Origin of the sequence: Janthinobacterium sp. ROICE36 (genome assembly GCF_002869965.1) — a bacterium.
Lineage (GTDB): Bacteria > Pseudomonadota > Gammaproteobacteria > Burkholderiales > Burkholderiaceae_D > Janthinobacterium.
This window is the reverse complement of the sequence record NZ_PEBS01000046.1, coordinates 1-47,201: the sequence shown is the minus strand read 5'-3', so window position 1 is coordinate 47,201 and position 47,201 is coordinate 1. Positions and strand designations below refer to the sequence as shown.

The 47,201-nt window shown below is 62.9% G+C and carries 45 protein-coding genes and 1 pseudogene; 34 read left to right on the top strand and 12 right to left on the bottom strand.

Going from position 1 to position 47,201, the window contains the following annotated elements:
- Positions 1–263 precede the first annotated feature (263 nt).
- A complete protein-coding gene (locus CSZ94_RS18390; RefSeq protein ID WP_102122835.1) occupies positions 264–1,088 on the bottom strand; it encodes a hypothetical protein in 825 nt (274 codons plus the stop codon).
- 85 nt (positions 1,089–1,173) lie between these two features.
- Entirely contained in the window at positions 1,174–2,553 is a 1,380-nt protein-coding gene (locus CSZ94_RS18385) for a caspase family protein (RefSeq protein WP_102122834.1), read from the bottom strand.
- Positions 2,554–2,728: 175 nt separating this feature from the next.
- On the opposite strand from CSZ94_RS18385, the gene CSZ94_RS18380 reads away from it, so the two are divergent.
- From CSZ94_RS18380 to CSZ94_RS18325, 13 genes are all read left to right on the top strand, one after another.
- Positions 2,729–3,493 carry a hypothetical protein gene (locus tag CSZ94_RS18380; protein ID WP_146009842.1) on the top strand — a complete coding sequence of 255 codons (765 nt, stop codon included), beginning with the start codon at positions 2,729–2,731 and terminating at the stop codon, positions 3,491–3,493.
- Positions 3,490–4,512, top strand: coding sequence for a hypothetical protein (locus tag CSZ94_RS18375; protein WP_102122832.1), 1,023 nt, complete (start codon positions 3,490–3,492; stop codon positions 4,510–4,512). The genes CSZ94_RS18380 and CSZ94_RS18375 overlap by 4 nt, the downstream gene beginning before the upstream one ends.
- A 28-nt stretch (positions 4,513–4,540) precedes the next feature.
- Positions 4,541–5,392 carry a hypothetical protein gene (locus CSZ94_RS18370; protein ID WP_102122831.1) on the top strand — a complete coding sequence of 284 codons (852 nt, stop codon included), beginning with the start codon at positions 4,541–4,543 and terminating at the stop codon, positions 5,390–5,392.
- A 1-nt stretch (position 5,393) separates the two neighbouring features.
- A complete protein-coding gene (locus CSZ94_RS18365) occupies positions 5,394–7,025 on the top strand; it encodes a hypothetical protein (protein ID WP_102122830.1) in 1,632 nt (543 codons plus the stop codon).
- A complete protein-coding gene (locus CSZ94_RS18360) occupies positions 7,000–7,911 on the top strand; it encodes a glycerophosphodiester phosphodiesterase (RefSeq protein ID WP_102122829.1) in 912 nt (303 codons plus the stop codon). The genes CSZ94_RS18365 and CSZ94_RS18360 overlap by 26 nt, the downstream gene beginning before the upstream one ends.
- A gap of 23 nt (positions 7,912–7,934) precedes the next feature.
- Positions 7,935–8,123 carry a hypothetical protein gene (locus CSZ94_RS27695; protein WP_146009841.1) on the top strand — a complete coding sequence of 63 codons (189 nt, stop codon included), beginning with the start codon at positions 7,935–7,937 and terminating at the stop codon, positions 8,121–8,123.
- 203 nt (positions 8,124–8,326) lie between these two features.
- The gene (locus CSZ94_RS18355) at positions 8,327–9,364 is read left to right on the top strand and encodes a LacI family DNA-binding transcriptional regulator (RefSeq protein ID WP_102122828.1); all 1,038 of its coding nucleotides are present in this window, start codon (positions 8,327–8,329) and stop codon (positions 9,362–9,364) included.
- Positions 9,364–10,851, top strand: coding sequence for a sugar ABC transporter ATP-binding protein (locus CSZ94_RS18350; protein WP_102122827.1), 1,488 nt, complete (start codon positions 9,364–9,366; stop codon positions 10,849–10,851). The genes CSZ94_RS18355 and CSZ94_RS18350 overlap by 1 nt, the downstream gene beginning before the upstream one ends.
- Complete coding sequence (locus CSZ94_RS18345) at positions 10,832–11,851, top strand: ABC transporter permease (RefSeq protein WP_102122826.1); 1,020 nt, start codon at positions 10,832–10,834, stop codon at positions 11,849–11,851. Before CSZ94_RS18350 ends, CSZ94_RS18345 begins: the two co-directional genes overlap by 20 nt.
- Positions 11,852–11,912: 61 nt before the next feature.
- On the top strand, positions 11,913–12,881 hold the full coding sequence (locus CSZ94_RS18340; protein WP_102122825.1) for a substrate-binding domain-containing protein: 969 nt from the start codon (positions 11,913–11,915) through the stop codon (positions 12,879–12,881).
- 57 nt (positions 12,882–12,938) lie between these two features.
- Positions 12,939–13,991 carry a sugar phosphate isomerase/epimerase family protein gene (locus CSZ94_RS18335; RefSeq protein ID WP_102122824.1) on the top strand — a complete coding sequence of 351 codons (1,053 nt, stop codon included), beginning with the start codon at positions 12,939–12,941 and terminating at the stop codon, positions 13,989–13,991.
- A 9-nt stretch (positions 13,992–14,000) separates the two neighbouring features.
- Complete coding sequence (locus CSZ94_RS18330) at positions 14,001–15,149, top strand: Gfo/Idh/MocA family protein (protein WP_258001068.1); 1,149 nt, start codon at positions 14,001–14,003, stop codon at positions 15,147–15,149.
- 15 nt (positions 15,150–15,164) lie between these two features.
- Positions 15,165–15,455, top strand: a complete 291-nt coding sequence (locus tag CSZ94_RS18325; protein ID WP_102122823.1) for a 2Fe-2S iron-sulfur cluster-binding protein — start codon at positions 15,165–15,167, stop codon at positions 15,453–15,455.
- Between the two features lie 9 nt (positions 15,456–15,464).
- On the opposite strand, the gene CSZ94_RS18320 is transcribed toward CSZ94_RS18325, so the two are convergent.
- A complete protein-coding gene (locus tag CSZ94_RS18320; protein ID WP_070258491.1) occupies positions 15,465–15,776 on the bottom strand; it encodes a hypothetical protein in 312 nt (103 codons plus the stop codon).
- Positions 15,777–16,080: 304 nt separating this feature from the next.
- Between CSZ94_RS18320 and CSZ94_RS18310 the strand changes: the two are divergent.
- Positions 16,081–16,338, top strand: a pseudogene (locus tag CSZ94_RS18310) (exo-alpha-sialidase); the annotation flags it as partial.
- Between the two features lie 145 nt (positions 16,339–16,483).
- On the opposite strand, the gene CSZ94_RS18305 reads toward CSZ94_RS18310, so the two are convergent.
- Complete coding sequence (locus tag CSZ94_RS18305) at positions 16,484–17,107, bottom strand: TetR/AcrR family transcriptional regulator (RefSeq protein WP_102122822.1); 624 nt, start codon at positions 17,105–17,107, stop codon at positions 16,484–16,486.
- 169 nt (positions 17,108–17,276) lie between these two features.
- On the opposite strand from CSZ94_RS18305, the gene CSZ94_RS18300 reads away from it, so the two are divergent.
- Positions 17,277–18,320, top strand: a complete 1,044-nt coding sequence (locus tag CSZ94_RS18300) for an MBL fold metallo-hydrolase (protein WP_102122821.1) — start codon at positions 17,277–17,279, stop codon at positions 18,318–18,320.
- Positions 18,321–18,327: 7 nt separating this feature from the next.
- Here CSZ94_RS18300 and CSZ94_RS18295 read toward each other — a convergent pair whose 3' ends face one another.
- The gene (locus tag CSZ94_RS18295; protein ID WP_146009840.1) at positions 18,328–18,660 is read right to left on the bottom strand and encodes a hypothetical protein; all 333 of its coding nucleotides are present in this window, start codon (positions 18,658–18,660) and stop codon (positions 18,328–18,330) included.
- 433 nt (positions 18,661–19,093) lie between these two features.
- Between CSZ94_RS18295 and CSZ94_RS18290 the strand changes: the two genes are divergently transcribed.
- Positions 19,094–20,107 (top strand): substrate-binding domain-containing protein, encoded by a 1,014-nt coding sequence (locus CSZ94_RS18290; RefSeq protein ID WP_102122819.1) that lies wholly within the window; start codon positions 19,094–19,096, stop codon positions 20,105–20,107.
- A 48-nt stretch (positions 20,108–20,155) separates the two neighbouring features.
- Here CSZ94_RS18290 and CSZ94_RS18285 read toward each other — a convergent pair whose 3' ends face one another.
- On the bottom strand, positions 20,156–23,752 hold the full coding sequence (locus CSZ94_RS18285) for an indolepyruvate ferredoxin oxidoreductase family protein (RefSeq protein WP_102122818.1): 3,597 nt from the start codon (positions 23,750–23,752) through the stop codon (positions 20,156–20,158).
- 194 nt (positions 23,753–23,946) lie between these two features.
- Complete coding sequence (locus tag CSZ94_RS18280; protein WP_102122817.1) at positions 23,947–24,888, bottom strand: LysR substrate-binding domain-containing protein; 942 nt, start codon at positions 24,886–24,888, stop codon at positions 23,947–23,949.
- A 137-nt stretch (positions 24,889–25,025) separates the two neighbouring features.
- On the opposite strand from CSZ94_RS18280, the gene CSZ94_RS18275 reads away from it, so the two are divergent.
- Complete coding sequence (locus CSZ94_RS18275; RefSeq protein ID WP_102122836.1) at positions 25,026–26,252, top strand: HD-GYP domain-containing protein; 1,227 nt, start codon at positions 25,026–25,028, stop codon at positions 26,250–26,252.
- On the opposite strand, the gene CSZ94_RS18270 is transcribed toward CSZ94_RS18275, so the two are convergent.
- On the bottom strand, positions 26,249–27,295 hold the full coding sequence (locus CSZ94_RS18270; RefSeq protein WP_102122816.1) for a GGDEF domain-containing protein: 1,047 nt from the start codon (positions 27,293–27,295) through the stop codon (positions 26,249–26,251). The genes CSZ94_RS18275 and CSZ94_RS18270 overlap by 4 nt on opposite strands.
- A gap of 474 nt (positions 27,296–27,769) precedes the next feature.
- On the opposite strand from CSZ94_RS18270, the gene CSZ94_RS18265 reads away from it, so the two are divergent.
- From CSZ94_RS18265 to CSZ94_RS18200, 14 genes are all read left to right on the top strand, one after another.
- Positions 27,770–27,952, top strand: coding sequence for a Flp family type IVb pilin (locus CSZ94_RS18265; RefSeq protein WP_102122815.1), 183 nt, complete (start codon positions 27,770–27,772; stop codon positions 27,950–27,952).
- Between the two features lie 52 nt (positions 27,953–28,004).
- Positions 28,005–28,538: an A24 family peptidase gene (locus tag CSZ94_RS18260; RefSeq protein WP_102122814.1), complete on the top strand. Its 534-nt coding sequence runs from the start codon at positions 28,005–28,007 to the stop codon at positions 28,536–28,538.
- 93 nt (positions 28,539–28,631) lie between these two features.
- Positions 28,632–30,005 carry an ATP-binding protein gene (locus CSZ94_RS18255; RefSeq protein WP_102122813.1) on the top strand — a complete coding sequence of 458 codons (1,374 nt, stop codon included), beginning with the start codon at positions 28,632–28,634 and terminating at the stop codon, positions 30,003–30,005.
- Complete coding sequence (gene cpaB, locus CSZ94_RS18250) at positions 30,002–30,859, top strand: Flp pilus assembly protein CpaB (protein WP_102122812.1); 858 nt, start codon at positions 30,002–30,004, stop codon at positions 30,857–30,859. Before CSZ94_RS18255 ends, cpaB begins: the two co-directional genes overlap by 4 nt.
- Positions 30,860–30,877: 18 nt before the next feature.
- Complete coding sequence (locus CSZ94_RS18245) at positions 30,878–32,311, top strand: type II and III secretion system protein family protein (RefSeq protein WP_102122811.1); 1,434 nt, start codon at positions 30,878–30,880, stop codon at positions 32,309–32,311.
- Positions 32,312–32,327: 16 nt separating this feature from the next.
- Complete coding sequence (locus CSZ94_RS18240) at positions 32,328–32,630, top strand: hypothetical protein (RefSeq protein ID WP_146009839.1); 303 nt, start codon at positions 32,328–32,330, stop codon at positions 32,628–32,630.
- Positions 32,620–34,047 (top strand): pilus assembly protein TadG-related protein, encoded by a 1,428-nt coding sequence (locus CSZ94_RS18235; protein ID WP_102122809.1) that lies wholly within the window; start codon positions 32,620–32,622, stop codon positions 34,045–34,047. Before CSZ94_RS18240 ends, CSZ94_RS18235 begins: the two co-directional genes overlap by 11 nt.
- The gene (locus CSZ94_RS18230) at positions 34,044–34,526 is read left to right on the top strand and encodes a TadE/TadG family type IV pilus assembly protein (protein ID WP_102122808.1); all 483 of its coding nucleotides are present in this window, start codon (positions 34,044–34,046) and stop codon (positions 34,524–34,526) included. Before CSZ94_RS18235 ends, CSZ94_RS18230 begins: the two co-directional genes overlap by 4 nt.
- The gene (locus tag CSZ94_RS18225) at positions 34,516–35,130 is read left to right on the top strand and encodes a TadE/TadG family type IV pilus assembly protein (protein ID WP_102122807.1); all 615 of its coding nucleotides are present in this window, start codon (positions 34,516–34,518) and stop codon (positions 35,128–35,130) included. The genes CSZ94_RS18230 and CSZ94_RS18225 overlap by 11 nt, the downstream gene beginning before the upstream one ends.
- A 52-nt stretch (positions 35,131–35,182) precedes the next feature.
- Entirely contained in the window at positions 35,183–36,352 is a 1,170-nt protein-coding gene (locus CSZ94_RS18220) for an AAA family ATPase (protein ID WP_102122806.1), read from the top strand.
- 50 nt (positions 36,353–36,402) lie between these two features.
- Complete coding sequence (locus tag CSZ94_RS18215) at positions 36,403–37,749, top strand: CpaF family protein (protein ID WP_102122805.1); 1,347 nt, start codon at positions 36,403–36,405, stop codon at positions 37,747–37,749.
- An 11-nt stretch (positions 37,750–37,760) separates the two neighbouring features.
- The gene (locus CSZ94_RS18210) at positions 37,761–38,738 is read left to right on the top strand and encodes a type II secretion system F family protein (RefSeq protein WP_102122804.1); all 978 of its coding nucleotides are present in this window, start codon (positions 37,761–37,763) and stop codon (positions 38,736–38,738) included.
- Positions 38,739–38,752: 14 nt separating this feature from the next.
- A complete protein-coding gene (locus CSZ94_RS18205; RefSeq protein ID WP_102122803.1) occupies positions 38,753–39,691 on the top strand; it encodes a type II secretion system F family protein in 939 nt (312 codons plus the stop codon).
- A gap of 11 nt (positions 39,692–39,702) precedes the next feature.
- The gene (locus CSZ94_RS18200) at positions 39,703–40,746 is read left to right on the top strand and encodes a LytR C-terminal domain-containing protein (protein WP_102122802.1); all 1,044 of its coding nucleotides are present in this window, start codon (positions 39,703–39,705) and stop codon (positions 40,744–40,746) included.
- Between the two features lie 17 nt (positions 40,747–40,763).
- Here CSZ94_RS18200 and CSZ94_RS18195 read toward each other — a convergent pair whose 3' ends face one another.
- Positions 40,764–41,753 carry an EDSAP-1 family PEP-CTERM protein gene (locus CSZ94_RS18195; protein ID WP_102122801.1) on the bottom strand — a complete coding sequence of 330 codons (990 nt, stop codon included), beginning with the start codon at positions 41,751–41,753 and terminating at the stop codon, positions 40,764–40,766.
- Between the two features lie 211 nt (positions 41,754–41,964).
- Positions 41,965–42,339 carry a hypothetical protein gene (locus CSZ94_RS18190; RefSeq protein ID WP_102122800.1) on the bottom strand — a complete coding sequence of 125 codons (375 nt, stop codon included), beginning with the start codon at positions 42,337–42,339 and terminating at the stop codon, positions 41,965–41,967.
- Positions 42,340–42,501: 162 nt separating this feature from the next.
- Here CSZ94_RS18190 and CSZ94_RS18185 point away from each other — a divergent pair, with 162 nt between their 5' ends.
- Complete coding sequence (locus CSZ94_RS18185) at positions 42,502–42,813, top strand: hypothetical protein (protein WP_102122799.1); 312 nt, start codon at positions 42,502–42,504, stop codon at positions 42,811–42,813.
- Between the two features lie 15 nt (positions 42,814–42,828).
- On the opposite strand, the gene CSZ94_RS18180 is transcribed toward CSZ94_RS18185, so the two are convergent.
- Positions 42,829–43,035, bottom strand: coding sequence for a dodecin (locus CSZ94_RS18180; RefSeq protein WP_034753599.1), 207 nt, complete (start codon positions 43,033–43,035; stop codon positions 42,829–42,831).
- Between the two features lie 730 nt (positions 43,036–43,765).
- Here CSZ94_RS18180 and CSZ94_RS27690 point away from each other — a divergent pair.
- Positions 43,766–44,224: a hypothetical protein gene (locus tag CSZ94_RS27690; RefSeq protein WP_146009838.1), complete on the top strand. Its 459-nt coding sequence runs from the start codon at positions 43,766–43,768 to the stop codon at positions 44,222–44,224.
- Positions 44,225–44,676: 452 nt separating this feature from the next.
- On the opposite strand, the gene CSZ94_RS18175 is transcribed toward CSZ94_RS27690, so the two are convergent.
- Positions 44,677–45,276 (bottom strand): recombinase family protein, encoded by a 600-nt coding sequence (locus tag CSZ94_RS18175; RefSeq protein WP_102122798.1) that lies wholly within the window; start codon positions 45,274–45,276, stop codon positions 44,677–44,679.
- Between the two features lie 178 nt (positions 45,277–45,454).
- Between CSZ94_RS18175 and CSZ94_RS18170 the strand changes: the two genes are divergently transcribed.
- Complete coding sequence (locus tag CSZ94_RS18170) at positions 45,455–46,906, top strand: class I SAM-dependent DNA methyltransferase (protein ID WP_102122797.1); 1,452 nt, start codon at positions 45,455–45,457, stop codon at positions 46,904–46,906.
- Positions 46,907–47,201: the final 295 nt, after the last annotated feature.

Below are 47,201 nucleotides of genomic sequence, written 5' to 3'. Positions count from 1 at the left end.
AAAAACCGCGTTCACTTTCGCCGCTTACAACCTGACGCGCATGGCGACGATCTTTGGCTGGCGTTTATCGGCGGTGGTTGGATAACTCCGTCCATAGAGTACGGAAAGCGCTAAAAAATGTCAAAAAACGGCCTGAAAAGTGGCTGAAAACTGCTTTTTAGGCAAAATGCGGCTTCCAGCCCGAAAAATTCGCATGTCTGGCGACAAAATCCGAAGGACTGGGGTCCTTTTTCAACACCCTGTTAGTGAATGTGTGAGGTGACTTAACCGATGGTTTTACGTTTGTATTCGCCGACGCCGTAAGCGGCCAGGACGATGGAAGACGCCAGCACCAGGTAAAAACCGATGCCAAACGATAATCCCTGCCACACTTGCCCCAGCATTTCGCTGGCCATCTGCTCGGCCATGCGGGCCGCGCGGCTGCCCATGATGCCGCCCATGGCGTTGCCCGCCTCGCTGACGGCACCCTTGATCTTGATGAACAGCAAGCTGCTGTGGATAACGACGAACAGCAGCGGCGCGCACTTGCCCAGCGCCGCTTTCGGGTTCTTGCTGGCCATGGTGGCGCAGCATCCGGCAATGGCCAGCAGGAAGACGCATTGTGCGGACGTAAAACCGCCACCGCCATCGCGGGCAAAGCTTTCCAGGCTGTCGGCGGACAGGCCCAGCAACTGCCAATAGCTGCGCGAGACGGAGGCGAACAGGCGGATGCCGAGGGTATTGAAGACAAAGGCGCCGGCGATCAGCACGCCAAGGCTGGCCAACACCTTGATGCCCAAGGAGGAAACGGCCTGGCCCCACAGTTGCTGGCCCTTGTCGCGCGCCAGTTTCGCCGCGCCGGCCATTTCTTCCTGCGCCAGTTGCTGCGTCGCCACGGCGCTGACGCTGGCGAGGCCGCCCGCATCGTCGAAGCGCACGTCGACGACGGCGTTGATGGCGGGCGCCACGTCCGAGCGCCAGTGCGTGGCTACGTCGAAAACATGTTGAATGCCGGCCACGCTGACGGAACCTTGTCCGCTGGGCGTGTAGGCGAGGATGCGGCCCCGTTGGCCGGTGGTAATGGTTGCTGCTGGGCTCGATGCTTGCATGGGATTTCCCTGGTCACTGTCATGCTGTATTGCATGTACCCACGGATAACGGGGGCAGTTCAGGGAAATCCAAAACTATTTGGAATTATTTTTTTGGCGGCTGCAGCAAGTCCTTGGCGGCGCCCTGGTAATCCTTCATCAAGCCCATGAAGGCATCCTGCAAATGCCGGGCCGCAGCCTGCGGCGGCGCGCCCGTGCGCCGCGCCAGCTCGAATTTATACGCATGGGCGGGGCTGTAGCCCGCCTGCGATGCGGCGTCCAGCAGCACGCCAGCCCGTTTCAGGGACGCGGGGTCGCCTTTGACCATCAGCAATTCGGCCAGATAGGTCTGGGCGATGGGGAAATCCCTCGCGGCGGCCTTTTCCAGCCACTGCATGCCCGTTTTCGGCTGCTTGATGCCCGCGTCGCCGCCGCCGATGCCATAGCCGAGCGCCGTCAGCGCTACTAAATCTCCGGCCCGTGCGCGCTTTTCCAGTTGCTGGCGGGGAAACGGCCGCGCCGCAATCTGCATGCGGATTTCATAGTTGATGTCTTGTAAGACGTTGCCTGGCCATACTTTTGCACCCGAAGCGCTGGTCGCGGCTGGCGTTGGCGCCGGGAGAGGGGTTCGCATGCCGCTGTTGCCCGAGGTCAGCACGCCCGGCGCCGGCGGGCTGACGCCCTTGCCGCTGCCCAGGTTCAGCACCAGGCGCGCCGACGTTTCGCCGAACGACACGCGGGGCTTTTGCACATCGTGCGTCATGGCCGCTACCCTGGCTGCCACTTGCGAAAAGACGTCGCCCATCGGCAAGCCCGGCGCATCAAGCGCGTCGAGCAGGGCGCTCGTGTACGGGCTGTTGCGCGAATCGGGCGACCAAAAATCGCGCGCCAGGGCGCCCGGTCCCGCCGAATAGGCAATCACCACGCCGCGTGGCGCTTGCGTATCGGCAAAACCGTGGCTGGCCGCATTGCTGCCGCCGGGCGCGGGCACCATGGCGCCGCCGCGCGTGTATTCCTGGCGGCAAGCGTCGAGGATCAGCACAGCGCCGCGCGCGCCCGTGCGTTGCAAATCGCCCGCCAGACTGGCCACGGATATGCCCTGCGCGGCGATGGCCGCCGCGCTCAGCGCATGCATGTTGGCGCCCAGCGGCAGCACATAATTGGCTTCGCCCGCCTGCGCGCCGTGGCCCGCGTAAAACACGAGGGCGATATCGGCGCCGCGTGCCAGCGTGGAAAACTCGGACGACGCCTTTTGCAACTGCGCCGCCGTGATGTCCGTGCGCAACAGCACTTCAAAGCCCAGGCGGCGCAGGCGCTCGGCCATGGCGCGCGCATCGTTGACGGGATTCAATAGCGGCTGCGGATAGGCCGCGTTGCCGATCACCAGGGCGATGCGCTTGCCAGTAGCAGTCTGTACGGCGGCGTGTACCACGTCGCTGACCAGCAAAAAGAACAGGCTCAAAAACAGGGGAATCAGGCGATGCATGGGCGTCTCGGAAATTGTCGTGAAAGTAACAAAAGTTAGCGATTTTCACTGTGATATGAGAAAATTGCTTAAATGCATTTTACCTTACTGACAAGTTTCTCTTGTCTGGCCAGCGCACGGTGCGCATCGCTGCCGGCCAGTGGTGCGTGCCGCCCAACACACGATCGGACCGGCTGTGCAATCGGAACAATTTGAACGGATTCATGCTTTCTGGACCCGCCGCCCGCAGCTGACGCAAGGCGAACTGGGCGAGTTTTACCAGCGCGTCATCGCCGCGCTGACGCCGTGCCGCCCGCGCGAGGCGGCGTCGCTGGGCGATTCCCTGGCGGATTTGCGCCACCAGTTTTTTATCGAAAAAGTCCTTCACAGCGACAGCGATGCCGCGCCCCACCACGTCGGTGCTTTGTTTCTGTATTTCAAGCGCTTCATCATCGACCAGCTGCGCAAGCAGCGCGATGACGAAGATGCCGATGCGCAAGAGGGTTGCGAGCTGCGCGCGCCCGACGCCTATGCCGAAGCGCTGCGCGATTACCAGCTCACGGCGCAGCAAGTGCGCGAGGCGGCCGACGTATTTATCGCCACCTTGCCGCGGGACTTGATCTTGCTGCTGCGTCATTGTGGCTGCGGCGGCATGCCCGTCAGGGAACTGGCCGAGCAGATTGCTTCTGCGCATTACCACGGCGGCAAGCTGGGCCTGGTGCACAGGCAGAAGGGCGATAGCCTCAGCGCGGGACGCCAGATCGTCGAACCGGCCCACCGTTCTACCCTGCTGGGCAGCTGGGTCTTGACCCTGCTCAAGCTGCGCGTGGGCGATGCCTTGACCGCGCGCGATATGCAGGCGGCGCAAATAGTTTTAGATATCTTGTGCGTGGCCGCGTTATCCCTGCACCTGGACTCTGCGCCCACCCACCCGAACACTGATGAAAGGCCAACGGCATGACTGCATTGACGCCCTCGCTGGCCATCGTTGCCGCGCGCCTGCCATCTCCTCCAACTTCCGCCGAGCTGCTGGACGCGGAGGTGAGCGGCGATACCCCCGACTGGCGCGGCATTGCCGTGCCGGAACACGTGCTGGCCCGCTTTGCGCGCCGCAGCGACGCCGCGCCGCTGGCTGCGCGCCCCATCGCCGGCGGACAGATCCACTTGCTGGCGCGCTGTCCCGGCTTTGGCGCCGTGCTGCTCGATGCCTGGGACAGCACGCGGCAGCGCTGGCGCGGCTGGCTCGTCACGCCCGATACGGCGTATGCGGATGCCTGCGGCCTGGTGGTCGAGCAGCGCGACGCGCCCGCCGACCCGCGTGCGGGGCTGGTGCTGTGCGACATGCCCGTGATTCTGGCCGTGACGGACCTGGGCGCCTGCCTGGGCGTGTTCAGCCAGGAGCGTTTGCAGGCGGCGCGCTGGCTGGAAGCGCAGGGCCGCGCCAATGCCGCCACGGCGGCGCCCGGCGTGATCGCCCGCGTGGCCTTGCCCGGCGACGACTATGCGCTGACGGGCACGCCTTTGTCGAGCGAGCTGGGCAAGGATGGCCGCGTGGCCTACCGGCAATTGCTGCGCCAGGGGCTGCAGCAGTTGCAGATCGCTGCCGCCGATGCGCTTGCACCGGTAGCCAAGCCTGTGCAGGCGGCCAATGCCAGCCGCTGGCTGAAGCTCGTCACGGCCGTGGCCGCCAGCGTGATGGTGGTGCAATCGGCGTGGCTGTTCCTGCCGAAAGAGGGAGCCGTCGTCGGCAATGTCGAATTCCGTAATGGCGGCAGCGGCGTCGAGACGGGTGTGCGCACGCGCGTGCTGTTCCGCGCCGACGCGACGGAAGCGGAGTTGCGCACCTGGCTGCAGCGCGAGCGGCTGGAAATCGTCGCCGGACCGGACACCCTGGGCGCCTTTACCCTGTTATCGCGCGAGCGCCAGAAAGTCTTGCCGCCGCCAGGCCCGGGCAATCCGCTGGCCGTGATCAATCCCTGAATTGTGAAATAAGAGAAAGTTATCCAACATGACAACGTATAAGAATTTTGCATCCGCGCACTGGCGCACATTGATCGCCGGCGTGGCTGCCGGCGTCCTGTTGACGGGTTGCGCCATGACGCCGAACGGCCGTGGCGGCGTGATGGTGGGCCTGGATACGGCCGAGTTGTTCGGCACGCCGATGTCCACCTTCCGCCTGCGCGACGGCACGGAAGGCACTTTGCGCAAGGACCCGCAAGGCAAGTATTCGATCAAGCTGTCGCAGGCGTTTCGCGTCGTGCCGCTGGCCAAGGCCATCACGGCCCGCGTGGCGAGGGTGGAAAACGTGGGCGAACGCACCGTGGTGATCGTCGAAACCCAGGAGCGCGGCTGCGCCTACCGCTATGAAGTGCTGGCTTTCCAGGGCACGGATGTGCTGCAGTGGACGGTCGGCAATTGCAAGGACCGCCCCCGCGTGGAACTGGCGGCGGACGCGAAATCGCTGAATATCGACTTTCCCAACTACAACCGTTTGTCGCGCATGATCTACACGGACAACCGCCTGCTCAACGCCAGCGTGGCCGTGCCGCCCGGCGTCGATACGCGCGCCCAGCCGTTTGCCGACGATGCCTTGCGCGCCACGGGCCCCGTGATCGCCACCATGCCGCCCGGCAGCGACAGCAGCCGGGTGATCCCGGCGCCGCCGGCGGCGGCCCCGGTACCTGCCGCCGCGCCGAAAGCGGGTAGCCGCGCCAGCGCCAAGCCGCGCCGCCAGGAGAGCCAGGCCAGAGCGGCGGCGCCCGCCGCCATCAGCCCGCCCGCCCAGCGCAGCGCGGCGGCAGCGCCGATGATCTTCCAGGCCGAAGAAATCAAGCCCGTCGTCATCGATTTGAGGAAATAAGATGGCCGCGAGTTTACGCAGTCTGCAAATCCGGCAGACATTGATCCTGATCGTCCTGACGATTATTTATTTGTGCTTCGAACTGGGCTTCAATGCGCGCCTGCTCGACGTGGTGGGCGGCGACGTCAAGCCGCACGACGTGGAAGGCGTGGAATTGTATGGCCGCAGCCTGTCGGGCATCGCCGCCGCGCTGGTGGTGCTGCAGCTGATGTGGCGGCGCCGGCTGAAGAACAATGGCAGCGGCCCCAGCTGGAAAAAAATCATCTTTTGCTGCGTCGCCACGGCCGCAGTCGTGTTCGGCATTCTGAAAACCACGGTCACGGTGCTGGTTGAAACGCGCGATGCGCAATTTCGCCGCCTGGCCTTCAACACCACCCTGATGCAGCGCTCGCTGGTGGGCGGCAGCCTGCAATTGCAGGGGCTGGTCGATGATCCCACCCTGTTTGCCAAGCCCGAAGGCAAGGCCTTTTTGGCGCTGTTCCCCTTCCTCGCCGTCTCGGTCGGCCATCTCGACGAACGCATGGCGCCAGCCAAGGAGCAACTGATCAATTTCAACGTGCGCAAGATCGCTGGCGGCGCGGCCGGTTACTATGACAAGTACCAGCAGGCAATCGGCGAAGTGCACGAGAAGTGGAAATTGTATTCGGGCACGATTCCCGACGACGATGCGGGCTTGCGCCAGCAGCAGGAAGCGGCCTGGAGCGATTACCGGCAAAGCCTGTCGCGCCACGGCTGGCAGCCGCATTCCGTGCCGGCGCGGCGCAAGGCAGCCGTGGTCAACAATGTGCGCAAGAAAGTGCCCGTCTCGGCGAACTGGCATCCTGCCGATCAGTTGAGCTTTCGCGCCGCCGTCAAGCGCCGCTATGCGTCGGAAGCTGCCAGCAAGGGCTTGAGCATCAAGGGTGAGCGCATTCCGCCCGGCTTGTCCTTCCCCGCCTTCGTGGCGCGGTCCGGCATCCAGGCCGTATTGCGCGACGGGCCGGACGGCGGCGACGGCAGCGAAGCGAGCAAGGGCTTGCAAGGCGCCGTGGTGCAAGAGGCATATGCCAGCGCCGCCGAGTTCAGCCGGTTGTTCGACCAGTTCGCCGCGCGCCAGACGGCAGAAAAGTTGGTGGAGTACCGCGCCAGCCGCAACGACTTCGAAGTGGGCGGCAAGTACTTTGAAGAGGGCAAGGAAGCGGCGCGCGCGGCCATCGTGCCGCCCGTGGCCCTGTTCTTCTCGCTCCTGGGCGCCATCGGCCACTTCTCGAAACTGCTCTACCTGATCGCCACGGTGGGCTTGCTGGTGCTGGCGGCGCGCCGGGGCGAGCAGGCGGGCGCCGATGGCCAGCTGAGCCGCCGTTCCGCCTGGATCGCTACGGGCGTGCTGGCCGGCGCCTTCCTGGGAACCTGGGGCATCTTCAGCCTGTCGGACAATAATGTCACGAAGAGCGAGCTGTTCCGCCAGATGCTGGACTGGAACCGCCAGGCCGCCGACGACAGCACGCGCTGGCAAATTGCCGGCAAGGGCTTGCTGGCCAATATCACGCACGTCGTGGCGGTGGGGCAGGGCTACAGCTACCCCGTCAACGAAGCGATCCGCATCCACGTTTTGCAAGGAATTCATTATGGTTATCATCCGGGACAAAAATAAGGCGGCCGTGCTGGCCCTGCTGCTGTGCATGGCCAGCACGGCCGTCCAGGCCGACTGCCTGGGCATGAAGGTGCACGCCCACCGTGGCGCCGGCAATGCGCCGGAAAACTCGCTGAGTGCGCTGCGCAATACGTATTTCGGCACCTGGGACGGCGTCGAGACGGATTTGCAGCTGCTGGGCGACGGCAGTTGGGTGGTGCACCACGATCTGCTGACGGGCAGAGTCGTCGATACGGGCTCTCCCCGCACCGCGAAGCAACTGACGGCCGACGACTGGCGCGCCGCCAGCATGAAGAACCGCAGCGTGCCGACGGCGGAAACCCCGCCCTTTGTCAGCGATGTCGCCGACCTGGCCACGGCGTTCCCGAACAAGACCCTGAATGCGGAAATCAAGGATGTCGTGCCCTCGTGCGCGCCCATCGCAAGCCTGGTGGGGCAGTTGCGCGCGCACATCAAGCATGGCAACTGGTTTTTGACCTCGGCCGTGCCGAATAATCTCGCTTGTGCACGCCGCGCCGATCCGCAAGGCTACCTGGGTTTGCTCGTGTTTGACGCGCGCAATGCGCAGGCGGCTGGCGCGAACCGGGTCAGCCGCTATATCGCGAAAAATGCCCGCCCGCCCAAGCTCGACAAGCCGTGGCTGCAGCGCGTGCAGCGGCAGATCGGCATGCCCGCTGGCGTGCACGTGGATGCGCGCAGCCTGGACGCCAACCCGAATTTGCTGGCCGATGCGGCCAGCCTGGGCATGCCCGTTTTCGTCTACGCCGTCGATGGCGACTCGGCCCTGGCCGCGTCCTTGCTGCGCGCCCACCAGCGCAGCCACCGCTGGCCTAGCGGCGTCATTCTTGACGGCAATCCCGAAACGTTTTGCGCGATGATGCAGTAATCACTTCGATTGACCGGGAGACCTTGTCACAGACCGACCCTGCTGCCGCGCTTGCCCGTAGCGCCATTGGCGCCATGTTCTTTGCCCTGTTTGGCGGCGTCTGGATTGCCATCTTCATTGTTGGCAACGTCCTGAAAAACCTGGGGCTGCAGGCATGGTTCATTCCTGCCGTCATGTTGATCGTGGGCCTGCTTTTCTTTCCGCTGGCCTGATATTGTGGATAGCACCCCTCTCCACCGTGCGCGCCGGTTTTGCTGTGCAGCAAACGCGCATCTCGTCCCCGAAATAAGCGTTGACGACGGCCTGCGCAGGGCCGTTTTTGCGTATTACCCTGCCTGCTTTTTGCGCATTGCAGCATCGATAATGTTTGCATCAGGCGCCGTGCTGGCATATAAATGTAATCGATTACATTTATATGAAAAGCCCCATGCCGCCAGCCGTTTCCTCTTCTCTGCCGACAGAAACCGTCTCCATCAGCGCCGTTGCCGCGCATGCGGGGGTGTCGGTGGCCACCGTCTCGCGCGTGATGAATGAGCAGGCAGGAGTGCGGGCGCCCACGCGCGACAAGGTGCTGGCGTCCGTGGCGGCGCTCGGCTACCGCATGAACCATTTGGCGCGCAGCCTGCGCACGGCCGAGAGCCGCATGCTGCTGACCATGGTCCCCGACGTGGGCAACCCCTTCTATGCGCAGATCGTGCGCGGCATCGACACGGTGGCGCGCGAACACGGTTACTTTGTGTTGCTGTGCGACACGGGCGCCGATGCGGGGCGCGAGCGTTCCTACTTCGATTTGCTGCGCATGCACCGCGCCGATGGCGCCATCTGTCTGGACCCGGACACGGTGCAGCATGCGCTGTCGCATGAATCCGTCAGCCTGCCGTGGGTGGCGTGCTGCGAATTCGATCCCGCCGTGGCGGTGCCCTATGTCGGTATCGACAACCACCGCGCCGCCTCCGACGCCGTCACGCATCTGCTGTCGCGCGGCCACACGCGCATCGGCCTGATCAATTCGGACGAGCGCTATTTGTATGCGCGGCAACGCCAGCAAGGCTATCTGGACACCCTGGCGGCCGCTGGCTTGCCCGTGCAGCCGCAGTGGGTGCACACGGTGCAAAGCCTCGATTATGAGGCGGGCACGGCCGCCACTTTGCAGATGATGGCGGGACCGGATGCACCGACGGCCATCTTTGCCGTTTCCGACACCCTGGCCATCGGCGTCTTGAGCGCGCTGCGCCAGCTGAACAAGCGCGTGCCGGAAGACGTGGCCGTGATCGGCTTCGACGATATTGCCATCGCCGCGCAGATCGCCCCGGGCCTGACCACCATCGCGCAACCGATGCGCGCGCTGGGCGAAACGGCGGCGCGCTTGTTGCTGCAGCGATTGGCTAACCCGGCGGCCAGCGTGCCTGGCGTGCTGCTGCAACACCGGTTAATTTTGCGAGGGAGTGCATAGTGAGCGTTGCCGTCGGTTTCGAGGGGGTCTGCAAGGATTTCGGCCCCGTGCGCGTCTTGCATGGCGTCAGTTTTACCTTGTCGCCTGGGCGCGTGTATGGCTTGCTGGGCGAAAATGGCGCCGGCAAGTCGACCCTGATGAAAATTCTCGCCGGCTACGAGAGCGTGAGCGAAGGGCAGTTGCTGATCGATGGCCAGCCCCGGCGCTTCGCCAGCTCGCGCGCGGCGGAAAGCGCGGGCATCGTGCTGATCCACCAGGAATTCAACCTGGCCGAGCACCTGACGGTGGCGCAGAACATGTTCCTGGGCCACGAAAAGACGCATGGCTGGCTGCTGGACGAAGCCGCCATGCGCGAAGAAGCGTCGCGCTATTTGAAACAGGTGGGGCTGGAGGTGTCGCCCGAGACGAAAATCCGCGACCTGATCGTGGCTGAAAAGCAACTGGTGGAAATCGCCAAGGCCCTGTCGCGCCGCGCCCGCTTTTTGATCATGGACGAGCCCACCGCCACCCTGACGTCATCGGAAACCCAGCGCCTGTTTGCCGTCATGGCACAGCTGAAAGCGGACGGCGTCACCATCCTGTATATCTCCCACAAGCTCGACGAAGTGGAGCGCAACACGGACGAAGTCATCGTCATGCGCGACGGGCGTTTCGTCACGCGCGAGCCGACGTCCAGCCTGACGCGCCAGCAGATGGCGAACCTGATGGTGGGGCGCGAATTGTCCGACATGTTCCCCGCTAAAGTGCCGCTGGCGCCGGATGCCCCGATCCTGCTGAAGGTCGATGGCTTGAGCGTGCCCGGCTGGTCGACGGACCTGTCGTTCGAGGTGCGCGCCGGCGAAGTGCTGGGCTTTGCGGGACTGGTGGGCGCGGGGCGCACGGAATCGTTCGAGGCGCTGCTGGGCTTGCGCCCGCGTAGCGCGGGTTTGATCGAGATCAATGGCCAGCCCGTGGACATCCTTAGCCCCAAGCAAGCCATGCAGCACGGCATGACCTACCTGAGCGAAGACCGCAAGGGCAAAGGCTTGCACGTGAACCTGGGCTTGCGCGAAAACCTCACCATGATGACGATGCAGCGCTATGCGAGCCCGTGGCTCGATGTCAAGGCGGAGAAGCAGGCGCTGGCCAAGGCCGTGCTTGACTTCAATATCCGCACGGGCGACCTGGACAGCCGCGCGCGCATGCTGTCGGGCGGCAACCAGCAAAAGCTGGCGCTGGCGAAATACCTGCATTCGGACCCCCGGGTCGTCGTGCTCGACGAACCGAGCCGTGGCGTGGACGTGGGCGCCAAGCGCGACATTTATTTTTTGATCCACCGCCTGGCCGCCGAAGGGCGCGCCGTGATCGTGATTTCATCGGAACTGATCGAATTGATTGGCCTGTGCCACCGCGTGGCGGTGATGCGCGCCGGCACCTTGCAAGCCACCCTGGCTGCTGACCACCTGACTGAAGAGGAGTTGATTGCCCATGCAACCGGCACGCACTGACACCACCGTTTCCCCGCTTGCCGCCGCCGTTGCCCGCTTTGGCGCGCGCATCAAGGGCTTAGGCCCCGTGCTGGGCTTGTTAGCTCTGTGCATTGCGGGCACCTTGCTCAATGGCGATTTCGCCACGCTGGACAACCTGATGAACGTGCTCACGCGCACGGCCTTCATCGGCATCATCGCCGTGGGCATGACTTTTGTCATCATTTCCGGTGGCATCGACTTGTCGGTGGGCTCCATGGCGGCCCTGATCGCCGGCTGCATGATTTATTTCATGAATGCGCTGGCGCAAGGCGCGGGGGGGAGCTTGGCACCCATCACCATGCTGGTGCTGGGTATCGCCATGGCGCTGGTGCTGGGCGCGGGATTCGGCCTGATGCATGGCTTGCTCATTAGCAAGGGCAATATCGAGCCGTTCATCGTCACCTTGGGGACGCTGGGCATCTTCCGGGCCGTGCTGACTTACCTGGCCGATGGCGGCGCTTTGACCCTGGACGCCACTTTGTCCGACTTGTACAGCCCCGTGTATTACACGAGCGTGCTGGGCGCGCCGATCCCGATCTGGATTTTCCTGTTCGTCGCGGCGGCCGGCGCCGTCATCCTCAACCGCACCACCTTTGGCCGCCACGTGCAGGCAATTGGTTCCAACGAGCAAGTGGCGCGCTATGCGGCCATCAATGTCGACAAGGTGAAAATCGCCACCTACATGTTGCTGGGCGTCTGCGTGGGCATCGCCACCGTGCTGTACGTGCCGCGCCTGGGCTCGGCCACGCCGACCACGGGCTTGCTGTGGGAACTCGAAGCCATCGCCGCCGTCGTCGTGGGCGGCACGGCCCTCAAGGGTGGCGAGGGGCGCATCGTCGGCACCGTGATCGGCGCCATCCTGCTCTCCGTGATTAGCAATATCCTGAATTTGACCAGCATCATCAGTGTCTACCTGAATGCCGCAGTGCAAGGCGTGGTGATCATCGCCGTCGCCTTCCTGCAGCGAGGCCGCAAATAAAACAAGAGCGGCGTTCTGAAAGGGCGGCCAACGGGCGCCCATAACCTTGGAGGAGAGCAGCATGAAGAGCTTTATACGGGTAGCAGGGATGGCAGTACTGGTGATGCAGGCGTGGGCGCTGCCGAGTGCGCAGGCGCAGGCCGCCGACAAATTGGTGGTGGGTGTAGCCATACCCACGGCCACGCACAGTTTTACGTCCGGCATCGTGTGGTGGGCGAACCAGGCCAAGGCGGAACTGGAAAAAGCCCATCCGGGCCTGAAAATCATCGTCAAGACGGCCGCCACCGCGCCCGAGCAGGCCAACCAGTTGCAGGACATGTTGACGGTGAACAAGATCAACACCCTGGTGATCTTCCCCATCGAGTCGGCGTCCCTGACGCAGCCCGTGGCGCAAGTCAAAAACAAGGGCGTGTACGTGACCGTGGTGGACCGTGGCTTGACGAACACGCAGTCGCAGGATGCCTACATTGCCGGTGACAATACGGCCTTCGGCAAGCTGCCGGCCGAATATTTGGCAAAAAGCTTGAATGGCAAGGGCAATATCGTCGTGCTGCGCGGCATGCCGACCACCCTCGACAACGAGCGCTACGATGCGTTTTCCGCCGTCATGAAGGGCCATCCCGAGATCAAGGTCCTGGACGCCAAGTATGGCAATTGGAACCGCGACGATGCTTTCAAGGTCATGCAGGATTACCTGACCCGCTTCAAGCACATCGACGCTGTCTGGGCCGCCGATGACGACATGGCCATCGGCGTGCAAAAGGCCATCGCGCAAGCCAAGCGCACGGACATCAAGCAAGTGTTCGGCGGCGCGGGCGCGAAGGGTGCGGTGAAAAAGATCATGGACGGCTCCGACCCGCTGATCGTGGCCGACGTGTCGTATTCGCCCAAGTTCATGTACGACGCCATCAAGCTGACGACGGAAGCGCGCCTGAAAGGGGATAAATTGCCCGCCAACACCATCATCCCTTCGGTGCTGATTACGCGCGAGAACGCCAAGCAGTTTTACTTTCCGAACTCGCCTTTTTAAATTCCGGGGTCAGACCCGGCGGGTCTGACCCCGGCTTTCAGCTAACAGGACATTGATATGAAAACCATCCAGGGCCCGGCCATTTTCCTGGCCCAGTTTCTCGGCGATGCGCCGCCGTTCGATTCGCTCGAACACCTGGCGCAGTGGGCGGCCGGCCTGGGCTACAAGGGTTTGCAGCTGCCCACGGCGCCGCGCTTGTTTGATCTGGAACAAGCGGCCAAGAGCCAGCAGTATTGCGACGACGTCAAGGCCCTGCTGGCGCGCCATGGCTTGCAGGTGACGGAATTGTCGACGCACTTGCAGGGCCAGCTGATCGCAGTGCATCCAGCCTACGACGCCCTGTTCGACGGTTTTGCGCCAGAGCACGTGCGTGGCGACTCTGCTGCTCGCACGGCCTGGGCCACGCAGCAGTTGCTGTGGGCCGCTACCGCCTCGCAACGCCTGGGTCTCACGGCGCACGTGACGTTTTCCGGCGCGCTGGCCTGGCCCTACCTGTATCCGTGGCCGCAGCGCCCCGCAGGCCTGGTGGAGACGGCATTCGCGGAACTGGCGAAACGCTGGCTGCCCATCCTCGATGCGTTTGACGCGGCTGGCGTGGACCTCTGCTATGAACTGCATCCGGGCGAGGATTTGCACGATGGCGTGACCTTCGAGCGCTTCCTGGCCGCCGTCAACGATCACCCGCGCGCCTCGATTTTGTACGATCCCAGCCACTTCGTGCTGCAGCAGCTCGATTACCTGGCCTTCATCGACATTTACCATGCGCGCATCAAGGCCTTTCATGTAAAAGATGCGGAATTCCGTCCCAACGGGCGCCAGGGCGTGTATGGCGGCTATGGCGACTGGCAAGACCGGGCCGGGCGCTTCCGCTCGCTGGGCGACGGGCAGATCGATTTCAATGCGATTTTCTCGAAGATGGCGCAATACGACTTTCCCGGCTGGGCCGTGCTGGAGTGGGAATGCTGCCTGAAGCATCCCGAAGACGGGGCGGCCGAAGGGGCGCGTTTCATCCGCGAGCACATCATCCACGTGGCCGAACGGGCGTTCGACGATTTCGCGGGCAGTGCGGTTGAGCAGGATCAAATCCATCACTTGCTTGGCTTGAAATAGGGAGACGATATGCAGCGACGCTTGCGGCTGGGCATGGTAGGGGGCGGGCAGGGCGCATTCATCGGCGCCGTACACCGCATCGCGGCGCGCATCGACGACCAGTACGAACTGCTGGCGGGCGCCCTGTCGTCGGACCCGGCGCGCGCGCGCGACAGCGGCGCCGCGCTGCACCTGGCACCCGAGCGCAGCTATTGCGATTACCGCGCCATGGCGCAGGCGGAAGCTGCCCGCGCGGACGGCATCGAGGCCGTGGCCATCGTCACGCCGAATCACTTGCATGCGCCTGTCGCCACGGCGTTCCTGGAAGCGGGCATCCACGTGATCTGCGACAAGCCGCTGGGCATATCGCTGGCGCAGGGGCAGGCGCTGGCGGCGCTGGCGCAACGCAAAAATCTGCTGTTTGCGCTCACGCATACCTACAGCGGCTATCCGCTGTTGCGCCACGCGAAAGCCATGGTCGAGGCGGGCGAGATCGGCGAGCTGCGCCTCGTGCAAGTCGAGTATTCGCAGGATTGGCTGGCCGACGCGATTGCGGCCGGTGGCATGAGCGAAGGCAACTGGCATAACGACCCGCACAAGGCCGGCCCCGGCGGCACCCTGCTGGACGTGGGCTTGCATGCGTACCACCTGGCGCAATTCGTCAGCGGACTGACGCCGCACGCCGTGCTGGCGGAACTGTCGACTTTTGTACCGAACCGCACCCTGGACGACCACGTACAGGTGATGCTGCGCTATGCGAATGGCGCCAAGGGAACCCTGTGGGCCAGCCAGGTGGCGACCGGTTGCGAAAACACGGTGCGATTGCGCCTGTTCGGCAGCAAGGCGCAGCTGGACTTTGACCAGGAACAACCGAACGCGCTGTGGTTTACGCCGCAGGGCGGCAACCGCCAGCTGCTGCGCCCGGGCCGGGTCGACAGTGCAGCCGCGCGCCACGCCACGCGCGTGCCGGCCGGCCATCCGGAAGGCTATCTGGAAGCGTTTGCCCAGCTATACCTGGATGCGGCCCTGGCCATCCGCGCCCTGCAAGCGGGCTTGCCCGTGCCCGAGGAAGCCAGCTGGCTGCCGACGGTGACCGATGGCGTGGCGGGCCTGGCCTTTGCGGAAGCCGTGCTGCGCAGCCATGCGGCGGGCGCGCAGTGGACGACGCTGGCAAGCTGACTGTTACACTGGGGCATGCGCTCCTTTACTATCACCGTCCTTCCGCAAGGCTGGCAATTCCCGGCAGATGCCGGCACCACCGTGCTGGCTGCCGCCGAGCTGGCAGGCCTCCGCCTGCTCAGTTCCTGCCGCAACGGCACCTGCCGTAGCTGCCTGTGCCACATGCCCAAAGGAAAGATACGCTACACGGTGGACTGGCCCGGCATCAGCCCCGATGAACGGCTCGACGGCTACATGCTGCCCTGTGTGGCCGTGGCGGAAAGCGATATCACCATCCAGGCCCGCGCCGTGCGCACGGGCGTTTGACTGCCTGCTTCAGGACGGCTTGCCGCCCTTGAGGCGCTGCAGCAGCGCGTCCACGCTGTCGCTTACGGGCAAGCCGTGGCGGCGCAGCAGTTGCACGTGCAGCACCAGGTTTTCCAGCACCAGCTTGGCGGCCACGGCCAGCAAGGCCAGGTTGCGGTCTTCCGGGCTGAAACTTTCCATCGCATCGGCCATCTCGCACAGGTGGTTGGCGATCAGGCCGCGCAATTCCTGCTCGTCGAACGGCAGGTCGGCAAAATCGATGGGATCGGCCACTTCCACTTCCTGCATCAGCACCGCTAATTCTTCCGGGGTAATCGTCATGCCTGGCCTCCTTGTCTGCTTGCCTGTATTTTAGGGCATGCGCCATTGTATCGTCGGCAAAGCGGACTAGAATGCGTCCAGGCCGATGACGTCGAAGGCAGCATGGCGAACTTGCATTTTACACAACAATTGGCACATTTTATGAACCTTCCCACAGTGGACGTGGCCGTGCCACGGTTGCGCGCCGCCCTCGATGCCGCGTTTGCGTGCTGACGTGCTCGACGAGCAGGGGGCCTGGCGTCCCAACGTGGTGATCTTCATCGATGTCGATGCGGCCGGCGCCTGGTAACTGGCGCTGGCGCAGTTTGCCGGCGATCCCGTCTCCATGCTGCTGCACGATAGCCGCGACGGCACCCTGTACGCGGCCCTGAACCTGGGGCACCTCGGCGCCAAGCTGCACCGGCTCGATGCGGGTAGTACCACATGGCAAGAAGTCGCCGTGTCCGCCTATCCCGCCAAGCCGGAAAATAGCAGCGACACCATCGCCTGGACCCTGCAGCAGGTCTGGTCCTTGGCGGCCGGCGGCGCGGACCAGCCCGGCGTGCTGTGGGCGGGCACCATAACGGCATCTGGCTGGTATATCGTCACGGGCTGGCGCTGGCCGACGATGGGCGCAGCCTGCTGATGGCCTGGACCACGGGCGGCGCCTGGTATTCCGGCGATGAGAGCGAGCATTGGCAGACTATCTCTGCCTACTTGCCGCCCGTTTATGCCGTCTGTTTTGCCACGCCGTAGTAGCACAGGAAGATATCGACGGCCAGTTCCGTCACCTCGCGCCGGCGTACCGGGCCCAGCAGAGGCTCACCCAGGGTGATCTGCGGCCAGAAGGCAAAGGTCTTCAGTGGCGACATCAGCAGGTGCGCCACTTCCAGCGTCTCGCCCGCCTTGATGCGGCCATCTTGCTGCGCCGCGCGGATCCAGATATTCAGGCCCGTTTCCTTTTCATTCAGGCGTGCCACCATGGCTTGCGCCCGCTCGGGAGAGTGGATGGTTTCGCCAAATACCACGCGCGCCAGGTCGATGAATGCTGCGTCGCATAGCAAGACCATTTTCTGCTCGACCAGGGCCAGCACCTGCGGGCGCAGCGGCTGGTCGGCAACATAGGGGACGGCTGGCTGGGCCACGCTGCTTTCCCACAGGCGCTGCAGGATTTCCGCAAACAGCTCGTCCTTGCTGGGGAAATGGTTGTACACGGTGCGCTTGGAAACGGCAGCCGTGGCAGCGATCTTGTCCATGCTGGTCGCGTCAAAACCGTGCTCGCGAAACTCGGCGATGGCGGCATCGACGATGGCGACGCGCTTGCGGTCGGTGAGGCGTTGCGGTGCGGCCATGGCGGGAAATCTCCTTTGAAAACAATATTTTACACCTCTTGGTTTACTTTGCTTGAGATAGGAACTACACTGTGTAGTGTAATTTAATCCTTGTTTATTCTTTGCCGGGCCGCATATGCACTTGCACCGAGTCGCACGTCGTCTTTTCTTTCTGGGAGTCCTGATCATCATGAGTTCTTGCACCTTGCGCGCCGCGCCTGCCGCGCCGACTGAATCGCCACAACGCCTCGAAGGCAAGTTCCGCAATCCCGTGACTATGCACAAGCTGGGCATGGCAGCAACGCTCAAGCTGATGTGGACATTTCTCTTTGATAAGCCAGACAGCACGGTGCCGGCAGCAGCCGTACCCGTGCAAGCCTTGAGCCAGGCGCAGTTGCTGGCCGCACCCGACAACAGCCTGTTTCGCCTCGGCCACTCGACCCTGCTATTCAAACTCAACAACGAGTTCTTCCTCACCGACCCCGTGTTTTCCGAGCGCGCTTCGCCCGTGCAATGGGCGGGTCCAAAACGTTTCCACCAGCCGCCCATCAGCATCGCTGACTTGCCGCCGATCAAGGCCGTGATCCTGTCGCACGACCATTACGATCACCTCGACCATGCCGCCGTGCTGCAACTGGCCGCCAAGGCCGAGCACTTCGTCACACCGCTGGGCGTGGGCGATACCCTGATTTCCTGGGGCGTGCCGGCCGCCAAGGTGCAGCAGTTTGACTGGTGGCAGGACACGACAATTGCTGGCGTGAAACTGGTGGCGACGCCATCACAACATTTCTCGGGACGCGGCTTGTTTGATGGCAATCAAACCCTGTGGGCGTCGTGGGTCATCGACGCGCCCGACGTGCGCGTGTTTTTCAGCGGCGACTCCGGCTATTTCGACGGTTTCAAGCAGATCGGCGACAAGTTCGGGCCGTTTGACGTGACCATGATCGAAACGGGCGCGTATGACAAGCTGTGGCCGGACGTGCACATGCAGCCGGAGGAAACCCTGCAAGCCCACCTGGACTTGCGCGGCGCATGGCTGATGCCCGTGCATAACGGCACCTTTGACCTGGGTTTACATGCCTGGCATGAACCGTTCGACCGCATCACGGGGCTGGCGGCGAAGCAGGGCGTGAACCTGGCCACGCCGCAGATGGGCGAGGCGGTCGACCTGACGCAGCCGCAGAAGGGTAAAAAATGGTGGTTGGCGATGCTGGAAGAGGAAATGGCGAAGTAAGCTGGCTTTACGCTGTCACGTCGATCAGGCGGCCCAGGGTCTGGCCATAGCTGTTCAGCTGGGGCGTGCTTTTCGGCGCGGCGGGGGCTGCTTGTTGTGGCACGGCCACCTTGATCGCCTGGTCCAGCTGCGGCGCCTTGACGGCGGCCGGGGCCTCGGCTTGGCCTTGCTGGCTGCTGCGCTGCGTCTGGCTCAGCGATTCCTGTTCCCGCGCCAGCGACTGGCGGCTTTGCGCCAGCTGTTCGCTGTCGCGTTGCACCTGGTTCTGGCCTTGCTCGACGCGTCGCTGCGCCGTGGCCAGCGAGGCTTGCAGATTGTTGACGGACGTTAGCGTGACCACATTGTTCACCTTTGAAAGTATGTCCAGGCGTGCGCAGAAGAGGAAAGGTCAGGCCGGGTGGCGCGACTGTCTGCAGGTAATCTTTACCTGAATCAAGAGTAGGACAAATTCTCGCATAGTTCCAGCTAATTATGCTTTATTGATAATTTTAGCGTGCGCTTCCTGGGTGGCCAAACCGGCATGCCGAAGCTGGCGGCATCCTTGTTAAAGTGAGTACTCGCTGTCGCTTGCAGCCATTGTGAGCATGCCACGGCCAATGCCACGCTGGGGATGTGGCAAAAACAGCCGCCTGTAAAAGCTACTTTCCAGAGTGTCAATATGTTGTTGTTTTTTTTACCATTGTGGCGCACGGTAATGCGCGGCCTGCTTGGCGCTCTGGGCTATAATTGACGGTCAGAGTTGGTTTCTTTTGCCATACAAACAGGTAGTTAACATGAATCTCAAGAGCCTCGCAATTGCCCTCGGTATGTCGAAAACGACAGTCAGCAGGGCGTTGAACGGCTATCCGGAAGTCAATTCCCGCACCCGTGAAATCGTCCTGGCCGCCGCCAAGAAAGTCGGCTACCGGCCCAACCCGCTGGCGCGCAGCCTGGCCGTCGGCCGTACCAATGTGCTGGGCATGATCTATCCCCTGCTGCCCAGCGACCTGGGCGACAGCGTCTTTCTTTCCGTGGTGAATGGCATGTCCGACGCCGTCGAAGCGTCGAAGATGAGCCTCATCATCGCCCCCGTGTCGCCGCAGAACGAACAGCCCTCTTATGTAACCATGGTGCGCGGGCGTCAGGTCGATGGCCTGGTGGTGGGCCGCACCAAAGTGGTCGATGAACGCATCGCCTACCTGACGAAGGTGGGCTTTCCCTTTGTGGCGAATGGCCGCACGCGCATCGACGCGCCGTACGCGTATTTTGACTACGACAACGACACGGGCATCGACCTGGCCGTGTCCTTCCTGGCCGCGCATGGCCACCAACGCATCGCGTTGTTGAGTGCGCCGCTGGATTTGCATTTCGCCTACGAGCGCAAGGAAAGCTTTATCCGCTGCATGGCGCAGGCGGGCTTGCAGCTCGATACCCGCTATCTGCTCGACCATACCTTCGACCGCCGCAGCGGCTACCAGGCCATGCAGCAGTTGCTGGCTTGCTCGCCCCGTCCCACGGCCGTCATCGTCGACAATCATCTGTCCGGCGTGGGCGTGGTGCGCGCGCTGATGGATGCAGGCATCGAGATCGGCAAGGAAGTCTCCGTCATCGTCTGGGGCAATGTGGAAGACACCTTGATCGGCATCAACGTCACCACGATAGCCCAGCCCGACCTGCGCCGCGCCGGCGCCAAGATGGTCGAGATGCTGCAATCATTGCTGGTCGGTACGCCGCCGGAAAAGCTGCAGGAAATCTGGCAACCCGTGCTGTTGCCGGGAGCGACGGTGGGACGCTGCGCGGATGCATAAAAAAACGCAGAGCCGAGGCTCTGCGTTTTTCATTGCCCCACCGGTTTGCTAGGCCGCGTGCTTGCTTCCATCGGCCAGCACCGCCAGCAATCTCGCCTTGTCCTGGCGATACGTGGCGACGGCGGCTTCCTTGACGTGGCCGAAGCCGCGGATTTTCTCGGGCAGGGTCGCCAGTTCCACGCAGGTAGCCAGGTTCTCCGCCGTCAGGTTGACCAGCAGGCCGGCCAGCAGTTCGCGATAGTCGACGATCAGGGCGCGTTCCATCTTGCGCTCGTCGGTATAACCGAAGATGTCAAACGTGCCGCCGCGCAAACCCTTGGCTTTCGCCAACAGCTTGAAGGCACGCCACATCCAGGAACCGAACTCCGCTTTCACCAGATGCCCTTTCGCATCTTTCTTCGCAAACAGCGGCGGCGCCAGGTTGAATTTCACGGAGAAATTCCCTTCGAACTGTTGCTGCAATTGCTCCACGAAACGGCCATCCGTGTACAGGCGCGCCACTTCATATTCGTCCTTGTAGGCCAGCAATTTGAAGTAGCTCTTGGCCACGGCGGTCGACAGCTTCTGGCCCAGTCCCAGGGTATTTTCGCGCTCGCGTACCTGTTTGACCAGGGTCAGATAACCATCCGCATATGCCGCATTTTGGTACGCGGTGAGGAACTCCACGCGTTTCTTGATGACGCTATCGAGGCTTTGCGGCATTTGCACGAGGATGGCTTGCGACGGCGTGGCGATCTGCGTTACCTTGCGCACGTCGACGGCGGCGCGGCGGCCCCACAGGAAGCTTTTCTTGTTCGACGCTATGCCCACGCCATTCAATTCGATGGCGCGCAGCAGCGCTGCTTCCGTCAACGGGATGCGACCTTTTTGCCAGGCGTAACCGAGCATGAACAGATTGGCGGCAATCGAGTCGCCCATCAGCGCCGTCGCCAGTTTTGTGGCGTCGATGAAGTCGGCCGCGTCGGCGCCGCCCACGGATTCCTCGATCAGCTGGCGCACTTCCGCTGTTGGATATTGCCAGTCGGCATTTTGCGCAAACGTGCCCGGTGGTTGCTCGTGCAGGTTGACGACGGCCAGGCTGCGGCCCGGACGCATTTTCGACACGGCATCCTGCGCGCCGGCAGTCAGCATGTCGCAGCCTAGAATCAGGTCCGCTTCGCCCGTGGCGATGCGCTGCGCGCGGATATGCGCCGGCGACTTGGCGATTTTCACGTGCGAGGTGACGGAACCGTTCTTTTGCGACATGCCCGTCATGTCCAGCACGGAGGCGCCCTTGCCTTCCAGGTGGGCTGCCATGCCCATCAGGGCGCCCACGGTGATGACCCCCGTGCCGCCGATGCCGTTAATCAGGATGTTGTACGGCGCGTCGCAAGCGGGCAGGGTAGGTTCCGGCAGCGGGCCGAAGTTGTCCGTCTCGCCTGGCTTGCCGGCGCCCGTCTTGGTTTTCTTCAGGCTGCCGCCTTCGACGGTGACGAAGCTGGGGCAAAAGCCCTTGGCGCACGAGTAATCCTTGTTGCACGAGGATTGGTCGATGCTGCGCTTGCGGCCAAATTCCGTTTCCTTCGGCAAGATCGACACGCAATTCGACTGCACGCCGCAGTCGCCGCAGCCTTCGCAGACGGCGTCGTTGATGACCATGCGTTTGGCAATGTCCGGATACTCGCCCTTTTTCCTGCGGCGGCGTTTTTCGGCCGCGCAGGTCTGGTCGTAGATCAGCACGGACACGCCTTGCACTTCGCGCAATTCACGCTGCACGGCATCCATGTCCTTGCGGTCGTGCAAGGTCACGTGGGCGGGCAGGTTGCTGCGGTCGCTGTAGCGCGATAAATCTTCCGTCACCAGCGCGATGCGGGCGATGCCTTCGGCCGCCACCTGCTGCGCCATCATCGGTACGGTAATCAAACCGTCCACGGGCTGGCCGCCCGTCATGGCGACGGCGTCGTTGTAGAGAATTTTATAGGTGATGTTCACCTTGGCCGCCTGCGCGGCGCGGATGGCCAGGTAACCGGAGTGGAAATACGTGCCGTCGCCCAGGTTCTGGAAGACGTGTGGCAGTGTGGAAAACGCGGCTTGGCCGATCCATGGCGCACCTTCGCCGCCCATGTGCGTGGTCAGCTTGTTCATTTCCGGGTAAATCGAGGTGGCCATTACGTGGCAGCCGATGCCGGCCAGCGCCAGGCTGCCGTCGGGCACCTTGGTCGAGGTGTTGTGCGGGCAACCGGAGCAGTAAAACGCGGGGCGGAACGGCGTGTTCACGGCCTTTTTCAGGACGGCATCCTTGGCGTCGAGGAAACTCAGTCGTGCCTTGATCAGGTCGCAGGTAACGGGATCGGAAATCAGGCGCGCGATGCGGCTGGCGATGACACGCGCTACTTGCGAGACGGAAAAATCCGCCTTGGAAGTGAGCAGCCATTCGCCGCGTGGCGCCACCCATTCGCCTTTTTCGTCGAACTTGCCGATGACTCTAGGGCGCACATCGTCGCGCCAGTTGTAGAGTTGTTCTTTCAACTGGTATTCGACGATCTGGCGCTTCTCTTCTACCACGAGAATTTCATCGAGACCTTGCGCAAACTCACGCACGCTGTCCGGTTCCAGCGGCCACGGCATGGCCACCTTGAACAGGCGCATGCCGACGTCGGCCGCCATCTGCTCGTCGATGCCCAGCTCTTCCAGCGCTTCCAGCACGTCGAGGTAGGACTTGCCGGACGCGATGATGCCCAGCTTGGCGTTAGGGCTGTCGATGGTGGTGTGGTTGAGCTTGTTTTCGCGCGCGTAGGCCAGGGCTGCATAAATTTTGTAGTCCTGCATCAGCGCTTCCTGGTTGCGCGCCTGCTGGCCCAGCGGAATGCTCGACAGGCGCGCGTTCAGGCCGCCTTCGGGCATGAGGAAATCTTGTGGAATCTTGACTTCCACGCGGAAGGGGTCGGCATCGATGGAGGCCGACGATTCGACCGTGTCGGCCAGGGCCTTGAAGGCCACCGTGCAGCCGGAAAAGCGCGACATGGCCCAGCCATGGATGCCCAGGTCCAGGTATTCCTGCACATTGCACGGGTACAAGACGGGGATCATCGAGGCGGAAAACAAATGGTCGGACTGGTGCGGCAGGGTCGACGAATACGCGCCATGATCGTCGCCAGCCACCAGCAGTACGCCGCCCAATTTGGAGGTGCCCGCATGGTTCATGTGCTTGAAGACATCGCCGCAGCGGTCCACGCCCGGGCCCTTGCCGTACCACATGGCAAACACGCCGTCGTACTTGGCCGGGCCGATCAGGTCTACCTGCTGCGAACCCCAGACGGCCGTGGCAGCCAAGTCTTCGTTGACGCCGGGTACGAACTGCACGTGGTGCGCTTCCAGTTGCTGCTTGGCTTTCCACAGATTTTCATCGAGGCCGCCCAGCGGCGAACCGCGGTAGCCGGAAATGAAGCCGGCCGTATTCAATCCGGCGGCCTGGTCGCGCAGACGCTGCATCATGGGCAGGCGCACGAGAGCCTGGATGCCGGACAGGAAGATGGCGCCGGAAGTGGCCGTGTATTTGTCGTCGAGGCTGACGCTGGTCAAACGGGATGTGTCGGGGGGCGTAGATGGCGCGGCACCGGCGTTTCTAGCGAACGCTGCGGAGCCGTTTTCCGTGGTCACGGACATGGCTGTCTCCAAAAGGGTGTTTCAGATGACGGCTGTACAAGGGGGGCGCCCGGTAAGGCGCGCGCTGTGCAGACGGGATGGCCGCGTGTGGGCGGCACATAACTATTTTAAATTTAAAATAGTTAATCTACTCAGTGTAGAACGAGACAGGAGCGTGGGCAAATACGCTTTGGCGATGGGGGTATAAGAAATACTTATGCCATGGGCGAGAGCACATGCGCCCCCACCCAGCGCCCGCTGCCGCACAGCTCGGCGGCCACTTGCAGCACGAGGTTTTTTACGGCGTTGCCCGCATTCGTCAGGGGAATATTCTTCGACGCGCACAGGGCCACCGTGCGCGACAGCACGGGGCTGTGGATGGCATAGCTGCGCATGGCGCCGCTGTCCAGTTCGGCCAGCAGGGGCGCGGCCGGCAAGATGGTGGCACCCATGCCGGCCAGGATGGCCGATTTCAGGATGGCGATCGAGTTGATCTCGATCACGTTCGCCGTCTCCAGGCCCAGTTCGCGCGCGCGGCTGTCGATGCGCGGACGCACGCCATGCTGCAGGCCCGGCAGGATCAGGGTGGCGCTCAGTGCCTGCGGGAACGACACGGCATGGCCGGCGGGCGCGAACGGCGAATCGCTGCGGCAGATAAAACGCATCTCTTCTTCCACCAGCGGGCTGCAGGCAAAGGGCGTGAGCTGGCCATCGTCGAACAGCACAGCCAGGTTGATGCGGCCCGATTTCAATTGTTCGTTCAGGTTACCCGTGATTTCTTCCGTCAGCTGCAGGGTGATTTCGGGGTAGCGTTCGCGCGCGGCCAGCAGCAAGGGCAGGGCCAGGGCGCCGGAGATGCTGTGCGGCAAGCCGAGGGTGACATTGCCGGACGGCCGCGTGGCGCTTTGCGTGACGGCCGAGCGGGCGTCGGTCACCTGTTTCAGGATCGCTTGCGCGTGTTCGTAAAACACCTTGCCCGCGTCCGTGCTGAGCACGCCTTGGGCCGAGCGGTGCAGCAGCTGCACGCCCAGTTCTTCTTCCAGCTGGCGCAGCTGCTGCGTCAGGGCTGGCTGCGCCACATGCAGGATCAGGGCCGCGCGCGACAGCGAGCCGTGGTCGACGATGGCAACAAAGTAGCGTAATTGGCGCAGTTCCATGGGTCCCAAAGCGGTGCGGTGAGCGGAAAAAACAGAATGTTGCGCCGCAGCGCCGAACGCGGCCAGCAGAATAACAATTTTGTTATACTCATTCTAGCGCCTTCGGTGCTCCAGACGCGTATTTGTGGGATGACAGCATGCTCAAGAAAGTTGATTCGTCTCAATTAAAAGTGGGCATGTACGTCCATGACCTCAGCTGCGACTGGATGACGCATCCGTTCGTGCGCAATCGTTTTCTGTTGCGCAGCGATGATGAAATCCGCAAGATCTTGCAGGCCGGCATCCATGACGTGGTGATCGACAGCGGCAAGGGCCTCGATGTGCAGGATGCGCCCACGGTGGCGCAGGCGCAGGCCGATACGGAACGCGAACTGGTGCAGATCGCCACCCCGCCGCAGGTAGTCACGCGCGTGTCGCTGGGCATGGAACTGGCGCGCGCCACGCAGGTGCGGCAGCAGGCATCGAGTCTGGTGCGCACGGTGATGGCCGATGTGCGCCTGGGCAAGGCCGCCGAGATCGACCGCGTGCAGCACACGGTGCAAGATATCACCGAATCGATCTTGCGCAATCCCGGCGCCCTCGTCGGCTTGTTGCGCATCAAGAACAAGGACGATTACACCTTCTTGCATTCCGTCAGCGTGTGCGCGCTGCTGGTGGCGTTTTGCCGCTCGCGGGGCGTCGATGGGGCCACCACGCACCAGGCCGGCCTGGGCGGCTTGCTGCACGACACGGGCAAGGCGCTGGTGCCCGACAGCGTGCTGAACAAACCCGGCCCTCTGACGCCGGAAGAATTTGCCCTGATCAAGCGCCATCCGCGCGATGGCTACGATATCTTGCGCCGCTCGCCCGAGCTGGGCGCCATTCCCCTCGACATCGCCCTGCACCACCATGAGCGGCGCGACGGCAGCGGCTACCCGGACCAGCTGGCCGGTGACGCCATCAGCGAGCTGGCGCAGATGGCCGCCATTGTCGACGTGTATGACGCGCTGACGTCCGACCGCAGCTATCACAAGGGCATCGCCGCCGCCGAAGCCTTGCGCAAGATTTATGAGTGGAGCAAATTCCATTTCAATCCCGTGTTTGCGCAGGATTTCATGCGCTGCGTGGGGATCTATCCGGTCGGCACCATGGTGATGCTGGAATCGGGCCGCCTGGCCGTCGTCATCGAGGCGCACGAGAGCAATCTGCTGGCGCCGAAGGTGAATGTATTTTTCAGTACGAAGAGCAATGCCTACATCAAGCCCGAGACAGTCGACCTGTCGCGCGGCTTCGGCTTCGGCGGCGGCGACAAGATCGTCGGCCATGAGTCCGCTGCCAAGTGGCAGGTTGATCCCATGCGCTTTTTATCGCTGGCGGATGCCTAGAAAAATTCTGCGGTATCGTTCGAGGCGATGGTCGTTAATAAACCTTTCGCTACCAGCTCGTCGTAATGGCAAGCCAGGTTGCGGCCATGGCTCTTGGCGTAATACAAGGCCTGGTCGGCACGGCCCAGGATGATGACGGGCGCCTCGTAGGCGTTGATGCTGACGAAGCCCACGCTGACGGTGACCCTGCCCACTTGCGGGAAGTCATGCGCCTCGACATTGGTGCGGAAGCGGTCGATGATTTTCTGCGCATTTTTCAGGGTGATCGAGCGCAGCAGCACGACGAATTCCTCGCCGCCGAAGCGGAAGATACGGTCTTGCGCGCGGAACGACGATTGCAGCTGGTTGGCGATCAGGATCAGCACTTCATCGCCATACAGGTGGCCGAATTTATCGTTGACCAATTTGAAATGATCGACGTCGATCACGGCCAGCCATTGCCGTTCCGTGTCCGTATGGTGGCGCCGTTCTTCATCGATGAGGCGCGGCTTGTCTGCTTCCGGTTCGCCGCGGCTATGCAGGATTTTTGCCAGCTGGTCGTCGAAGGTCTTGCGATTCAACAAGCCGGTGAGCGAATCGCGTTCGCTGTAGTCGAGCAGGTTCTGGAAATTGCGGTACACGCTGACGATGCCGCCGATCACCTGGATGGTGGCGCCCGTGTACGGCGTGGGGTTGGTGATTTCCAGGCAGGTGGTGACCTGGTCGCCGATCCAGATGGGTAGCCACAGCAGGTGGCGGCCGTCGGCGCACAGGGTATCGGCGCTCGCTTCATGGCGCGCGATGCAGGCGGCCAGCGCCGGATAGTCCGACAGCGGTTCACCCGGCAGCGCCGGGTCGGGATTGTCTTCCATGCGGGCCACGCTGCCCGCCACGATGATGGCCCGCGACCGCACGAACACCTGGCCACGCACGGTGGTCAGTGCCAGCACACGGGTCTGCGACGCGGCAGCGAGTTCTTGAACTGCCGAGATCACGGAGATGTCGAGCATCGTGTGGTCGCGGTGCCCCGTCATGTCCACCATGTGTTTCAGTAGGGAATCCATTGTCGATCTCTGGAAAGTAGTCACACAAGATTCTTCATACCAACATTGCGTCAAGCAATTCGCGTCCGTCTACAAGAAGCCAAGATTTATTTGGTGGCATGACGCTCTGTACCGCAGGGCGAGAGGCCGTTCCAAAGAAGAGCTAAGCAGGATAATGTCTTTTTGCCTAATAGGCAATTAACGTATGCAATATTTCATGTAAATACATGAGATTCATGCACTGCATTGCAAAAAACTTGCGTTGACGAAGGCTTTCAATCCTGATCGCAACATTTGTTTGCTTCAGCCGTCATTTCAACAAGGTTTGATAATTTCCGTGCGGAAACTTGTGGAGCGTCAATTTGCCAAAACGTAGACACTTTATAGTCAATGCAATGGCGCAGAAATTTACGGCAGGAAACATATTAGCAGGTATGGGCATTGTTTCACACCCGATTGTGCCAGGGACTTGTGATTCACTTTTGGGAGCTTGTCATGCGTACCTTCCTGTCGGCAGTACAGCAGTTTGTCAATGATGAGGATGGCATTACGGCAATCGAATACGGCTTGATTGCGGCCTTGATGGCTACCGCCATCACGGCCGGTTTCTTGCTGATCAAGACCAACTTGCTGGCCGTCCTCACCGACATTTCCTCGAACCTGGTGTTGACGCCCTAAGCGGGTGCCCGTCGCTGGCCGGCCGGTGGCGGGTTTTTTCAGGAGGTGTGCCATGCCTGCATTTGCCTTGTGCGACCTGCTGTTGTTGTGCTTTGTGACGGGGGCCGCCGTCAGTGATTTGATACGCCGCAAGATACCGAATGGTTTGGTGCTGTCCGGCATCCTCGCCGCGCTGGCCTTGCACCTGTGGCTGTGGCCGCAAAGCGTGCCATCGTTGTGGCTGGGCGGCATGGCGACGGGCTTCTTCCTGTTTCTGCCTTTATACGTGCTGCGCGGCATGGCCGCCGGCGACGTCAAGCTGATCGCCATGGTGGGTGCCTTTGCCGGTCCTTGGTCCGTGCTGCAGATCTGTTTCGCCACCTTTGTGCTGGGCGGCCTGATGGCCGTGCTGATGATCACGTACCAGGGCAAGTGGCGCGCCTGCCTGGGCAATCTGCGCCAGCTGCTGTGGCCAATGATCGCGCGCATGGCCGGCATTCCCCTGGCGCCCGCCGCACTGGGCAGCGGCGCCAGCGTGGGCAACATGCCGTACGGACTGGCCATTGCCTTGGGCGGCCTGGCGGTGCAAGGGCGGCATTATTTCTGATTGTTATTCATTGCTCTGAATCAATGGGCGCCAGTTTCCGCTGGCTAGAATGAATTCTGTTCAATGCAGTCTTAACCGGCTTGGAGACACAGGATGACCGAGGTCGACTATTCCATGAGCACCGAGAGTGCGCCGCGCCCCGCCGACGCGAACCTGATGCCGCCCTTGCCGCCGCAGCCGAAAAGCTTGCGCGAAACGGGCCTGGAGCGGCCGCTGGTGGTCGAACTGATCGCCAAGCTGATGTATGTGGGCGGCAAGACGCACCTGTCCGCACTGACGACGCGCCTGCGCCTGTCGCTCAATGTCTTGCGCGAAGTGCTAGATTTCATGGTGGCCGAGCAGATGGCCGAAGTGGCCTGGCGCGGCGAATCCGATATCGACGTGCAATACCAGCTGACGGGGGCCGGCAAGCAGCGCGCCAGCGCCTTCCTTGAGCGCTGCGCGTATATTGGCGCCGCCCCCGTCACCCTGGAAGCGTACCGCGCCATGGTGGCGCGCCAGTCGTGGCTGGCGCAGGAACCGCGCGTCGGCAGCGATGACCTGGCCGCCGTGCTGGGCAGTGCCCATGCGGGGCCGGGCATGCTCGACGTGGTGGGCGCGGCCCTGCATTCGGGGCGCTCGCTGCTGCTGTACGGTCCGCCCGGCAGCGGCAAGTCGACCCTGGCGCTGCAACTGGGCCAATTGCTGCACGGACTGGTCGCCGTGCCGTACGCCATCCTTGTCGGCCAGGACATCATTCAATGGTACGATCCGGCCCAGCACCTGCCGCCCGCGCCGCAGCATGTCAGCCATGCGCGTCAGGCGCTGGAGCGGCGCAGCACCGACATCCGCTGGGTGCTGTGCCAGCGTCCCGTGATCCATGTGGGCGCCGAGCTCGACGCGGGCATGCTGGAGCTGCGCCATGACGCCAGCGGCGGCTGCTACCAGGCGCCGCCCCATGTGCGGGCCAATAACGGCATGCTGATCATCGACGACCTGGGCCACCAGCGCCTGGGCGCGCAAGCGCTGCTGACGCGGCTGATGCAGCCGCTGGCGCGCGGCTGCGACCAGCTGGGCCTGCCCGGCGGCGTGCAGATCAGCGTGCCGTTCGACAACGCCCTGGTGCTGGCCACGAATGTGCGGCCGGGCGAGCTGTTCGATCCTGCCATGCTGCGCCGCATCGGCTACAAGGTACAGGTGGGGCCGCTGGCCGAGAGCGCCTATCGTGCCCTGTTCCGCCAGCAATGCCGCCTGGCCGGCATGGCCATCGATGAACTGGCCCTGAACCACCTGCTGCAGCTGCATGGCGCGCAGGGACGGCCCTTGCTGGCCAGCTATCCGCAGGAATTGCTGGCGCGCATAGGCGACTTTGCCGGTTTTTCCGGCTGCGAAGCGCGCCTGACGGTGGTCGCCCTGGAGCAGGCCTGGAGCAGCCTGTTTGCCAGCTGCGACATGCCGGCCGCCAGCCTGTGCGAGCGCATCGCATGAAAAACCGGCGCGCCCTTTTGATGATGGGCCTGGCGGTCGTGCTGGGCCTGCTGGCCGTATTGCTGGCCTCGCACTGGCTGCTGCGCCAGACACCGGCCGGCAAGGGCAAGATCGTCGTCGCCGCCAGCGATGTCAACCTGGGCCAGCGCCTGACGCCCGAGATGCTGCGCCTGGCCGTATGGCCGGCGGAAAGCTTGCCGCAAGGCGCGCTGCAAGACCCGGCGACATTGGCGGGACGGGTGCTGAAAACCAGCGTGCTGCGCGGCGAGCCGCTGAGCGAAGCCAAGCTGGCGCCGGTGGGCACCCTGGGCGGCCTGTCGGCCCTGATCACGGAAGGGCGGCGCGCCATCACCGTGCGCGTCAACGATGTGATCGGCGTGGCCGGCTTTGCCTTGCCGGGCAACTATGTCGACATCATCGTGAGTACCCAGCAGGATGCCGGCGACCGCGCGTTTCCGCAAAGCCGCAACATTTCCAAGATCGTCCTCGAACGCATCCTGGTGCTGGCCGTGGCGCAGGAAGTGGGACGTGACGAGACCAAGCCGCGCGTGGTCAATGCGGTGACCCTGGAAGTGACGCCGGAACAGGCGGAAAACCTGGACCTGGCGCGCAGCGTGGGTAGCTTGTCGCTGGTGCTGCGCAACCAGGTCGACCCGCAACCGGGCGTGACGGCGGGCGCCACCAAGCTGACCTTGCTGGGCGGACCGCACGAAGCCGACGAGCCCGCTCCTGCCGCCGCGCCCGTGCTGGCCGTGGCGCAGCGTCCCGTACGCGTGGCCAAGGCGCCGCCGGAGCCGCTGCGCCAGTGCAGCGGCGTCATCGACGGGACGCGCCAGTCGCGCGAATGTTTTTAGCCAACCATGGACACCCTCATGAACCGCGCCCTGCTGACACTGTGCTGCCTGCTGTTGCCGCTTGCCGGCGCGGCCGCCGATCCTGGCCCGCGCTGCGGCGGAGAAGCGGCGACACCCGGCAACTTGCAGCTGCAGGTGGGCAAGTCGAGCATGCTGCGCCTGCCCGAGGCAGTGCTGGCCCGCAGCGTCGGCAATCCGGCCGTGCTGCAAGCCATGCTGGTGGCACCCGACACCCTGTACCTGGTGGGTGTCGATGTGGGCAGCACGAATATGATCATCCAGGGACGCAGCGGCGTGTGCAGCGTGGTGAACGTCAGCGTCAGCATGGACCCGGCCGGCTTGCAAGCCACCCTGGCGGCCCTGATGCCGGAAGAAAAAGCCATCCGCGTGACGGCCGTGGCCGATACCCTGGTGCTGTCGGGCACGGTGCAGGATGCGGGCGCCGTGCTGCGCGCCGTCGAGCTGGCGCACGCCTATGTGCGTCGCGCAACGCCGCCGCTGGCGCTGCCCAGGCCCGCCGATGGCGCTGCCTTGCCGGTGGTGGCCACCGTGCCCGGTGGCGGCGCGGGTGGCGCGAATAGCCGCGTCATCAATATGCTCGACGTCAGTGCGCCGCAGCAAGTGATGCTGGCCGTGCAGATTGCCGAAGTGTCGAAGTCGCTGCTGGAGCGCCTGGAAGTGGGCGCCACCCTGCGTTTTGCGTCTGGTAGCTGGGCCACCACCTTGCTGTCGAATTTCCTCATTGGCACGGCCAATGGCGTGTTCGATGTGCGCAAGTCGAATGGCCAGCAGCTGACCATCGAGGCGCAGAAACAGGATGGCCTGGTGCGCATCCTGGCCGAACCGACGGTGATGGCGATCAGCGGGCAAGAGGGCAGTTTTTTGGCCGGCGGCAAGATCTTCATTCCCGTCGGTCAGGACAACAACAAGATCACGCTGGAAGAGCGCGAGTATGGCGTCGGTCTGCGCTTCACGCCCACCGTGCTGTCGGGCGGACGCATCAATTTGAAGGTGGCGCCGGAAGTATCGGAACTGTCGCGCGAGGGTGTGGGCATTTCCGCCGCCGGTGTCAGCGGCCGCTCGATCCTGCCCGTCATCACCACGCGGCGCGCCTCGACCACGGTGCAGCTGTACGACGGCCAGAGCTACGCCATCGGCGGCTTGATCAAGAATAACCAGGTGAGCAATATCACGGGCGTGCCCTGGTTCAGCGAAGTGCCCATCCTGGGCGCGCTGTTTCGCAGCACGGATTTCCAGCATGACCGCACGGAATTGCTGTTCGTCATTACCGCGCACCTGGTGAAACCCTTGCCGGCCGACGCCGTGCTGCCGACGGCGCAGCTGGCGCCCCCCTCGCGCACGGACTTGATGTTGGGCGGCAAGATGGAAGGCACGCTGGCGCCGCCGTCCGTGCCGCCGCTGCGCGCGGCCCATGGTTTCGAGCTGAAATGAGACGGGGAGACATGCCATGCCGAACTCGCTTTTGATGTCGCTGCGGCAGCTGGCGGCGCTGCTGCTGGCACTGCAGCTGGCCGCCTGCGCGCACGGCAGCACGCCGCAGTTGGACGGGCGCTTCGGCGACGCCGTGCGCCTTGCCATGGCGCAGCAGGTGCGCGATCCGGCCAGCGCCGGCAATCGCACGCCGGCCGATGGTCTCGATGGCCCCAGTGCGCACGCCGTGATGCAGCGCTACCGTGCCTCGTTTGCCGAACCGAACGGACAGGCGCCGCAGCCCGTGCAATTCATGCTGGGAGGCGGCAATGGCAAATAGACGCCAGCGCCAGCGCGGGGCGATGCTGATCGCCTTTTCCATCCTGCTCATCGTGGTGCTGGGTTTTATCGGCCTGGCGCTCGACGTGGGGCAGGTCATCGGCCGCAAGACGGAATTGCAGAACCTGGCCGACAACGCGGCGCTGGCGGCGGCGTCCGAACTGGTGGGTACGCCCGAGGGCCTGCTGGCTGCCGTGGAAAAAGCCAAGAGCAGTGCGGCCGACAGGAGCGCATGGCGGCGCCGCATGGAGGGCGCCGTCCTGTCGGACGCCAGCATCCGCTTCGCCAGCGCACCCGACGCGCCCGCCAGCGAGTGGCATGCGGCGGGCGCCGTGCCCGATCCAGCCACGGCGCTGTTCGTGCGCGTCGATACGCAGGCCAATGAGCCATCGCTGGGGCGGGTGGCGACGGCGTTCCTGGGCGCCTGGTCGCCGGCGTTGCGCACCTTGGAGACTGGCGCGCGCGCGGTGGCGGGGCGGTCCAGCCTGCACCTGACCCCGCTGGCCATCTGCGCCTTGTCGGGCAGTGCTGCCAGCCCGCGTACGAATGCCGCCCTGCTGCCGGCCGTCGAGCTGCTGGAATATGGCTTTCGCCGCGGCGTGGCGTATAACTTGTTGAAGCTTAATCCGCATGGCCCGGCGGCCGAACATTTCGTGCTCAATCCGCTGGGCCGGCCGGGCCTGCTGGGTTCGTCGCTGCAGGTCAGCGAGTCGAGCGTGCTGCCGTTTGTCTGCAGCGGCACGGTGTTGTACCCGCGCATCGGCAGTGCGTCGGTGCACGTGCACCGGCCCTTTCCCGCCGCACTGTGGCCGGCTTTCAACGCGCGCTTCAACCAGCATGCGGGCAGCGGCTGCCATCCCGTCACGGCGCCGCCCGACACGAATATCCGCGCGTATCCGAATACGGCGGTGAACTGGTGGATGACGAACACGCCCGACGCACCCGGCGCCCTGAGCACCGGCAATCCGCTGCTGTCCGTGGCCGATCCGGAATCGAATGCCACGCCGCCGGCGCTCGGCAGCTATGGACCGTTATGGTCGTTTGGCCGGGCGGTCAGGTACAGCAGCGTGAAGCCGCCCGGCGGTTATTTACCGTTTGCCACCAGCGACTGGCCCAAGCTGTATCCGGCTAGCCCGGCCGCGCCGGCCGCCAAGTCCGGTTATCCTGCCACGCCGCCATACCAGACGCTGGCTTACCAGACGGCGCCCACCGGCAACACGGGCGTGCCGTTGCGGCGCGCGCTGCACATCGCCTTGCTGGCTTGTCCCGTGCCGGCAGGCAGCGACGTGCTGGCGCAGGTGCGGGGCATCGGCCGCTTCTTCATGACGGCGCCGGCGGGTAATGGCATGTTGAGCGCCGAATTTGACGGCCTGGTTGCCGAGGGCACGCTGGAAGGTCCCGCGGAGTTGCTGCAATGAAGCCACCCTGCCGCACGCCACGCCGCCAGGATGGTGTCGCCGCTATCGAGCTGGCCCTGATCCTGCTTTTTTTCATGGGCCTGTTGCCCTTCGTGCTGCTGTTCGGCCGTGCGCTGCTGGTGTACACGGCCCTGCAGAAAAGTACGCACGATGCGGCGCGCTACCTGGCGACCATGCCGCTGCCGCAGATTGCCAAGAGCGAGATGGCGAACCAGGGCGCCGTGTTTGCCCGGCAGATGGTGGTCGAGGCGATGGCCGAAAGCTGGCCGGACATCCAGCCGTACCGGGTCAGCGTGGAATGCGTGTATGCCGACGATTCCTATAGCTGCGGCAGCTATCCGACGGCGCCGCTGCAGGTGCGCATCAAGGTGACCGTGCACATGCCCGTCGATATGCTGCCCGAGCTGACGCGCAAGTGGCTGCCGCAGCTGGCGCCGATCCCGCTGCGTGCCAATGCGACATTGCGCTATGTTAACTAAGCTGCGCCGGCACATCCAGCGGCAGCGCCAGGGCGGCGTCTTCGCTGTCGAGTTCGCCATGCTGGCGCTGCTGTTCTTCCTCTTCCTGTTTGCCCTGCTGGAAGTGGCGCGCGCCGTCTACGTGTGGAACATGGTGCATGAGATCACCCGGCGCGCGGCGCGCGCCGCCGCCGTCACCGATTTCAGCAATGCCGGCGCCTTGCAGGCCGCGCGCGCGCACGCCGTGCTGCGTGCCGCGCCGGGCGCGCTGCCGCTGGGCGGCGGCATCAGCGACGCGTATGTGCGCATCGACTATCTGTCGCAGGCCGCTGGCGGCGCCGCGCTGGCGGCAGTGCCGGTGACGGTGATGCCAGGGTGTCCGCAACGCAATCGCATCAATTGCCTGGACGACCCGCATGGCGCCAGCTGCATCCGCTTCGTGCGCGCGCGCCTGTGCGTGCCCGGCGATGGCGCGCGCTGCGAGAGGGTGCCGTACCGTCCCGTCCTGCCGCTGCTGGGGATGATGTTTCCCGCCGGCGCAGGGGCCGTGCGTTTGCCCAGCGGGGCCACCATGGCGGTGGCAGAGTCGCTGGGCTATCCGGACAATCCCGGTTTTTGTCCATGAGCGTCGATCCGCTGGCGCAGCCGAATGTACTGTCTTGAATGAAGGAGTGGTGATGAAAGCCCTGATGATTACCCGCGACGCCAGCTTGCACGATGAAATCGCGGCGCAGGGCGCGGCCCGCATGCCGGTGTTGCGCCTGCTGGAGCGGCGCAGCGGCCTGCGCGATGCCGTCGAGCGCATGCTGCCTGAAGCGCCCGAGCTGGTGATCGTCGACGCCAGCGGCATCGACGCCGACGAGGCGGACTTGCTGGAACGGCTGGCGCGCCAGTATCCGCTGGCCGTGCTGATGCTGCTCACGCGCGGCCAGCAGCAGGATGTGCTGATCCGCGCCATGCGCGCCGGCATGCGCGAAGTGCTGCAACTGCCGCTGGTGCACAAGGCCTTGCATGAGGCGATGGACCGCGTGGATATCCAGGCCGGCGTGACGCAGATGCGCGATGGCAAGGTCCTTGCCTTCATTTCCTGCAAGGGCGGCAGCGGTGCCACCTTTTTGTCGACAAATTTTTCCTACGCGCTGGCCAGCCTGGCCGGCTGCAAGGTGCTGCTGATCGACCTGCATGGCCAGTTCGGCGACGCCACCCTGTATGTCTCGGACCAGAAGCCGGCCATGACCCTGTCCGATATCTGCGCCCAGATCGCGCGCATGGATGGCGCCTTTCTTGCCTCGTGCCTGGTGCATGTGACGCCCAATTTCGGCGTGCTGGCGGCGGCCGACGACCCCGCGCACAAGGTCGACATGCAGCCCGAGCACATGGACCGCATCCTGGCCGTGGCGCGCCAGCACTACGACTACATCGTGCTCGACGTGGGGCGCCAGATCGACGCGCTGTCGCTGCGCGCGCTCGACAACGCCGACGCCATCTACCCGGTGCTGCAACTGGCCTTGCCCGACATCCGCGACGGGCGCCGCCTGCTCGACATTTTCCGCTCGCTCGGCTATCCGGGCGAGCGCCTGCGGCTGATCGTCAACCGCTATGAAAAGGGCGGACGCCTGCGCCTGGCCGACCTGGAACAGGCGCTGGGCGCGGAAGTGGTGCACACGGTGCCCAACGATTATGTCGCCGCCACGGACTCCGTCAACCAGGGCATCGCGCTGCTGCAGCTGTCGCGCACCAGCGCCGTGGCGCGCAGCCTGGCCGAACTGGTGGAGCTGGTGACGGCGCGCCGCGTGACGGAAAGCCGCGGTCTGTTCGACCGTTTGTTCAGCCGCAGCGAGGCCTAGGACAGGGAGATAGGTCAAGGCTCCCGCCGGGGGCCATCATGGGAGCCGAGATGACTTTACGCGAACGCCTGGCGGCGAATGAAACAGTGCGCCCCGCCAGCAATGGGCAGGGCGCGCTGGCGCTGCACGCCTACCAGGAGCTGAAAAAGACCATGCACCAGACGATACTCGACCGTATCGACCTGGAACGCCTGAAACGCCTGACGGCCGAGCAGTTCAAGCACGAGCTGGCGCTGCTGGTGCAGCGCGTCATCGAGGAAGAGCGCATCGTGCTGAACCAGCATGAGCGGCATAGCCTGGTGCTCGACATCCAGCACGAGATGCTGGGCTTTGGCCCGCTCGAACCCTTGCTGGCCGATGCCAGCGTGTCCGACATTCTGGTCAATACCTGCGACAAGGTGTATGTCGAGCGGGGCGGGCGCTTGCAGCTGACGGACGTGACGTTCCACGACAATGCGCACCTGATGAAGATCATCGAAAAGATCGTCTCGCGCGTGGGACGGCGGGTCGACGAATCGAGCCCGATGGTCGATGCGCGCCTGCCGGACGGCTCCAGGGTCAACGCCATCATTCCGCCGCTGGCCGTCGATGGCCCGATCCTGTCGATCCGCCGCTTTGCCGTGCAGCCTTTGAGCATCGCCAACCTGCTCGACTACAAAAGCCTGACGCCGCCCATGGTGCAGGTGCTGCAGGCGCTGGGCCAGGCCAAGGTCAACATCCTGATTTCGGGCGGCACGGGCAGCGGCAAGACGACCCTGCTCAACGTGCTGTCCGGCTTCATTCCCGGCAGCGAGCGCATCATCACCATCGAAGATGCGGCCGAACTGGCGCTGCGCCAGCCGCACGTGGTGCGCCTGGAAACGCGGCCGCCGAATATCGAGGGCAAGGGCGAAGTGAGCCAGCGCGCGCTGGTGCGCAATGCGCTGCGCATGCGGCCCGACCGCATCATCCTGGGCGAGGTGCGCGGCGCCGAGGCGCTCGACATGCTGCAGGCGATGAACACTGGCCATGAGGGTTCGCTGGCGACCATTCACTCGAACACGGCGCGCGATGCGCTGGCGCGGCTGGAAAACATGGTCGGCATGGCCAGCGTGAACCTGACGCCGCGCGCCACGCGCCAGCAGATCTGTTCGGCCGTGACGGTGGTGATGCAAGTGTCGCGCCTGACCGATGGCGCGCGCAAGCTGGTCAGTCTGCAGGAAGTGACGGGCATGGAAGGCGACATCATCGCCATGCATGAAATCTTCCGCTTCGAACAGACGGGCGTGGATGCCGCAGGCAAGGTGCTGGGCCACTTTTGCGCCACCGGCGTGCGCCCCCGTTTTACGGAACGCTTGCGCATGTTCGGCGCGCCGGTACCCGATAGTGTCTTCGATCCCGACCGCATCTACGAATAAGGAGGGCAAGCATGGACCTGGTCTTCTATGGTTTCGCCGTGTTGCTGTTTGCCGCCTGCATCCTGATGGTGGAAGGGGCCTGGCTGTGGTGGGCGGGCACGCATGGCGGCGCGGCGCGACGCATTAACCGCCGCTTGCGGCTGATGGCAGCGCGCGGCGAGGCGGGCGGCGAGCGGGTCTCCATCCTCAAGCAGCGCCGTTATGCGCGTGCGCCCGGCCTGGAGCGTTTGCTGCGGCGCGCGCCACAGGCGGCGCAGCTCGACCACCTGCTGCTGCAATCGGGCTTGTCCTGGTCGGTGGCGCAATTCATCGGCGTCACTGCTGCCCTGTTGCTGGCGGCCTTGCTGCTGCTGGCGGTCTGGCCCATGCCCTTGCCTGGCGCCTTGCTGCTGCTGTCCGGCGCTGTGAGCGGACCGAGCCTGTTCGTACTGCGCGCGCGCGCGGCGCGGTTGAAAAAGATCGAGGCGCAATTGCCGGAGGCGGCCGATTTCCTGGCCCGCGCGCTGCGCGCCGGCCACTCGTTTTCGAATGTGCTGCAGATGGTGGGCGATGAATTGAGCGAGCCGATCAGCGGTGAATTCAAGATGGCGCATGAAGAAATCAATTACGGCGTGCCGATGAACGAGGCGCTGCAAAACCTGGCCGCGCGCATTCCCCTGACGGACTTGCGCTACCTCGTCATCGCCGTGCTGGTGCAGCGCGAATCGGGGGGGAATCTGGCCGAAGTGCTGGTCAGCATCGCGCGCATCATCCGCGCCCGTTTGAAACTGCTGGGGCAGGTGCGCGTGCTGTCGGCCGAGGGGCGCATGTCGGCCTGGGTGCTGGGGCTGATGCCGGTGGTGATGATCGGCGTCATGGCGCTGGTCAACCCGCAATACATCCGCCTGCTGTGGACCGATCCCAGCGGCATCAAACTGCTGTGGTACGCGGCCGGCATGGTGGCGCTGGGCGTGGTCTGGATGCGCAATGTGATACGTATCAGGATATAACAACAGGGGGTGGCATGAACGGTTCGCAACTGCTGTTTCTCGTGATTGTCTTCGTCGTGGTCGTGGCGCTGGCCCTGCTGGCATGGCTGATCTTCTTTCCTGGCACCTTGCGCCAGCGCCTGTTTGGCGCCATGACGCCGGCCGCCAGCGACGCGGTGGCCGAGCATGGCTGGGTGGAGCGCGTGGCACGCGTGGCGCAGCCGTTCAGCAAGCTGTCGTTGCCGGAAGAGGGCTGGGAACGCTCACCGCTGCGCACGCGCTTCATGAACGCGGGCTGGCGGCAAGCCAGCGCGCCGGCCCTGTACTTTGCGGCGAAGACCGTGCTGGCCCTGCTGTTTCCCACCGTGCTGGGCCTGTATGCGGCCAGCGCCATGGCGGCGCAGCTGCGCAGCGTGCTGCTGTTGCTGCTGTGCGTCAGCGCCACCATCGGCTACTACCTGCCGAACCTGGTGCTGGCCAGCACGGCCAAGCGGCGCCAGCGCGACATCTTCGAAAACATCCCCGATGCGCTCGACTTGCTGACCGTGTGCGTGGAAGCGGGCCTGAGCCTGGAGCGCGCGCTGGTCAAGGTGTCGGGCGAAATCCACATCAAAAGCGTGGTGCTGGCGCAGGAATTGCAACTGGTGCTGATGGAAATGCGCGCCGGATTTTCCAAGGAAAAGGCGCTGCGCAATCTGGCCCTGCGCAGCGGCGTGGAAGATGTAGACACCCTCGTCGCCATGCTGATTCAATCGGAACGCTTCGGCACCAGCATGGGCGATTCGCTGCGCGTACATTCGGAAAATCTGCGCAGCAAGCGCAGCTTGCTGGCCGAGGAGGCGGCGGCGAAGATCGCCCTGAAACTGCTGTTCCCGCTAATCTTTTGTGTCTTTCCCACCCTGATGCTGGTGCTCATGGGGCCGGCCGTGATCGAAGTCTATCGCGTGCTCGTGCCGGCCATGGCCAGTCGCTGAAAGGAGTCACCATGCGCATGACGCTCTCCCGCCTGGCCGCCGCCTGTGCCTGCCTGGGCCTGGCCGCCTGTACCACGCAATTGGCCCGTGCACCGGTGCCGGCATGGCCTGACGCCCATGCCGCCTATGTGGCGGGGCGCCAGCATTTCGAGCGGGGCGACCTGCCCGCCGCGCAGGCTGCCTATGCGCTAGCGTTGCGCCATGCGCCGCGCCACGTGAACGCGCGCAACGGCCTGGCCGTGCTGCACGCGCAACGGGGCGAGCATGACGCTGCCATCGCCCAGTGGCAGGCGCTGACGCAGGAAACGGGCATGGCGCGGCCGCGGCAGGCCTACCTGTTCAGCAATCTCGGTCATGCCTATTATCTGAGCGGACGCGACGCGCAAGCGTTGACTGCGCTGGAACAGGCGTGTTTGCTCGATCCGCTCAATGCGCTGGCCTGGCGGCATCTGGCGCAGGTGCTGCAGCGCCTGGGACAGCACGAGCGCGCCGCCCTCATGCAGCGCCAGGCGGCCAGCTTGCAGGAACATGATTTGCGGCGCGACCTGGCCTTGTTGCGCGACGCGGCGCCGCCGCAGCTGGTGTCCGCGCCTGCGCCGGTGCAGGATGCGCCCGCCATGGCGCGGGTGGAGATCACGCAAAACGATGGTATGGCCCAGCTGCGGCGCGTGCCCGCCGCCGCGCCGCCGCGGTCCGTGGCGGCGGTTGGTGCGTCACATCCGCGCCTGGAAATTGTGAATGGCAACGGCGTGCCGGGCATGGCAGCCGCGCTGGCGCGCAGCCTGGCCGGCGGTTCCGTGCAAGTGGTGCGTCTGGCCAATGAAACCAGCTTCCAGGTAGCGCGCACGCGCGTCGAATACCGGCCCGCGCAAGAGCAGGCGGCGCGCCAACTGGCCCGCCAGCTGGGGACGCAGGTGCCGACCCAGGCCGCCGACTGCCCTGTCAGCGAGCTGCGCCTGGTACTGGGGCGCGACCTGAGTGACCCGGTCGTGTTGCACCGCTATTATCTGCAGCAATTGCAGCTGGCGCGCCAGGCGCTGGCCCGGCTGGGCTAACGCGCCCCTGCCAGTAACTATGTCGGCTGGCGGCGGCGCGTGAAGGCCAGGGCGGTCAGTCCCAGGCCCAGCAGGAACAGGCTTCCCGGCTCCGGCACGGCCAGGGGATCGATGACGACGATGTCGGTGCGCGTGGATTTGGAAAAGTTCAAGGTATAGCTGCCGGCGGGCATGGCGAAATTCGAGGTCAGGGAAAACAGCGCAAAGCCATTCGTGAAGGTGCGCCCGGTAGCGGGGTCATTCGTGCCGGCCGTCAAGTTCAGGCTGAAAGGGTCGAGGCTGCCGGCGCCATGGTTGCCGTTGATGTCGCTGCCATTGTTCGGGTTGCCGTCGGGGGCGAACTGGAAGATCACGCCATCGGCATTCGCGTTCGACAGGCAGCCGACGGGGCTGGCGCTGTTGCAGGAGATATTGAAGATATCCATGATCGACACGCTCGACTTGTCGCCCGAGGTCGTCACGCTGGTGCGCAGGTCGCGCCGTCCCATGAAGCTGAAGGTGATGAAGCCGGCGCTCGACAGGGTCAGGTTGACGGAACCGGTGAGCGTGTCGGCGGCCATGGCCGTGGCGGCGCCGACGGTGTTGCGCTGTGCTTCCGCCACGGCTTGCACGCTGGCGCCGCCTTTGAGCATATTGCCGAAGGCGTGCGCATCGCCGCGCGCGAATTCCAAGGTGGAACTGGGACTGGGTGCGTAGTGGTTTTGCGGCAAGCCGCTGCAGCCGCCGCCCGAACACACTTGCAGCACGTCGGCGTTGGCGGCCGGCCCGGTATTGACGGCGCGCGGATTGACGGCTACGCCACCCTCGAAGAAGGCGCTGTCGCTGGCATTGCGGTTGGCGCCGGTCAGCGACAGCGCGCCAGTGCTGGTGGTGATGCGGAAATTGTTCAACTCATTGACGGCCAGGCCGTAGGCGCCGGCCTGCGCCTGACCGCTGGCCAGCAGGCTTGCCGCCGCCAGCGCGCCCAGCCAGCCCAGGGTCTTGCTTCGTGTGTGATCGACATTCATCGCAGCCTCTTATCGTGGTCAGTCTCGGGAAATCCGGCGGACAAAGAATCCAGAATGACTTGCCTGGATTCATTTCGTAGACACAGATAAGCAGCTTGCATGCCACACAAAAAAAGCAATTTGAATCAACTGCTTGCGCAAAGCGGACCGGGCTGCATAGGGCCTGGTGTAAGAAAGGCCGACGCCGCTTGGCGGACGGCGTCGGCTCGCCTCAGGTCCCGCGGTGATAGCCCAGGTGGCCACCCGAATTGCTTGCGCAACCGCAACCGATGCGCGCCACTTCCTCACCTTCTGTCAATTTCCAGTTGGTAATGGTCGTGTGCTGCCAGTCGATGTCGCTTTTCTTGACAGGTTTCACCGTCAAGGTGCGTTGCTCCACATCCGTGTATTCCATCAGCTCCTCATCGTCGGCGATGTCGACATGGCGGTGGATCAGGTAAATGCCGAAGCGCTCGAGCGCGCCATAGCGCTGTAGTACGTCGCGCAATGCGCGAAAGCAGGCCAAGTCCTCGGGGAGCAGCGGGTCGACGGCGGAAATATCGGCAATGGCTTGCCATAGCATGGCGTGGATGTTCAGGCTGTGCATGATAGGCTCCTGTGCCCCGTGATGAGTGGCCCAGGCTGCCGGAGGGGCGCCGGCACGCCTGGCGAAATACCCATCGTGGCCGCGAAGCCGATGCGGCGCTTGCGCCAGATCAAAGGTGCGGCACAGCGTATCTCGTCCGATCATTGCCCGGTAAAATAGGCCATGGCAAACAAAACCCCCACCTTCCCCGGCGCACGCACGGGCCGCGGCCAGGTCCTGGCCGTGCTGCTGTCGAACCGCGACCAGTCCGGCGCCGAACCCCTGCAAGGCCGCGTCTCCCTGGCCGCCATCGTCAAAGCGCTCAAACGCAAATACCACTGGCCCATCGAGACGCACAGTTTCCCCGCGAATACGCAGGATGGCCGCGCCAGCTGGGCAACCGTCTACAGCTTGCCGGAAAAGATGATCGAGGCCGCGCTGGAGGCCGGCGGCCGGGAGTGGCTGGAGAGCCGGGGAGTGCCTGGGCGGCGGTGAGCGCGCCGCCTTGCATTATTCCAGCCTGAAGCCGACCTTCAGCGTGACCTGGAAGTGCGCCACCTTGCCATCGACGATATGGCCGCGTGATTCGGTCACTTCATACCAGTCCATATGCTTGACCGTCAGCGCCGCCTTGGCAATGGCATCGCGTATCGCCTGATCGCTGCTCTCGGTCGATGTGCCGACCAGCTCGATCAATTTGTAAGTGTGTGCGGACATGATGTTTCCCCAGGTAGGCAAGCCAGACATCGGGAGCCTGCTTTGCGCAAGCACGTGCTCATCTTGCGCCTAAATGTGCTGGCAGTCATTGCGCGGTGCAGCAATGCGTCAACCTGGATGACGATGCTTTCCAGTGTCCTGGATGGCTTCCACAGGCGGTAGAAAAGAAAAAAGGGCTACCAACCGAAGCGGGTAACCCTTTGATTTTCTACTGAATTCTGGTGCGACTGCCGGTTTCATATTCTCCTATGAAAAATAGGAAAAAATCAGATTGATACCAACAAAAATACCAACAAAAAATAAGGTGTCTCAGGCTGTAATCGAAAAACAACGGCCGCACTTAGTTCGCGCCGAGTTTCGCGCCGGGACGTCCACAGGTCGGGTGGTGCGGCTGAGCAACTGGGAGGCGGCATCAGAAATTGGAAGCTCCTTATGGGAGCTGGTGCCGGCGCCGCACTTGGTGAGAGCGGCCGTCTCTGGTGGTCGCGTGCGTCGTCGTTGCTCAGTGCCGTCGTGTTAGCTGTGCGCTTATGAAACTATAGGTAACGGCTCGCGTTTGAAACTGCTCTGCTCGCATTCGTCGCTGATTTCGCTCACAATACCTGTACGGTACAATCGCCCGAAGGCAACTTCTGATTTCTGCCAAAAGCGGTACTTTGTAGAAGACGAGGCTGTCAGTCGCTACTAGACCAAATTATTAGCGGCTGGCGAGTCTGAACGACAAGGAGATATGATGGAGGCAGGAAAAAACCAAAACGACAGTAAGGCGATCCAAAATTTATTTCGTCTGCTCCTCGATCCTGATCTCATGATTTTTATCAACAAACGTAAACTGTGCGGTTCTGAACTCTTGCAGCGCGCAATTCAGGTGGCGTTCGATCAGCACAGCGTGCACAGAAATTCAACCAGACTTATTTCTTTAATATCATTTCTACACGGAACAGCAGAGGGAGCAGCTCTTGTTTCGAGGCTTAAACCAAACTTCGAGGTTGTCTATGATGCAGGAAAGCAGCCAAAGTTAAGGAAAGTTTCGCTTCTCGAACAGTTAGCTGGGCCTGCCCCTGCTCAAACGCAAAGGAGCTCCGCGCCTTTGATAACTAATCGTATTCGAGATGTTGATAAAAGTGAGGATATCTTAGATTCACGTCTTATGTTTCCTGGAAGCTATGGAAGTGGACGGCGGCGATGACATCCTTTCGCTCACTACCGCTTCATCGCCTGGATTATCCAAAAGCAGTCCCCGTAATACATTTTTTCGTAGATGGGATCTGACGTGCAGTGGAACAGAAAACCAGGTTAAGTATTGGCATGACCCCATGCCTGTCAGATTGAGGCCACAGACCATGACGCGAGGGCGTCAGGCAATGCAGAAAGCGATGCTAATCTGACTCGGGTGTTATTTTCAGAAGACTACTGCTCGAATGTCAGGAGTCGGTTGCACCGACTGAAACATGTCTGGGGTGACCACAGAATTCGGAAAAAATAGTACGCTAAGCTTAAAACTACAGCTGAGCACTTCGGGTGGTGACGGAAATGCTCTAAAGTACCGTTTCTGAATACCCAGCGGTCCGACAGGGTTTTACGTGCACATTGGTGCTTGGCGACGAATGCTGTCATTTTCAGAAGGCGACTGCCCTAATGTCAGGAGCCGACTGCATCGACTGAAGTGTGCTTCGCGCGTACTCGCATGATGGACTGGCGAGTCGTACCGTAGTCACGGGCAATTTTGGCCACTGACTCGCCAGCCAAGAGGCGTACCATCGCATCAGCTTGCTGCGCTGTCGTCAACGCCGGCCGTCGTCCTAACGTCTTTCCTTCAGCACGCGCACGTGCCAGTCCCGCCTGGGTTCGCTCCACCAGAAGATCACGTTCAAACTCGGCCACTGCACCTAACACGCTCATAGTCATCTTGCCAGCAGCGCTGGTCAAATCGACGCCGCCGAGCACTAAGCAATGCACACGAACAGAATTGGCTGCAAGGTGCTCAACTGTGGCCCGAACGTCCATGGCGTTACGACCAAGCCGGTCCAACTTGGTCACGATTAGCACATCGCTAGGCTCAAGACGGTCAAGCAAGCGAGCAAACTGCGGGCGCTTAGCGGCTGCAACGCTACCGCTAATGCTTTCGCGAACGATCCGACGTTTGTCTACGGCGAAACCAGCGAACTCGATTTCAGGTATCTGGTTGTCGGTGTTTTGATCGACGGTACTCACTCGTGCATAAATGAAAGTTCGGGACATTGGCCGGCCAAGTTAGTACGAAATGGGTGTACTAATTGTAATGCATACCCGATATCGAACCAGCTATTCTTCGGACACTAGATTTCCGGCAGTACGAAAACGATCGTTTCCGTACTGCCACACATGAGTTAAGCTACACCCTGCGGACTTTCGCACCCAAGGATAAGAAAATAAAACAATGTTTGAACAAACCTTTAAGAATATCGACGATATCCTGCACAAGGATGCAGGCTGCACCAGTGAACTGGACTACACCGAACAATCATCGTGGCTGCTGTTCCTGAAATACCTGGACGCACTGGAGGCGGACAAGGCTACCGAGGCCGAGCTGGAAGGCAAGGCGTACACCTTCATTCTGGACAAGGCCTACCGTTGGGAGACTTGGGCCGCACCCAAAACGGCAGACGGTAAGCTAGACCACAATACCGCATTGACTGGCGACGACCTGACGGAATTCGTGGACCGCAAGCTGTTTCCCTATCTAGCAGGCTTTAAGCAGCGTGCCACTGGCCCTAACACCATCGAATACAAGATCGGTGAAATCTTTGGCGAGATCAAAAACCGCATCCAAAGCGGCTACAACCTGCGCGATGTAATCGAACGAGTGGATGAACTGCGCTTTCGTGCCCAGACCGAAAAGCATGAACTGTCGCACCTGTACGAAGCCAAGATCAAGAACATGGGCAATGCCGGGCGCAACGGCGGGGAGTACTACACGCCACGCCCCTTGATTCGCGCCATGATAAAGGTGCTGGACCCCAAGATCGGCGAACGCATCTATGACGCCGCGTGCGGATCGGCAGGCTTCCTGTGCGAGGCCTTTGAATACCTGAGTCCCAAGGCGACCAAAGCCGCCGATCTGACCACGCTGCAAACCAGGACCTTCTACGGTAAAGAAAAGAAGAGCCTGGCTTATGTCATTGCGATCATGAACATGATCCTGCACGGCATTGAGGCCCCCAATGTCATCCACACCAACACGCTGGGCGAGAACGTCAATGACATCCAGGAGAAAGACCGCTACGACGTAATTCTCGCCAACCCGCCTTTTGGCGGCAAGGAACGCCAGGAGGTGCAGCAAAACTTCCCGATCAAAACCGGCGAGACTGCCTTCCTGTTCATGCAGCACTTCGTCAAGTCGCTAAAAGCCGGTGGCCGGGCTGCCATCGTTATCAAGAACACGTTTCTCAGCAACACCGATAACGCCAGCGTAAGCCTGCGCAAGCTGCTGCTGGAAAGCTGCAATCTGCATACCGTGCTGGACTGCCCCGGAGGCACGTTCCAGGGCGCGGGTGTGAAAACCGTGGTGCTATTTTTTGTAAAGGGCTCGCCTACCAAGAAGGTTTGGTACTACCAGCTCGATCCTGGTCGCAACATGGGCAAGACCAATCCGCTTAACGATGCGGACCTGAGTGAATTTGTGGAGCTGCAAAAGACCTTTGCGGATTCTGGAAAGAGCTGGAATGTGGAAGCGGCAGGCATTGATCAGGCCACGTTCGACCTGTCAGTGAAGAATCCAGATGCCGGTGAAGCGGTGGTGCATCGCAGCCCGCAGAACATCATGGATGAGATTGCGGCGCTCGATTCGGAGAGCGCTGAGATTCTGGCGAATATCAAGGCACTGCTATGAGGGGCGGGTGGCAAACGGTTCCGATGGCAGAGCTGTGCTCGATACAAAGTGGAAAGTCCGATACGAAGGATGCTATTCCTGATGGTGAATACGCATTTTTTGATCGATCAAAAATAATAAAGCGTAGCGCCAGATTCCTTCGCGACTGTGAGGCATTGATCATTCCTGGGGGGTGTACTGAATTCTGTGTAAACGGTTTTTCGTTTAAGTCTGCGGTACCCGGTCTTCAAACTGGATGGCGAAGCGGTTCAGTGCCGCTTTCCAGTCCCGTATTGGCATCGTCCACTTCTTGCTA

Excerpts from the sequence above, each read along its gene's own strand:
- CSZ94_RS18330 (WP_258001068.1), top strand. The coding sequence starts at position 14,001 with ATGCAGCGACGCTTGCGGCTGGGCATGGTAGGGGGCGGGCAGGGCGCA.
- CSZ94_RS18335 (WP_102122824.1), top strand. The coding sequence starts at position 12,939 with ATGAAAACCATCCAGGGCCCGGCCATTTTCCTGGCCCAGTTTCTCGGC.
- CSZ94_RS18260 (WP_102122814.1), top strand. The coding sequence starts at position 28,005 with ATGCCTGCATTTGCCTTGTGCGACCTGCTGTTGTTGTGCTTTGTGACG.
- CSZ94_RS18300 (WP_102122821.1), top strand. The coding sequence starts at position 17,277 with ATGAGTTCTTGCACCTTGCGCGCCGCGCCTGCCGCGCCGACTGAATCG.
- CSZ94_RS18275 (WP_102122836.1), top strand. The coding sequence starts at position 25,026 with ATGCTCAAGAAAGTTGATTCGTCTCAATTAAAAGTGGGCATGTACGTC.
- CSZ94_RS18280 (WP_102122817.1), bottom strand. The coding sequence starts at position 24,888 with ATGGAACTGCGCCAATTACGCTACTTTGTTGCCATCGTCGACCACGGC.
- CSZ94_RS18325 (WP_102122823.1), top strand. The coding sequence starts at position 15,165 with ATGCGCTCCTTTACTATCACCGTCCTTCCGCAAGGCTGGCAATTCCCG.
- CSZ94_RS18255 (WP_102122813.1), top strand. The coding sequence starts at position 28,632 with ATGACCGAGGTCGACTATTCCATGAGCACCGAGAGTGCGCCGCGCCCC.
- CSZ94_RS18360 (WP_102122829.1), top strand. The coding sequence starts at position 7,000 with ATGGTTATCATCCGGGACAAAAATAAGGCGGCCGTGCTGGCCCTGCTG.
- CSZ94_RS18390 (WP_102122835.1), bottom strand. The coding sequence starts at position 1,088 with ATGCAAGCATCGAGCCCAGCAGCAACCATTACCACCGGCCAACGGGGC.
- CSZ94_RS18215 (WP_102122805.1), top strand. The coding sequence starts at position 36,403 with ATGACTTTACGCGAACGCCTGGCGGCGAATGAAACAGTGCGCCCCGCC.
- CSZ94_RS18235 (WP_102122809.1), top strand. The coding sequence starts at position 32,620 with ATGGCAAATAGACGCCAGCGCCAGCGCGGGGCGATGCTGATCGCCTTT.
- CSZ94_RS18170 (WP_102122797.1), top strand. The coding sequence starts at position 45,455 with ATGTTTGAACAAACCTTTAAGAATATCGACGATATCCTGCACAAGGAT.
- CSZ94_RS18285 (WP_102122818.1), bottom strand. The coding sequence starts at position 23,752 with ATGTCCGTGACCACGGAAAACGGCTCCGCAGCGTTCGCTAGAAACGCC.
- CSZ94_RS18230 (WP_102122808.1), top strand. The coding sequence starts at position 34,044 with ATGAAGCCACCCTGCCGCACGCCACGCCGCCAGGATGGTGTCGCCGCT.
- CSZ94_RS18305 (WP_102122822.1), bottom strand. The coding sequence starts at position 17,107 with ATGGCCGCACCGCAACGCCTCACCGACCGCAAGCGCGTCGCCATCGTC.
- CSZ94_RS18185 (WP_102122799.1), top strand. The coding sequence starts at position 42,502 with ATGGCAAACAAAACCCCCACCTTCCCCGGCGCACGCACGGGCCGCGGC.
- cpaB (WP_102122812.1), top strand. The coding sequence starts at position 30,002 with ATGAAAAACCGGCGCGCCCTTTTGATGATGGGCCTGGCGGTCGTGCTG.
- CSZ94_RS18245 (WP_102122811.1), top strand. The coding sequence starts at position 30,878 with ATGAACCGCGCCCTGCTGACACTGTGCTGCCTGCTGTTGCCGCTTGCC.
- CSZ94_RS27690 (WP_146009838.1), top strand. The coding sequence starts at position 43,766 with ATGATGGAGGCAGGAAAAAACCAAAACGACAGTAAGGCGATCCAAAAT.
- CSZ94_RS18200 (WP_102122802.1), top strand. The coding sequence starts at position 39,703 with ATGCGCATGACGCTCTCCCGCCTGGCCGCCGCCTGTGCCTGCCTGGGC.
- CSZ94_RS18180 (WP_034753599.1), bottom strand. The coding sequence starts at position 43,035 with ATGTCCGCACACACTTACAAATTGATCGAGCTGGTCGGCACATCGACC.
- CSZ94_RS18370 (WP_102122831.1), top strand. The coding sequence starts at position 4,541 with ATGACAACGTATAAGAATTTTGCATCCGCGCACTGGCGCACATTGATC.
- CSZ94_RS18375 (WP_102122832.1), top strand. The coding sequence starts at position 3,490 with ATGACTGCATTGACGCCCTCGCTGGCCATCGTTGCCGCGCGCCTGCCA.
- CSZ94_RS18175 (WP_102122798.1), bottom strand. The coding sequence starts at position 45,276 with ATGTCCCGAACTTTCATTTATGCACGAGTGAGTACCGTCGATCAAAAC.
- CSZ94_RS18385 (WP_102122834.1), bottom strand. The coding sequence starts at position 2,553 with ATGCATCGCCTGATTCCCCTGTTTTTGAGCCTGTTCTTTTTGCTGGTC.
- CSZ94_RS18240 (WP_146009839.1), top strand. The coding sequence starts at position 32,328 with ATGCCGAACTCGCTTTTGATGTCGCTGCGGCAGCTGGCGGCGCTGCTG.
- CSZ94_RS18265 (WP_102122815.1), top strand. The coding sequence starts at position 27,770 with ATGCGTACCTTCCTGTCGGCAGTACAGCAGTTTGTCAATGATGAGGAT.
- CSZ94_RS18340 (WP_102122825.1), top strand. The coding sequence starts at position 11,913 with ATGAAGAGCTTTATACGGGTAGCAGGGATGGCAGTACTGGTGATGCAG.
- CSZ94_RS18290 (WP_102122819.1), top strand. The coding sequence starts at position 19,094 with ATGAATCTCAAGAGCCTCGCAATTGCCCTCGGTATGTCGAAAACGACA.
- CSZ94_RS18365 (WP_102122830.1), top strand. The coding sequence starts at position 5,394 with ATGGCCGCGAGTTTACGCAGTCTGCAAATCCGGCAGACATTGATCCTG.
- CSZ94_RS18355 (WP_102122828.1), top strand. The coding sequence starts at position 8,327 with ATGAAAAGCCCCATGCCGCCAGCCGTTTCCTCTTCTCTGCCGACAGAA.
- CSZ94_RS18345 (WP_102122826.1), top strand. The coding sequence starts at position 10,832 with ATGCAACCGGCACGCACTGACACCACCGTTTCCCCGCTTGCCGCCGCC.
- CSZ94_RS18205 (WP_102122803.1), top strand. The coding sequence starts at position 38,753 with ATGAACGGTTCGCAACTGCTGTTTCTCGTGATTGTCTTCGTCGTGGTC.
- CSZ94_RS18320 (WP_070258491.1), bottom strand. The coding sequence starts at position 15,776 with ATGACGATTACCCCGGAAGAATTAGCGGTGCTGATGCAGGAAGTGGAA.
- CSZ94_RS18190 (WP_102122800.1), bottom strand. The coding sequence starts at position 42,339 with ATGCACAGCCTGAACATCCACGCCATGCTATGGCAAGCCATTGCCGAT.
- CSZ94_RS18225 (WP_102122807.1), top strand. The coding sequence starts at position 34,516 with ATGTTAACTAAGCTGCGCCGGCACATCCAGCGGCAGCGCCAGGGCGGC.
- CSZ94_RS18195 (WP_102122801.1), bottom strand. The coding sequence starts at position 41,753 with ATGAATGTCGATCACACACGAAGCAAGACCCTGGGCTGGCTGGGCGCG.
- CSZ94_RS18270 (WP_102122816.1), bottom strand. The coding sequence starts at position 27,295 with ATGGATTCCCTACTGAAACACATGGTGGACATGACGGGGCACCGCGAC.
- CSZ94_RS18220 (WP_102122806.1), top strand. The coding sequence starts at position 35,183 with ATGAAAGCCCTGATGATTACCCGCGACGCCAGCTTGCACGATGAAATC.
- CSZ94_RS18210 (WP_102122804.1), top strand. The coding sequence starts at position 37,761 with ATGGACCTGGTCTTCTATGGTTTCGCCGTGTTGCTGTTTGCCGCCTGC.